Raw genomic sequence first — 44,883 nt, forward strand, 5'->3', positions numbered from 1 at the left:
ACCCCAGCCGAAGCGTTCGCAAAATTTGTTGGTGTTGGGGCCTAGGCCCCAACACCAACAAATTACAGAAAAACCTTATATAGCGGTTTCACAGGGGGTGTTGCATTTACTATTGCAATTTAAGAAATTATAAACTACAATGATTTCCAAAAGCTCATTCTCTCACCTGTAACAGCGCTTATTTTTTCATTCCACGCCGTTTCATTTCTTCTTCCATTTGCTGTAAAAATTCCTCGTTGCTCTTTGATGATTTTAATTTCCTTAGGAAACGATCGAGGAAGTCATTAGAATCCTGCATCGTTTTGCGGATAGCCCACATTTTATCCAAATGGCTCTTGTCGACGAGCAATTCTTCTTTTCTTGTACCGGAACGTAAAATATCAATGGCAGGGAAAATCCGGCGTTCTGCGAGACTGCGATCCAAATGCAGCTCCATATTGCCTGTTCCTTTAAACTCTTCGTAAATAACGTCATCCATACGTGAGCCTGTATCAATGAGTGCTGTTGCCAGAATTGTAAAGCTACCGCCCTCTTCGATATTCCTTGCAGCACCAAAGAACCGCTTCGGACGATGGAATGCTGCAGGGTCAATCCCGCCTGATAATGTCCGGCCGCTTGGCGGAATAACCAAGTTATAGGCTCTTGCTAAGCGAGTAATACTGTCCATCAGCACGATGACATCCCGTTTATGCTCGACAAGACGCATGGCCCGCTCCAATACAAGTTCGGAAACTTTAATATGGCTTTCTGGAACTTCATCAAAAGTAGAGCTTACAACATCCACATCCGGGTGAACCGATCGTTCAATATCGGTTACTTCCTCCGGCCGCTCGTCCACTAATAAAATAATCAGCTTTGCTTCCGGATGATTTTCGGAAATGCTGTTTGCAATTTCTTTTAAAAGTGTTGTTTTCCCAGCTTTTGGCGGGGCAACTATTAATCCACGCTGACCAAAACCTACCGGTGTCATTAAATCGATTATACGTGTGGAAGTTTTTCTTGTGTTCATTTCCATTTTCATCGCACGTTCCGGATATAGCGGCGTCAATGCAGGAAAATGAACACGTTCTTTCCCCGTTTCCGGGTCATCATCATTAACAGCATCCACATGAAGCAGTCCGTAATAGCGCTCATTTTCTTTTGGCGGTCTTACTTTCCCGGAAACTTTGTCCCCATTACGTAAATCAAACCGACGGATTTGTGAAGCAGAAATATATATATCCTCTGCACTTGGAGAATAATTGATTGGGCGGAGGAAACCAAAACCTTCAGAAGGAATAATTTCCAGGATCCCATCCATGAACAGGTATCCGTCTTTTTCAGCCTGTGCTTTTAAAATGGCAAAAATTAATTCTTTCTTTGTCAATTTAGCATAATAGGAAACTTTATATTCTCTCGCCAATGTATATATGTCTTTCAATGTTAAGGTTTCTAAATGAGAGATTGTTAAAGCTGCCATAGAATCACCAACCTAACTATACGATTATGTTTTATTAATTATTATCTGTGTTTTGGCAAACTTGACTTATCAGCAATCCTGACGATGCGTAAGCTTGGGCTCAGAAGGTATGTGTATTTTTTATCTGTCCAGCAATTCTTGTGCACTTTTGCATGTAAAAAACTTACACTTCCTTATCTGTAAAAATAGAAGCGACCCAACTGTAATCCATCTTATTCTAAGCTGAGATTCCTTACTGTTTTGGAAGTCATTCGTGTATCAGGTAAGAAGAAAGATTTAGAAGCTGGATGTGAAGTCCGTTGCCGGTAAACCGGGTTGTCACTGCCGGTTCAAGTTGTGCGTGCAGGGAATGGGTTTATTTTTTTCAGTCCGGCAGGAAATAGTGTGAACACTTATAATCATACTCTTTTAGTTAGTAATATTCAACATCTTTTTGTAAGGGTTCACTTCTAATCCTCCAATTTAGCAGGGAGGAACGACATAGACCCTGTTCATACAACCTGATATTGCCAATTGTTACTGTGGTGAATAATTTTCACATCGTTTAACGATAATATGGTTCATCCTGTTCTGAATATCAAACTTGCCAACGTCTATTGTGAGTATTGGTGCTTGTACGAAAGGAATTTATCTATCCGATGGAACGTATTATCCAATCGGCTTTGTATGTTTGGTGGCAGCCATTCTTTTCGGCGCTTTCAATTGCCAAGTCGTGGTTTGCGGTTACTTCTGTTTTTTCTATAGAAATGCTTTGTATCTAGCAAACTTTTTATAGTCCTAGCATTATTCCTATTCTCCACCTTGTTATTGCTTAAATAAATGTTTCTGTGTGCTTTATGCCATCCTTAAAAGGTTGCCTGTGCCATATTCTGTTAAGACTGAGGCAAGTCAATAAAGGTTTTTTCAAGCACCTCCAATTCTATGAAATGGTGTGGGCAATTGACCTCTATTTAGTTAAAATTAATAGAAAAGGAAGCCGAATTGACGCAGGCTGTCCTTTTCCTTGCTTACAACTAAAAACCACGTAGCTTCAGGGGATATTTCAGTGTTGCCATTTCATATTTGTTTTATACTTCTTACCATAAGTATCTATCATTCTCATCATACCTGGACTAAGTTTCCATTTAGAGGGCCAGACCGACGCAATGGTACATGGCGTTTTCCCCAACGTTATCCTTTCATTACAAGATCAGGTTTTTTCTGCAGGCTGTGTTCGCCGTCAATAAACCGGACAGTACCGCTTTTTGCACGCATGACTACCGTTTGTGTTGTTGCTTTAATACCTTTAAACTGGACGCCTTTTAATAATTCACCATCGGTTACGCCGGTAGCGGCAAAAATGGCATCATCCCCGCTGCAGAAATCATCCATGTAAAACACACGATTCATATCGGTAATGCCCATGCTTATGCAGCGTTCTTCCTCTTCTTTATTTGACGGTACAAGTTTGCCCTGTATTTCTCCACCTAAACACTTCAGGGCAACAGCGGAAATAACGCCTTCAGGTGCCCCGCCAATACCCATTAATAAATCTACCCCTGTTTCTTCAAATGCAGTATTAATGGCTCCGGCAACATCGCCATTAGGAATTAATTTAATCCTGGCCCCTGCTTCACGAATTTCTTCGACTAACTTTTCATGACGCGGACGATCCAAAATGGTTACGACCACATCCTCGATATTTTTATTTTTTGCTTCTGCTACTGCCCTCAAGTTATCAATAGCAGGTGCATTGATATCAATTTTGCCAACTGCCTCGGGGCCAACTGCAATTTTATCCATATACATGTCAGGCGCATGTAATAATGTTTTTTCGTCCGCAATCGCGATCACGGAGAGTGCATTCCATGTACCCTGGGCAACAATGGATGTGCCTTCCAATGGATCGACTGCTACGTCTACGCCAGGGCCATCCCCAGTACCAAGTTTTTCCCCGATATAAAGCATTGGCGCCTCGTCCATTTCCCCTTCCCCAATCACAACGGTGCCTTTCATGGGGATTGTGTCAAATACGGTACGCATGGCAGAGGTGGCAGCATCATCTGCTTCCTCTTTTTTCCCTCTCCCCATCCAGCGGGCGGACTTTAAAGCTGCAGCTTCTGTCACACGTACTAATTCCATCGTTAAACTTCTCTCCATATTTTCCTCTCCTCGTTAGCAAGCTTTTCTTATGTTAGAATACATTACGAATTTTGAAACTGAATAATTTCTTCCTCTGTCATCTTTTCTCGCCACACTTTTGCGCCAAGCTGATTTAGCTTCTCAGTAATGTTTTCATAGCCTCTTTCAATGTGCTCCAAACCGGTTATTTCCGTAATCCCTTTTGCCATGAGTCCGGCAATGATTAATGATGCACCTGCGCGCAGGTCGGTTGCCTTTACTCTTGCTCCTTCCAGCTGTGCAGGACCGGAGACAATGACAGATCCCCCTTCGACTTTAATCGATGCATTCATTCGTCTTAGTTCATCTATATGTTTTAAGCGGGCGGAATAAATGGTATCTGTAATCACTCCTGTGTTAATTGCTTTTGTTAGAAGTGAGGTAAATGGCTGCTGAAGGTCTGTAGGAAAACCGGGATAAACGAGCGTCTTAATGTCTACACTTTTCAGGACTTTTCCAGGCCTAACGAGCAACTGCTCATCATTTTCTTCCACAGAAACATCCATTTCGCGCAGCTTTGCCAGCAGGGATTCCAAATGCTGCGGAATGACATTATCGATAATCACTTCTTTCCCCTGGGCTGCCGCGGCAATCGTATATGTACCAGCTTCAATTCGGTCAGGTATAATGGTATGTTTACAGCCGCTTAAAGATGGGACGCCTTCGATTCGGATGACGTCGGTACCTACCCCTTTAATCTTGGCTCCCATGTTGGTAAGAATAGTAGCAACATCAATAATCTCGGGTTCTTTGGCAGCATTTTCGATGATTGTTTTTCCTTTTGCTTTTACTGCCGCAAGCATAATATTTATCGTTGCGCCCACACTAACGACGTCAAGGTAAATTCTTGCCCCTTTTAATTCATTGGCACGCAAATAAATGGCACCCTGTTCATTCGTAACCTCGGCACCAAGTGCTTCAAATCCTTTAATATGCTGATCAATCGGACGCGGTCCCAAAAAACAGCCTCCCGGAAGGCCGATCACTGCTTTTTTAAACTTTCCGAGCATGGCACCCATGAAGTAATAGGATGCACGAAGCTTTTTGACTTTTCCATTGGGCAAAGGCATGGAAATCATGTTTGCCGGATTAATGTGAACCGTTTGACCATCCCAGGATACAGTTCCGCCAATTTCCTCCAGTAATTCGCCAAGTGTATACACATCGGAGATTTCCGGAAGTCCTTCAATGGTAACATCTGAATCAGCCAAAATGGCGGCAGGTAAAAGCGCTACTGCACTGTTTTTTGCTCCACTGATCCGTACCTGACCATGAAGCTCATGACCCCCTTCGACTATCATTTTTTGCATGTATTATACCCCGCTTTCATGGGGGCTGACCCCTCAATTACGTATTTTCCTTTAGTTTGTACAGTTTTGCCTTATTTTATCCCGCGTAAAGGGAGGTAAGGATCAACTGCATACTGTTCAAATAACATTCAGTGGGCGAGGAAAAAACCCACTGAATGAAGTTTTACTTTATACTTGTTTATGATTTATTCCAATCGGCAAGGAACTTATCAATACCCTGATCTGTCAGCGGGTGCTTGACTAGCTGTTCCAGTACTTTAAATGGAATCGTTGCGATATGTGAGCCGTTCAAGGCTGCATCTATCACATGTAATGGGTGGCGGATGGATGCGGCAATGATTTGTGTATGGATGTCATGCTTATTAAACATATCCGAAATCGTTGCAATCAGATCCATGCCATCATGACCAATATCATCCAAGCGGCCAAGGAACGGAGATACATAGGTTGCTCCTGCACGGGCGGCAAGCAATGCCTGATTGGCGTTGAAAATCAAGGTAACGTTTGTTTTTATGTTCAAATCGCTGAAGGCTTTTACTGCTTTTAAACCTTCCAATGTCATTGGCACCTTCACCGTAATATTCGGGGCGATGGCGGCCAGTTCTTTTCCTTCCTTGATCATTCCTTCCGCATCTTCTGCAATGACTTCTGCGCTGACGGAACCAGATACTTCATCTGTAATATCCTTAAGGCGATCATGGAAGGAAACACCTTCTTTTGAGACAAGACTTGGATTTGTAGTTACTCCATCAAGAATACCAAGTTCATTTGCCTTTCGGACCTCTTCTATATTGGCTGTATCTATAAAAAATTTCATAGAGAAAGCCTCCTTCGTTTATTTAATTGTGTGACAAAAACGATTAGCCTGTGTTCGATGGACAATCCGTCTAGGGCTGTTGCGAAATGCTCGCCCCATCGTAAATAAATATCCCTTTGTCCCATATTATTAGAATACCAACAACAGGCTGCATAAGCAACAACTATCACAGGCTTCAGCCGGTAAAATTTTTGACGAACCTTAACAGCTGATGTATATCAAACGGTTTTGCCAGGATTTCTTTTACGAGTGGGTTACCTGCGAGTTCCTTCTCTATTTCATCAGTCAGCCCGCTTATTACAATGACTGGGATCTCCTTTTTATCCTGATTCAGCATCTGCAGGATTTCCACCCCGCTGATCACCGGCAGCTTATAATCCACGATCATTAAATGGTATGTATGTGTATATAATTTGTTCACTGCTTCTTTCCCATCGGCTGCTGTTGTTACCTTATAACCTTCGTTTTTTAATACATCTGTTAAAAGCATTCTTATTCCGGGTTGGTCGTCAACGACTAGTATCTCTTTCTCTTGATTCAATTGCTTCTCCCCCCTAAAGAACTTTCCCGTCTACTGACCACGCAGTATGTAACATATGACAATTTCTGTTTTTTCTCTTTTACTATCTATTCTATAATTACAGCAAAAAATCCTGCTCCATTCATATATAATTTTATTCAATAAAAATATAAAGACTGTTTAACCAGGCTTTGTGCCGGATTAAACAGTCTTGTTTAAAATCGTACTATAATGTTTGGTTTTCGGCTTCTTTATGAGTTACTGCTGCGCCGATAAACCCTTTAAATAACCCTTGAGGTCTCGTTGGACGGGAAGTGAATTCCGGATGAAACTGAGAGGCAACAAACCATGGATGACCTTCAATCTCTATTGTTTCCACCAGCCTGCCATTTGGGCTGAGTCCGGAAAAGATAAAACCATTTTGTTCCATTTGATCCCGGTATAAATTATTAAATTCATAACGGTGACGGTGACGTTCATGGATCACGTCCTCTTCATCATAAGCAGCCTTTGCCTTTGTTCCCTCTTTTAGTTCGCATGGGTAAATGCCAAGCCGCAATGTACCTCCCAAATCCTCCACATCTTTTTGCTCGGGCAAAAGATCGATAATCGGATGTGCAGTGCCTGGGTTTATTTCCGTTGAATGTGCTCCTTCAAGACCTAGCACATTTCTGGCAAACTCTACGGTAGCCAGCTGCATGCCGAGGCAAATACCTAAAAATGGAATGTCATTCTCTCTTGCATATTGGATAGCTGCTATTTTTCCATCAATTCCTCTATTTCCAAAACCTCCCGGGACGATAATCCCATCGACTTGAGCGAGAGCTTGATGGATCTCTTCTTCTGTTAATTTTTCCGAATTTATCCAATGTACTTTGATATCTGTGTCAAAATCAAATCCTGCATGCTTCATTGCTTCAACAACGGAAAGATAAGCATCGGGCAATTCCACATATTTTCCAACAAGCGCAATATTAATGCATTTTGACAGATTATCCACTTTTCCCACAAGTTCAATCCAGTCATCCATTTGCGCTTCATGGCAATCTAAATTAAAGTGGTCGCATGTAATTTGATCCAGGTGCTGTGCCTGCAGTGCTAGCGGGACCTGATATAAATTTTCTGCATCTTTCATCTCGATGACTGCTTTTTTATTAATATCACAGAAAAGGGCAATTTTTTCTTTCATTTCTTCGCTTATATCCTGTTCTGTACGCAATACGATCACGTCAGGCTGGATGCCTAGAGAACGCAGCTCCTTTACACTATGCTGGGTTGGCTTTGTTTTCATTTCACCTGCTGCTTTAATCAACGGAACAAGTGTACAGTGAAGGTACATCACCTGTCCTCTTCCGGCGTCATTTTTAATCTGCCTGATCGCTTCCAGAAACGGCAGGGATTCAATATCCCCGACCGTACCGCCGATTTCTGTAATAACGACATCGGCATTTGTCGCCTCTCCGGCACGAAATACCTGTTCCTTGATTTCATTTGTAATATGCGGGATCACCTGCACGGTACCGCCAAGATAATCACCGCGGCGTTCTTTTCTAATCACACTGGAGTACACTTTTCCGGTTGTGATATTACTGTATTTATTCAGACTAATATCTATAAAACGTTCATAATGACCTAAATCCAAGTCGGTTTCCGCGCCATCTTCGGTAACAAACACTTCCCCATGCTGATAGGGACTCATCGTACCTGGATCAACGTTAAGGTATGGATCAAACTTTTGAATGGTTACTTTTAATCCCCGGTTTTTTAATAAGCGGCCGAGTGATGCAGCTGTGATTCCTTTTCCTAGTGAAGATACAACGCCACCTGTTACAAAAATATACTTCGTCATGCCTCATCCTTCTTTCCTGCAGTATTCTATTTTTTCATCAAGTTTTTTTTAGCCTGTCACTATCTTTTTCTTCCTACTCTTTTACATGATTTTTTTAAATAAATCTTTCATAGAGAACAGAGCATTAGAAAAATTGGCTATTGTTAAAGTGATGCTTAAAACGTATTTTTGCTTTTCTGGCTGCCCTTATACTTTTGATTTCAAACTTTGGCACGGGTAAAACCTAAAGGCCACCTGCTGTCATTCAGGCAAGATAATTTTATGCTTTCCTACGTGCCAAAAAAAATAAAAGCGCCTCCCCCTCTAATCCGGGGGAAACGCTTTGAGAATACTTATAGAGCCCAATAAAGATTGTACTCATCCTGCCTTTAAAAGTCAAGTCCACGTTTTTAAATTTTATCTGTATCCTCATCGTCTTCATCTTTAAATGCGGTGTCCAGTTCATCGACAACCTCGTCTTCTTCCTCATCCACGTCAAAGTCTTCAATAATTTCATCTATATCTTTATCCGGGATATCCAGTTCTTCATCTTGCAGTTCAATTTCTTCCTCTTGTTGAGCCGGTGCTTTTTTCTTCTTCTTTTTCTTTTTAGGCGCAGCGGTTACCTCTTCATCCATTTGATCTACCGGATACCAGCGTTTCAGGCCCCACATATTCGAACCTATTGTGAGAAAACGGCCATCTATGTTAATGTCCGTATAAAATTGAGAAATTCCGGATTGCTGTTCCTTCTCGCTCAAACCTTTCACTTCAGCGACTTTCTTATAAATGTCTTTAAAATTCATTGCTTTTTTCTTATCCATCAATATCGCATTTGCCAGCTCAATCATGGATATTTTTTCTAATTCATCGTGGCTGTAGTTTTTCAAGCTCACGCCCATGCACTCCCTTTACTTGTATATTGAAGGCTATTGCCAAGTTGGTCATCAAGTTATTTTTCTCGTAGTATACTATTTTTCCCGATTGAATTAAACCATACCATACATTATAAACAAATCCTTGCCAATTATGCCAGAGAAAAAATTAAAATCTTAACTTTTCCTTATATTTTTTGGAAGCTGTTTTCATATAATCTGTTGCTAATCAACCCGTAACCCGAAAATACTACGCTTTCAAGGGCGGGATCTCATCAAACTCCCATTGGTCGTTTTCAGGTGTCCTCTTTTCCGCAAAGGGGCTGGGGAAAGCTCTCCGTGCTCGTCGTGTTGTAAGTACAGAGGCAAGGGAAAAACTGAGAAAAAAGAACTTTTTTCCCAGCTTTTTTTACCTTTACTTTATTGCTGTGTAGGTATCCTACATATTTCTTCTGTATTGTCCGCCAACCTCATATAGAGCAGTCGTAATTTGGCCGAGACTTGCTACTTTTACGGTTTCGAGCAATTCTGCAAAAATATTTCCGCCGGAAGCTGCGACATCTTTTAATCTGTTTAACGCTTCTTCCGTCTCATCCTTGTTTGTATCCTGAAATTTACGCAGTTCGCTGATTTGATGTTCTTTTTCCTCTTTTGTTGCACGAGCCAGTTCCATCGAATCAATGTCATCCTCGGATGGCGGGTTTGGATTGATATACGTGTTTACCCCAACAATCGGCAATTCTCCGGCGTGTTTTTTGCCTTCATAGTAAAGGGATTCTTCCTGGATTTTTCCGCGCTGATATTGGCGTTCCATGGCTCCCAGCACCCCGCCGCGGTCATTCATTTTTTCAAATTCCTGAAGCACGGCTTCTTCCACAAGATCTGTCAATTCATCAATAATAAACGAACCTTGCAGCGCGTTTTCGTTTTTCGCCAGGCCAAGCTCTTTATTAATAATCATCTGGATAGCCATCGCTCTTCTCACTGATTCCTCTGTCGGTGTTGTGATCGCTTCATCATATGCATTCGTGTGCAATGAATTCGTATTATCCTGAATGGCCAATAGTGCCTGCAACGTGGTACGGATATCATTAAAATCAATTTCCTGTGCGTGCAGGGAGCGCCCGGAAGTCTGAATATGATACTTCAATTTCTGGCTGCGTTCATTGGCTCCGTATTTATCACGCATCGTAATCGCCCAGATTCGGCGGGCAACACGGCCGATCACGGAATATTCCGGGTCAAGCCCATTGGAGAAGAAGAAGGACAGATTTTGGGCAAACTTATTTACATCCATCCCTCTGCTTAAATAATACTCCACATACGTGAACCCATTGGCTAGTGTGAACGCAAGCTGGGTAATCGGATTTGCGCCAGCTTCAGCAATGTGGTAGCCGGAAATCGATACCGAATAGTAGTTGCGTACATTTTTATCTATGAAATATTGCTGAATGTCCCCCATCATACGCAGCGCAAATTCGGTAGAGAAGATACAAGTGTTTTGTCCCTGGTCCTCTTTTAAAATATCTGCCTGCACCGTCCCGCGGACAACGGATATCGTATCCTCTTTGATTTTTGCATATTCATCTGCTGAGAGTTGCCGCTCATTTTCTTCTTTAAATTTAGCAACCTGCTGATCTATTGCTGTATTAAAATACATGGCGAGAATAATTGGTGCCGGGCCATTAATGGTCATGGAAACCGATGTTGTTGGAGATGTGAGATCAAAGCCGTCATATAGCTTTTTCATATCCTCCAGGGTACAGATATTCACGCCACTTTCCCCGACTTTCCCGTAAATATCCGGGCGGTGATCAGGGTCTTCCCCGTATAATGTCACCGAATCAAAAGCTGTGGACAGTCGTTTTGCATCGCCATCTTTGGATAAATAATGGAAACGGCGGTTCGTACGTTCCGGTGTACCTTCTCCGGCAAATTGACGGGTCGGATCTTCTCCTTTTCGTTTAAACGGAAATACACCTGATGTAAACGGAAAGGCACCAGGCACATTTTCTTGCAGCAGCCAGGTTAAACGCTCTCCCCAATCCTGATATTTCGGAAAAGCTACTTTTGGGATTTTCAGGCCTGATATGGATTCTGTTACAATATCCATTTCGATTTCCTTATCGCGTACTTTAAAGGTCATTGTCTCCTGATCATAACGTTCTTTTGTTTCATCCCATTTATCGAGCAGGTTTTTCGAACGGGCATCGAGCTTCTCTTCGTATTGATCAATCGTTTGATCAATTACTTCAGTGCTTCCTTCCGAGTCGATTGTCTCTTTTGCCCCTTTCAGCTGGTAAAGCTTTCTGGCCGCATCACTCTGTTCCTTCGCATGTTTATGATAGCCGCGTACATGTGTGGCAATTTCCCGCAAATAATGCCTGCGTTCATTCGTAATGATCATATTATCCTTTTCGGCAATCACATGTCTTTCAAAATCAACTTCCTCATTCCAGTCATATTTTTCATTCAAAGTATCAATGATAGAAGCAAATAATGCGTTTGTTCCTTCATCATTGAACTGGCTGGCAATCGTTCCGAACACAGGGAATTTTGTTTTATCCTGATGAAACAGCATATGACTGCGTTCGAACTGTTTTCGCACCTGGTTCAGTGCATCCTCAGATCCTTTTTGTTCAAATTTATTAATAACAATGAAATCCGCAAAATCAATCATATCGATTTTCTCGAGCTGTGTTGGCGCTCCGAATTCTGCTGTCATAACATACATGGAAAGATCGGTGATATCTGTAATCGCAGCATCCCCTTGACCAATCCCGCTCGTTTCCACAATGATAAAGTCATAGCCGGAAACACGTACGACATCAATCACTTCCTGGATAGCTTTGGACAACTCATCGCGGGAATCCCTTGTGGCGAGAGAACGCATATAAACACGATCAGTAAAAATCGCATTCATCCTGATCCGGTCACCGAGCAGCGCACCGCCTGTTTTCTTTTTCGTCGGGTCAATGGAAATAATCGCTATTCTTCTATCCGGCACTTCATTAATGAACCGGCGGATCAATTCATCGGTAAGAGAGCTTTTCCCCGCACCGCCTGTACCTGTGATCCCGAGAACAGGGATGTTTTTATCCCCTTTTTCCCTAAGCTCGTTTAATACCTTCTGTTTATCTTCCTCACTGACAGATTCACTTTCCACATAAGTGATATACTTGGCAATGGTTTTTCTGTCCCCTTTGGTGAGCTCCTCTTGATCTTTTTCCACATCAATGGGCGGTATAAAGTCACATTCTTCAAGCATGTTATTAATCATGCCCTGCAAGCCAAGTTCACGGCCATTATCGGGGGAAAAAATACGGGAAACGCCGTACTCCTCCAGCTCCTTAATTTCCCTTGGGATGATCACACCGCCACCCCCGCCGTACACTTTGATATGGTCTGCACCAAATTCTTTCAATAAATCCACCATGTATTTAAAATACTCGACATGGCCGCCTTGGTAGGAAGAAATCGCAATTCCTTGCACGTCTTCCTGAATGGCAGCATGGACGACATCCTCCACAGCACGGTTATGTCCCAGGTGAATCACTTCCGCTCCGCTTGACTGCAGAATTCTCCGCATGATATTAATCGATGCATCATGTCCGTCAAACAGACTGGATGCTGTTACAAATCGCACCGGGTTTTTCGGTTTATAGATGGTTGGCTGTTCCATTGTTTTTAGGCCCCTCCTTCTTTGATTTTCTCTATCTCTTTCATACCTGCTACTTGCAAAATGAAACTGATTTGTCTGTCAATATATTCTTCCAGCGTAAATTCCTTCTGCAAAATCCAGCGCCGAAATCCCCACATCTGTCCTTGAACAAAAATATTATTTGCCAGAAGAACGGCATCCTGATCCATTATTTTGCCAGGAAGACAAGTAGTGATCGCCCGCTCCAGCATTTTAACCATGTCACGTTCCTTCTCCATCACATAGTCCTTCGTTTCTTTTTTCAGTGATTTTACTTCCTGATACATGATCAAAATTTCTTCCTGCATTTCATCCATCAAGTGAAAATAAGATTTGATCAATGAGATCAAATTGCGGGTGGAAGGCTGTTCCAGATTGATCGCTAAGCCGAGGCGTTTTCTGACCTCTTCATAGATGGAGTCACAAACGAGAAACAGCACATCTTCTTTCGTGCGGATATATTCATATAACGTGCCGATGCTAAAACCCGATTCTTTTGCAATTTCTCTCGTTGTTGTCCGGTGGAAGCCTTTCTCTTTGAAAAGGGTGATCGCCCCTTTGATCATCTGATTGCGCCTTTTTTCCACAAGTTCTCTGTCTTTTATGGAGGAAAGGATTTGGTCTTCACTCATGTCACGTCCCCCTTCCATTTTTCAAATAGATGCTTTGCCAATTGATACGGATCGCTGTTTGCTTCAATTGGCGGCAAGCTACTACCGTTTTCTATATATTCTTTTACATCACGCCAGATTTCTTCCCTGATCAGTTCGTATACTTCCAGCTCCTGTTGCTCGGTGCGCTGCTTTTTCCCTTCATCTGTACTGTATAAATAAGCATGGTGTTCCTGTATTTTTTTCCAGAGTTTATCGATTCCTTTATTTTCTGTTGTGATTGTTTTGACGATGGCTGTTTCGTGTTCCTCTTTGCTGGACATCATAACGAGCTCTTTCAGCAGTGCTTTTAATTTGCCAAATCCATGAAGGTCTGCCTTGTTAATCACAAATAAGTCCGCAATTTCCATGATTCCTGCTTTGAAAATTTGCAGCACGTCTCCGCTGTTTGGTGTGAGAACAACCGCTGTTGTGTCAACAATTTTCATAATATCAAGTTCAGATTGGCCGACCCCTACAGTCTCGACGATAATAACGTCAAAACCGTATGCATCACAAATTCGGACAGCATCTTTTGTCGTACGCGCCAGCCCGCCAAGACTCCCTCTTGTTGCCATACTCCGGATGTAGACGCCATCATCGGTAAAATGCTCATTCATGCGAACACGGTCCCCAAGCAAAGCACCGCCGCTGAACGGGCTGGTCGGGTCAACCGCAATTACCGCAACGGTTTTTCCTTCGTCACGGATGTGGGTGATCAGGCGATTGACAAGGGAGCTTTTCCCGGCACCGGGCGAGCCGGTAAGTCCGAGATAAAGCGCGTGTTTTTGTAGGGAGAATACATCACTCAGGAGGTCTAGCTTTTCCGGGTGATCATTTTCCACCATCGTAATCGCCCTGGCCAGCGCGCGTATATCTTTATTTTGCATTCTTTCGACGATCTCTTGCATGGCGTCCATCCTTTCTTTAAACCAGTCCCTCTGTCCTACGAGCAACTTTTTGTGGTTCGTGAGCAACTTTCCGGGCTTCGTGAGCAACTTTCTGCGATTCATGAGCAACTTCCCGTGTTTCTGAGCAACTTTTTGGATTTCACGAGCAACTTCCCTTGCTTCATGAGCAGCTTTTCATGTTTCTTGAGCAACTTTTGGCAGAACTATTAGCTCTATTTTGTCAGCATACGTCCTATTACGAGACGTTGCACTTCATTTGTTCCTTCATAAATTTGCGTGATCTTCGCATCACGCATGTAGCGCTCGACTGGATAATCTTTCGTATAGCCGTAGCCGCCAAATACTTGGACTGCTTCAACCGTGATTCGCATTGCTGCGTCTCCAGCAAACAGTTTGGACATGGCAGATGCTTTTCCGTATGGCTTTCCTTCTGACTCGAGCCATGCTGCTTGGTATGTCAGCAAACGTGATGCTTCCACCTCTGTTGCCATATCGGCCAGTTTAAAGGAAATCCCCTGATTTGCTGCGATTGGCTTGCCGAATTGCTCTCGTTCTTTGGAATAATCAACAGCAGCGTCGAGTGCACCCTGTGCGATGCCGAGCGCTTGTGCCGCAATTCCGTTACGTCCGCCATCAAGTGTCGTCATGGCAATCTTAAATCCTTCGCCTTCCTTTCCTAGCATATTTTCTTTAGGGATACGGCAGTTTTCAAAAATAAGTTCCGTTGTTGGGGATGAACGGATTCCCAATTTCTTTTCTTTTTTACCAAAAGTGAATCCTTCTGTTCCTTTTTCTACAATAAATGCACTGATTCCTTTATGCTTGGCATCTGCATCTGTTTTTGCAAATACAATATAAATATCTGCAACGCCACCATTCGTGATCCAGACTTTACTGCCATTTAATATATAATCGTCCCCGTCTTCTTTCGCCGTTGTTTTCATGGCTACAACGTCACTTCCAGCACCAGGCTCGGATAATGCATATGCCCCCAGTGCTTCCCCTGTTGCCAAACGGGAAAGGAAGTTTTTCTTTTGTGCTTCATTACCGTATGTGTAAATCGGCCAGCTTGCAAGAGAAAGATGCGCTGATAAGGTAACTCCTGTTGAAGCACATACGCGGGACAGCTCTTCCACAGCGATGCAATAGCTGACATAGTCTGCACCGATTCCGCCGTATTCTTCAGGCCATGGGATACCAGTCAGGCCAAGTTCACCCATTTTATCAAAAATCCCCCGATCAAAACGTTCTTCTTCATCCCGTTCTGCCGCGGTTGGCTCTACTTCCTTCGCGGAAAAATCACGTACCATTTTACGGAGCATTTCCTGTTCTTCTGTTAGTTGAAAATTCATCTTGATTTCCTCCCTATTGATCAAGTAAATATTTTGCTATGACGACATGCTGAATCTCATTGGAACCTTCATAGATTTCGGTTATTTTTGCATCACGGAAAAATCTTTCTGCCGGATAATCCTCTGTGTAGCCATAACCGCCATAAACCTGTACAGCTTCGATTGCTGTATTTACTGCCGTTTTTGAGGCGTACATTTTAGCCATGGAAGCCTCTTTCCCGCAAGGAAGATCATCATCGACCAGTGATGCAGCCTGATATACGAGTAATTTCGAAGCTTCTACAGCTGTTGCCATATCTGCCAATTTAAAAGATATTCCCTGATTTGCTGCAATCGATTTTCCGAATTGTTCCCGTTCCTTTGCATATGCTGTTGCATGCTCGAGAGCTGCTTCGGCAATTCCTAATGCTTGGGCGGCAATTCCAATTCTGCCAACGTTCAAATTTGCCATGGCGATCTTAAAGCCTTCCCCTTCTTCACCAAGCAGCTGTTTTGCAGGAACCTTGCATTGGTCAAAATTCAATTGTACCGTATTGGAACCATGGAGCCCCATTTTCTTTTCCTTTTTGCCAATAACCAGTCCGGGCGTGTCTTTTTCGACGATAAATGCACTAATTCCTTTCGTGCCTTCACCAGTTCGTGCGAATGTAATATACGTATCGGCTTCTCCCCCATTGGTGATGAAGACTTTGGAGCCGTTTAAAATATAGCTGTCTCCCTCTTTGACCGCTTTTGTTTTGGTATTGGCCGCATCTGAACCAGCGCCGGGTTCCGTCAGTGCAAAAGCGCCAAGAAATTCACCGGATGCAAGCTTTGGTAAATAATGTTTTTTCTGTTCTTCATTGCCAAAATAATGAATCGGATTCGTGCCGACAGAGGTGTGTACAGATAGAATAACGCCAATGGTAGCACTAACCTTGGATAGTTCATGGATTGCCGTAATATAGGAGGTGAAATCCATGCCGCTTCCGCCGTGCTCTTCCGGCAGTGGAATCCCCATGAGGCCGAGCTCCCCCATTTTCTCAATGACTTCTTTCGGAAAACAGTCTTCGCTTTCCATACGTTCCACTTCAGGAGCTATTTCTGTTTGGGCAAAATCCCTTACCATTTTGCGCATCATATTCTGTTCTTCGGTAAAATTCATGTTCATCATGTTGCACCCCTTACATTTGTTAGCTTTTGTATTGATAAAAGCCTCTACCGGATTTTTTACCCAGCCAGCCGGCTTTTACATATTGCCGAAGCAATGGACACGGGCGGTATTTGCTGTCCCCAAAGCCTTCATGAAGCACTTCCATAATGTAGAGGCATGTGTCCAGGCCAATGAAGTCTGCCAGTGTCAGTGGTCCCATCGGGTGATTCGTCCCAAGTTTCATCACGGTGTCGATATCTTCTGGAGATGCCACGCCTTCATATACCGTATAAATGGCTTCATTGATCATTGGCATGAGTACCCGGTTGGAAACAAAGCCTGGAAAGTCATTTACCTCAACTGGTGTTTTGTTTAAAGATTTCGCCATACCTTCAATCGCTTTATAAGTTTCATCACTTGACTGCAGGCCGCGAATTATTTCAACCAGTTTCATGACAGGTACCGGGTTCATAAAATGCATGCCGATAACCTGTTCAGGACGATTTGTAGCCGCTGCAATTTCCGTAATCGACAGTGACGATGTATTGGTTGCCAAAATCGCGTGTTCAGGCGCATGAGCATCCAGTTTGGAAAAAACTTTTGTTTTCACGTCCATGTTTTCTACAATGGCTTCAATCACGATATCGCATTCGTTTACATCTTTTATATCAGCGGAGACCGTTAATCTGTTTAGGCTGTCCGTTTTCTCTGATTCTGTCATTCTTTCTTTATCCACGTTCCGGCTTAAAAGTTTTTCGATATTTTTCATGCCTTTTTCCAAGGCATCTTCATTCATGTCATGAAGCATAACATCATACCCTGATTGGGCACATACCTGGGCAATACCTGCCCCCATTTGACCGGCTCCAATAACCATTACTTTATTTATCTCCATAGAGATCTTTCCTCCTTCGTTTATGTAACAGGGGGACGGTTCTTTTGTTTCATTAACCGCCTTTTGAATGTGTCAAGCTCCTTACTCGTAAATGCTTACTGTTTCGGCACTTCAATCATAACAGCATCACCTTGACCGCTGCCACTGCAAATAGCTGCAATACCAAGACCGCCGCCGCGGCGTTTTAATTCATGAACAAGTGTCAGGATAATGCGTGCACCACTGGCTCCGATTGGGTGTCCAAGTGCGACTGCACCACCATTTACGTTTACTTTTTCATTATCAATGCCAGCAATTTTTCCGCTTGCCAAAGAAACTGCTGCAAATGCTTCGTTAATTTCAAATAAGTCAATATCCTCTTTTTTATAACCGGTTTTTTCCAGCAACTTATTGATGACGAGTCCCGGCGTTTGCGGGAAATCCTTTGCTTCCACAGCTACTTCTGCATGCGCGTGGATCGTTGCCATTGGTGTTTTCCCTAGTTCTTCGACTTTCTCATCAGACATAACAACAAATGCAGCGGCACCATCATTGACTCCCGGTGCATTCCCTGCAGTAATCGTTCCATCCTTTACAAAAGCAGGACGTAAATTTGCCAGTTTTTCTACGCTCGTGTCTTTACGTGGTGCTTCATCTGTATCAACGACAATTGATTCGCCTTTTCTTTGAGGCACTTCCAATGACACGATTTCTTCTGCAAATTTGCCATCTTCTATCGCTTTTCCAGCACGCTGATGGCTGCGGTATGACCATTCATCCTGCGCTTCTCTTGTTAGTTCAAATTCTTCTGCTGTAGCGTTGCCATAGTTCCCCATATGCACCCCTTCAAAGGAACAGGTAAGGCCATCATGTACCATCATGTCTACCACTTTTTTATCGCCCATACGATTTCCCCAGCGGGCGTCCGGCAGAATATATGGTGCGTTGCTCATGCTTTCCATCCCGCCTGCAACGATGACGTCTTCATCTCCAAGACGGATGAGCTGATCAGCTAATGTTACACTGCGAAGTCCGGAAGCACACACTTTATTAATCGTTTCCGTTTTCACATCCCAGGAAATTCCTGCCGCGCGGGCTGCCTGACGGGATGGAATCTGCCCTTGCCCTCCCTGCAGCACATTTCCCATGATAACTTCATCAATTTCGGATCCTTCCATTCCTGCCCGTTCAAGTGCTGCTTTGATCGCCTTGCCGCCAAGCTGGGAAGCAGTGAAAGATTTTAACCCCCCACCAAATTTACCAAATGGCGTTCTTGCTCCTGAAACTATAACTGTTTTTCTCATTGTTTTACTCCCTTTCCTTTTGAATGATATATTAAGCGTTTCCCCTGTTTAAAAGCAGTTCCGAAAGCTGCCATGTGCGTTATCTATCATTTATATGTAACGCTTCATACGGTCAAAAACACACCGCCACACATTAGTGCCGTGTGCAAAAGCCCTCCCTCAATTGTTAACGCTTACCTTCCTGATAAGAATGAAAAGAAAAAATTGCCCCGCTGATTGAACGCTCGCTCAATTGGTTTTCGATAAATTAGAGGGGCATGTGTTTACCCCTCTATAAATTCGTCTGGCTGCAGCGTCCGGCAACGGCATTTCTTTTTGATGGGACGAGCTATTCAGCATAACCCCAAATCCTCACAGCGGGGGCGAGGAATATCTCGCGTCCCGGCTGCTGTCTGTACGTTGCTAAACGGACACTTGCACCTTTTTGTCTAGTATACTGGTTTTTTCTATATATGAAAATAGTTACGCCGTTTTCTGCTCATCTTCTACAAAAACAGACAATGCAAGAATTTCTGCTACATCCAAGGTACTGATATCTTCTTCCACTTCTTTAGCTTTTGTACCGTCACTTAACATCGTCAGACAGAATGGACAAGCACTGGAAATCATATCAGGCTTTACTTCCATTGCCTGCTCTGTACGAGATACGTTAATGCGGTTACCGGTTGTTTCCTCCGTCCACATTAAACCGCCACCAGCACCACAGCACATGCCATTTTCCTTGGTGCGTTTCATTTCCACGAGCTCCAGTCCCGGAATAGATTTTAAAATTTCCCTTGGCGGATCATAAACGCCATTATATCTGCCCAGGTAACAGGAATCATGATAAGTTAAGCGCTGATTAATTGATCGTTTCGGATTCAGTTTGCCATTCATCACCAGGTCATAAAGCATTTGTGTATGGTGATAAACTTCTGCTTCAAAACCGAAATCAGGATATTCGTTTTTGAAAATGTTATATGCATGCGGGTCGATCGTTACGATTTTTTTCACGTCATGCTTTTCAAATTCTTTAATGTTTTTCTCTGCAATTTCCTGGAACAGAAATTCATTTCCGATACGACGAGCTGTGTCGCCGGAGTTCATTTCTTTATTTCCAAGGATAGCAAAGCTAACACCAGCCTGGTTCATCAATTTCGCAAATGCAAGTGCTATTTTTTGACTGCGGGCATCAAATGAACCCATAGAGCTTACCCAGAAAAGGTATTCGAAATCTTTATCTTCTTTTTTCAGTTCCTTGACAGTTGGAATATAAGCAGCTTCATCTTCTTCACGCCATTTGATGCGATCTTTTTTGGAAAGTCCCCAAGGATTTCCCTGACGTTCGATATTCATTACTGCACGCTGAATTTCCGGATCCATTTTACCTTCTGTCATTACTAAGTAGCGGCGCATATCGAGGATTTGGCTTACGTGCTCGTTGCTTACCGGACAAGCATCTTCACAATTACGGCAAGTAGTACAGCCTGCAAGCTCTTCCTGTGTGATTACATCGCCAATCATGCTCAAATTTTGCACGGTAGCTGCTGCTTCTCCGCTACCGCTGGCCTGATTCCCAGCAGCCCCGGAAAATGCATACGTTGGTACCCATGCTGACTTCCCTGTGATTGCTGCGCCTTTTTCAGTCAAATGGTCACGCAGTTTGATCATTATATCCATCGGAGACAGCATTTTACCAGTTCCACTCGCAGGACATACATCTGTACAGCGCCCGCATTCCACACATGCATAAAAATCAAGCATTTGAAATTGGTCAAAATCTTCCACTTTTCCTACACCAAAGGATATATCTTCTTCCTCATCCACGGCCTCTTCATCGATATCAAAGTCAATTGGCTTCAGTTTCCCGGGTACACGCTTGCTCAAGAACACATTAATTGGTGCTGCGATTAAGTGTGCATGCTTGGATTGCGGGATATATACAAGAAAAGCCAAAATGGTTATGGTATGAACCCACCAGAACACATAATATAATACCATTGCCGCAGTCGGCGTTAACCAGCTGAATGCGGCAGCGATCCCGCTGGCAACCGGCTCAGTCCAGGCCAATGATTCCCCGCTCCAAATAATGTGCATACCATTACCGAATAGTACAGAAATCATTAATGTACCGATAAACAGCAGTACGACCCCAGCTTTAAAACCGCGCTTTAAACGTACGAGTTTTTCCATGTACCGGCGGTAAAATGCCCATGCCACTGCAACAAGGATCATTAATGTGACAAGCTCCTGGAAAAATGTAAACCCAGGATAGAAAATGCCAAGCGGCAAGTGGTTTCCTGGCGAGAGCCCCATAATAAACATATTAATGGCGCCAAACTGTACAAGGATAAATCCATAGAACATCATTACGTGAATAATGCCTGATTTTTTATCTTTTAACAATTTGGATTGACCAAAAACAATGACCCCAATTCGTTTGAACCGCTTCTTGAAATCCCGGTCAAACTCCGACTTTTTACCAAGCCGGATATAAGAAATCCTTGTAGTAACAACTCTAGCGAATAAATATAACCCATAGATTACGATTGCAAGAAAAGCAATCCAGTTAATCAGTAAAAACGTTTCCATTATCCGCTCCCCCTTCTCCCTTTGAATCTTGCAAACTATTATACGGAATATTTTGCTTTAATGCAAAATGACATCGATTTCAGTTTCAAGAATAGTAATAAGCTTCTTTCTAACTTTATACCTATACTTTAAATCATGAATGATCATTCAGTCAACTGGTATTCGACAAAAATTCTAAGTTATAATTTCTTCAAATATGGTTCCTTTCAGTAATTTGCAAGCAATTTAATTTTCTTTTTTAAAAGCCGTAAAAAGTGCATAATACTATTCAGACACATAAAGTGGGCTTATAAATGACCGAACGAAGAGGAACACCGTTCATTCGGCCACTCGCCATCTATAAATGACCAAACGTCGAAGAATTTCCTTCATTCGTTTCCGTACTACATTTTCTCCGGTGCTGTTACTGCGATCAACTGCAGTGCATTTGCCAGGGTTGTTTTCACTGCTTTCATAAGGGAAATCCGTGCATTTGTTCTTTCCTTGTTGTCCGGATCAAGGACTTTTTCCGCATTGTAAAAGCTGTGCAAGAGGCTTGCCAGATCAAATACGTATTGCGTTACTTTATGTGGTGTATAATTTTGTGCTGCATCAGCCACCATTTGCGGGAATTCGCCAAGTTTTTTAATCAAATCTGTTTCTTTTTCCGAAGTTAAAAGCGTTGCATCAAATTCCGCAACCAGTTGAAATCCCTTTGTTTCTGCCTGTTCCAGCATGGTGCATATCCTTGCGTGAGCGTACTGCACATAATAGACTGGATTATCATTTGATTCAGAACGTGCCAAGTCGATATCAAAGTCAAGCTGGGTGTCATTGGAACGTGTTATGAAATAATAACGAGCCGCATCCACTCCGACTTCGTCCATTAGCTCTCTTAATGCGATTGCATTCCCGGTACGCTTGCTCATCTTCAGCTTTTCTCCATTTTCAAAAAGACTTACCATCTGAATGACTTTCACATCCAGTTTGCCTTCTCCATATCCCATTGCCTCGATCGCAGCCTGCATTCTCGTAATATACCCGTGATGGTCAGCACCCCATATATTAATCAACTTGTTAAAGCCGCGATCCAGTTTATTTTTATGGTAGGCAATGTCGGGTGTAAGATAAGTATAGCTTCCATCCTGCTTCACTAGCACACGGTCTTTGTCATCTCCAAAATCCGTGGTTCGGAACCAGGTTGCCCCGTCTTTTTCATAAATAAAATCATTCAACTCTTCAAGTGCACTTTCAATTTGACCGCCCTCATACAACGATTGCTCAGAGAACCAATGATCAAATTCCACCCGAAAAGCGGATAAATCTTTTCGGATCTTGCCGAGCTCATACTTTAACCCGTATTCCCGGAAAAATGCCAAGCGTTCCTCTCTATCTTTTTCTTTCCATTTTGTGCCGTATTCTGTTGCCAGCGTTTTTCCGATTTCGATGACGTCCTTCCCGTGATAGCCATCTTCAGGCATTTCCGCATCCTCACCAAGTGCCTGTAAATAACGGGATTCCACCGATAAAGCCAGATTATCTATCTGATTCCCGGCATCATTGATATAATACTCTCTTTCCACGTCATAGCCGGCAGCTGCAAGTAAATTGCATAAAACATCGCCGTACGCTGCTCCTCGCCCGTGTCCAAAGTGTAGGTCACCAGTAGGATTCACAGATACGAATTCAACTTGAATTTTTTCACCTTTTCCTGTATCTGTTTGTCCATAGGATTTACCCGCTTTTAAAATGGTCGGGATAATTTCACCAAGGAAGTCTTCTTTCATAAAAAAATTAATGAAGCCAGGTCCTGCGATTTCCACTTTTTCAATAGAAGCTTTCGACTTATCAAGTGCCGAAACAATGTCTTCTGCGATGTTTCGCGGTGCCTTTTTGGCTATCCGGGCCAATTGCATAGCAATATTTGCAGCAAAATCACCATGTGCTTTTTCTTTTGGTTTTTCCAAAACAATATCCGGTAATTCTTCCTCTCGCGTCAGCCCTGCCTTGATGACTGCTGCAGCAATTTCCTGTTTTAGTGTTGCTTCTGTTTGTGCCAAAACATTCATTGAGCATTTTCCTCCTTAAAAATTAACATCAATTCGTGATTGCGGTTTGCTTGTCCATTTAATGTTACTTGATAGTCCATCTTTAATTGCCCTTTATTCATCTCATCCAGCGGCTGATAATACACCGTATTGGTAAAAGTTTCCATATGCATCGTTCCGTGGGGATGGTGATAGACATTCTCTGTTATTTTATCTTCCTCAAACTTTTGATTCATCGATACTGCGCCAGACCGCTTAATCGTCACCTTTTCCTTTTGCAGTGTAATCAAATTACGGACGGATACACCTTCTTCCAGCTTCTCATCGAACTTCAGTACATCAAACGTATTATTCCGGTAAAAATAACCTGTATGTATAAGCTCATTTTCTTCTGTATCTTTCTGATCAGTAATCGTGGTACGGAGAATAATTCGCACTTTTTTATGTAAAGCTTCCATGCTAACGCCTCTAATTCATATATTTTTTTATTATAGCTAAGTTGACGGTTATAGTGCAATAAATATTGCTAAATATATCGGATAAGCTTCATTATAACGAATTTCGGCTTCTGCGGCTACACATCTTGTCGAAAATATGGTTTATTTCACTGCAAATTTCCCCATAATGTTAGTAATCAAAAATAATGGAGCAATCAAACATGAAAAACGTATTTTCATTTTTAAAACATCCCCTATTTATCAAAGTAATACTGGGATTTTTTTTGGCTGTGACCGGCAGCATTTTCGGTATATACGTCATTAGTTTTGTACTGGGGCCACCGAGCCTGGCCAATGACCAAAACACGACCTATTATAGTCAAAACGGAAACATGATCGGTGAGGAGCACGGAATAGAATACAGAAGATGGATCGACCTGGAGGATATTTCCGCAGATGCTATTCAAGCGACTATTATAGTCGAGGATCAGCATTTTTATGACCATTCCGGTTTTGACCTTAAGCGAATTTTTTCAGCACTTTTAACCGATATAAGCACCTGGTCACTAAAGGAAGGAGCAAGCACTATATCCCAGCAATACGCGCGTAACTTGTATTTGACACAAGAGAAAACCTGGGTGCGTAAATTAAAAGAAGCGTTTTTTGCGATCCGTTTGGAGATGTTTTATTCCAAAGAAGAAATTCTTGAAGGTTATTTAAACACGATTTATTACGGACACGGCGCCTATGGCATTGAATCCGCTAGTAATTATTTTTTTGATAAATCAGCTGCTGAATTGACTTTAGCAGAAGCGGCAATGCTTGCAGGAGTCCCGAGAGGACCGAGCTACTATTCTCCGCTCGCAGATCAGCAAAGAGCTAAAAATAGGCAAAAACGAATTTTAAGGTTGATGAATGAAGACGGGGCCATTAACGATCAAAACCTATTTCTTGCCTCTCGGGAAAATCTTATTTTTAACGAAAGTGAAGAAAACGGCGAAAGTAAGGCTGGCGGTTACTTTCAAGATGAAGCTTTAAAAGAAGCAGCAGCTATTTTGGAGCTTGAGGTAGATGAAATTCGATCTGGCGGCTATGAAATTCACACTACGTTAGATGAAACTTTTCAGAAACAATTGCAAGACGAGGTAGAGGGAACTATCCAAACAGAAAGTGATATTGAAGTTGGCTCCCTTTCGATCGACCCAAGTTCAGGAGGGATTTTAGCAATGGTTGGAGGGCGTGACTATACGGAAAGTCCATTCAATCGCACCTTTGCAGCAAAACGGATGCCCGGCTCTTCCTTTAAGCCATTTCTTTATTACACTGCTTTGAAAAACGGCTACACTGCAAATACGATGCTGATGAGCCAACCAACTGTTTTCGAGCTCGAGGAGGAGGAGGTTTATCAACCAAGCAATTTTAACGGCTATTATGCGAATGATTCCATTACTCTGGCACAGGCCATCGCGCTATCAGACAATGTGTACGCGGTCAAAACAAATATGTATGTAGGTGCCGATAAGCTTGTCGAAACGGCCCGTGACTTCGGGTTTACAAGTGATTTACCCGCTGTGCCGTCCCTTGCCTTAGGCACTGCCGCTGTTTCAGTACAAGAAATGGTAACAGGGTACGGAATGCTTGCAAACGGGGGCAGAGAGATCGATTCCTATATGATTGAAAAAATTGTCGATCGAAATGGGAAAACCGTTTTTGAAAGAGAAAAAAATAAGGGCGAATTGGTGCTTGATCCACAAAAAGTATTTATTTTGACCCATCTGCTGTCAGGGATGTTCGACAGCGAACTGGATGGATATATGGCTGTAACAGGTTCGACCATAGCAGATCACCTTACAAGGCTTTATGCGGGAAAATCAGGAACGACTGCATCCGACAGCTGGATGATCGGCTACAGCCCTGACCTGGTAACAGGCGTATGGATTGGCTATGACGATAACCGGCCGATGGAACAAACACAGGAACACGAGTACGCCAAAACGATATGGGCCAACTTTATGGAAAATGCACACGCGAACAACGCACAGGAAAAATTCCCGACACCTCCGGGACTCGTCGCTGTTCCAGTTGACCCGCAAACCGGTCAGCGGGCAACACCCTACTGCAGCCAAAGCCGTGTGATGTATTTTGAAAAAGGCACAGAACCTCTTTCCTATTGCTCAGATCATTTCCATGAAAAAAATCAAACAAACGATAAGAGCATGGTAGAACGCCTATTTGACATGTTTGACAGCTGACTGAAGCAGGGGGGTATTATGAGGAGATATGAGCGAATTCCTTGAGTTATCAGCGATTTCTCTAAGTTGTGAGCGAATTCGTGATCCCCGGGCAATTTTTGTGGTTCCAGAGCAACTTTCCGTTTATAATTCCCTGATCTACGGCCGCAAATAAAAAGAAGCCGACCTTTACGAAAACAGGTCGGCTTCTTTTTTGTCCTAGTAATATATACATGTGTAACCCATGTATACATATTTTACAAATTTCTCATTGAAAGTACAAGGCATTCCGATATACTTCTACCAACGTCACAAAAAGTTCATAATTCAGCTTTATTCCGGCAAGGCTTCTTTCAGTTCATCTGTAGCGTTTTTCCACATTTCCTCATCAAATTCTACAAGGTAATTTCTTAGTAATTTTTTTGAGTGATCATCCATATGTTCCACAATAATTTTGCCTTTCAGCGATTTTTCCATATGTGTGACATGCTCTGGCATGGATTTATAGGCACGTTTAATAGAACGGTCGACCCGGAGTTCACTTCCCGCAACCCCAGCATAATAAGGCCCGTTCTCCCCACGCTCGACATTCACCCATACAATCCAATATAGCTTCCCGTTTGGTACTTCATCTTTATTCGGTAAATACTTCACCCTGCGCTCGATCTCACTGCGGGCATGCATCGCTCCCATATCAACATATGCTTTATTTTCACCAGGGTCCACAATGACAGGCGACATATTTTCCAGGCTCACCGTACCAGCACCGTAACCCCCATGGCCGTCTGTAGAGTCATCCTTTAATATTGTAAATGTATTTTTCTTTTTTTTATCTGAAGATTGATCTGCACTCATTCGTGATCCTCCTTCTGCTTTTATTGTTTCCCATTGTAGCATAGTTACATAGATATTTTCATTCCCTGAACTCGCTATACTGATCTGAAAGCTGATCTTTTAGTAAGATGAACCTTTCATGAGCCGTTCAATAAATTCCCATCCTTGATTGACCTCTTCGGCTGAATAGTTCTGCTTTGATTTTACTTGATGGATTTTTTCCACCACCTCGGATTTTGGCAATGAATCAAAATACATTATTGTCGCTACAAGCTCTAAAAAACGCGAACTCTTCTGCTTCAGAAGCTTCACTTTCTGTTCCAATCCAGGCAAATGAGAAGCAAACTGCTGCAAAAATGCCTCCCCATCCCCAGTAATACTATAATGATATTGAAAATAATTGCTTTTTTCTTCCCTTACTTCTTCCAAAAACCCTAAATTACAAAGTTCTTCTACCCTTAGTGTCAGTTCTTCGGAATACGGACCATAAAAATGGTATTCAAATTTTTCTTCAAAAGGAAGCTTGCATTTCTGCAGGATATAAATCATTTTTTGCAGTTTCTTTCTTCCGGAAACTTCAGTTGTCACCGAAAAAAACGCCATTAATTTGGCATGGTTTGTTAACATTTTACACATCTCCCGTAACAGAAATCAAAGGTCATTAGCCCGCAGTAAGCATCAGGGAAATCGGCGAAATAGCCAAATATCCAGTCTAAGCTTCTACACCTGATTAACCTGAATAATTTTATACTTCCCTGCATTTTAAAAAAGTACTTGGCAGGCACACAGTTATTCAGCCAGTCCCAATATTTCTCTGATTCGCTTTCTAATATTTTCATCAGGCAGCTTCTCCATGAGATCACTCGGAAAATAGAGCTTATGATCTGTCCGTTTTTTTCCTGAAATGGATTCTACAATATCCGAATTTCTTGATAGCTCTTTTAAACTGCCATCCGGCATAAGCAAATGAATCGGCAGACGCTCTTCTTCCTCGCCGGGACGGTAAAAATCATAAGGCAAATCAGAAGAGGAATCGACAACAAGATAATAATCGGGATCCATTCCCGCTTCCTTAAATAACCCATACAGTTCCATCCACGTATTCATTTGGAGATTCGGGTTAAATTCAATATATTTAAACAAGCGGCGATTCACAAACCGCTCACATAAATCTCTTAAAATAGCATCGTCTTCTTCCTGCCATAACTGAAAGTAATAGGAGACAATTCCTTCATCCAGCTTCAAGTATTCCTCCAATTGGACATCTCCGGTAAAAAAGGACATGAAATGAGTGGGTTTTAGTTTAAATGTAAAACCCTCCGACTCAAACAAGTATTTTGCCCGATGCAGAATTTTTGACAAAATCACTTCCGCACTTCGGGTGACAGGATGGAAATAAACTTGCCAATACATCTGATAGCGGCTCATAATATAGTCCTCCACTGCATGCATTCCCGTTGATTTAATAACGACCTGATCCTCCATTGGCCGCATGACGCGAAGTATTCGTTCCATATCAAAATGACCATAACTTACACCGGTAAAAAATGCATCCCGCTGCAGGTAGTCCATACGATCTGCATCAATCTGGCTGGATATCAGACTGACGACTAGTTTGTCATCATACGTTTTTGCAATGACATCGGCCACTTTTTGCGCAAACCTCGGTTCAACTCTCTCTAAAATAGCATTGATCGTTGTGTCGCCGAGTATAATTTCCCTTGTAAAATGCTCATGATCCAATTTAAACACTTTCTCAAAGGAGTGAGAAAATGGACCATGTCCCAGGTCATGCAACAGTGCTGCACATAAACAAAGCAGACGTTCATCATCGTTCCAATTCGGCCGGTTTTTAAAATTATATATTATCCTTCTAACTATTTCATAAACACCAAGCGAGTGATTAAATCGGCTGTGTTCCGCACCATGAAAGGTTAAATAAGTTGTTCCGAGCTGTTTAATCCGCCGCAAGCGCTGAAATTCCGGAGCGGCAATCAAATCCCAAATGACCTGGTCTTTCACATGTACATAACGGTGCACCGGGTCTTTAAACACCTTTTCTTCATGCAATTGTTCATCTTTATAAGCCATTTGCTTCATCCGTTTCTTTTCGACAATTTGTTTTTATTATATAATAGATGCTGGAAAGACTAAAGGGAAAATCATTGTCGTTTTTTTAGGCTGTTTTCTAAAAGATTGGCACTGTGCTGGCAACGTTGGCATACTCCTCGTCGGTGCAAGGAGGCTCACCAGCCGCCTCCGGCAAAGAAGAAACGCTGAAAACGACCAAAGGGAGTTTGAAGAGATATCGTACTTGTGCTCGTGGTGAAAGCGAATTGTATTCGGGGTGCGGGTGGAATAGCAACAAACGGTGTGAAAAGAGCTTTTTTCAGGTAAAGGAGATCGTTATGAAAAATTGGAAGGAAATCATTCAGCATCAGACATTTCGATATATGGATCATACAAGCATCGAATCATTTCAGGGGCGACCATTTACAGCTATGACCTCATTTGCGATCGATGACGCATTGGCAACATCTGTGAGCGATGACCTTTCCCCACCCATTATGCGATTATGGGTGCACCCTAAAACAATCGTATTAGGCATCCCGGATGCCAGGCTCCCATTTATTGAAGCGGGTGTGGAACAGCTTAGGAATCTTGGTTATCAAATCATCGTTCGGAACTCAGGCGGTCTTGCCGTGCCATTGGATGAGGGAGTGCTAAATGTTTCATTGATTTTACCTGACGTGGAACATGTTTCGATCCATGACGGTTACGAAGCTATGGTTCGCTTTATTCAGCATATGTTCCGGGATCTTACCAATGAAATCAAGGCCTTTGAAATCGTTGGATCCTATTGTCCAGGAGATTATGATTTAAGCATCGACGGGAAGAAATTTGCCGGTATTTCCCAGCGCCGTGTAAAAAATGGAGCCAGTGTCCAGATTTATTTGGATGTCGAGGGAAACAGCTTCAATAGAGCGAGTCATATTCGGAAATTTTATGATGTCAGCAAAAAAAATGAATCGACAAAATTTAATTATCCAACCGTCCAGCCTGAATTGATGGGTTCTCTGTCTGATTTGTTGGGTGTCCCTTTAACCGTGGACGGAGTGAAACAACGGATGTTTCATGCTTTAGAGGACTTCACTAGTCGTATTATAGAAAGGGATTTTTCTGCTGATGAGCTTACTTTCTTTGAAAAACGGCTGGAGCAAATGAAAAAGCGTAATGAAAAAATAGCAGCATGGAATAAATAAAGGAGCGTGGCACTACATTTGGCGCTCTTCATCCGATGCTGAGCGACGCGGCGAAGAACCCTTGTTCGCCAATGTGGATGCTGCTATAATACAATTAGTAAACTACACCACGGTAACTCCTCAAAATTTCATAAGGATGTGTATTTATGCCAATCAAACACCCCACCAAAGAATTGCCCGCAATTTTTTTCCACAGTACCATTTACGAAGAACCCGGTAAATATGAAAATAATGAAAACAAGAATCCTAAACTCCCACCGCTTTTACGTAATATATCATTAGAAGAATTAATGGATCTCAAAGTGGATTTTGCCTTTAAACAGCTGTTTGGGAACGAAAAGAATAAGGATATCACCATTGTTTTTCTCAATGCATTTTTAAAAAGAACGGGGAGAGACAAAATAGTAGACATCTTATCCGGTGATAAGGAAGCAGGTGGGGAATACCGGAAAGATAAACAATCGATACTGGACTTACTCGTCATCACGGATACTTCGGAAAAAATCAATATAGAAATACAGTTTACGAACAAGTATGATATGGTTAAACGATCAATATACTACTGGTCGGGAATGTATCGCTCCACGCTAAAAGAGAGTATGGACTATGAGGAATTAAAACCTGTTATTGCAATAAACATTATGAATTTTGACATGTTCGCCCAAACTGACCGTTTTTATACCACCTATCATTTGTATGAAGATGAAGAAAAGTACCAACTAACTGATGTAATGGAATTCCATTTTGTAGAGGTGCCCAAATTAATAAAGACCTGGTACGAGAAAAATTTAGACCCGCAAAATGATGTATTAGTCAGATGGTTATTGCTGCTTGCCATAGTTGATCACCGAAAAAAGAAGGTGTACAAGGAAATTTATCAAGAATTGGAGGGAATTTCCATGGAAGATAACGCTTTGCGTAAAGCCTTTGAAAACTGGGAAGAATTAAGCATGACAGAGGAAGAGTTCCTCGCATATGAGGCACGGATGAAAGTAATCAGAGATGAGGAATCAGCCAAGCGTGCAGCAGAGCGACGAATCGAGGAAGGTATTAGGGAAGGCATGAAAAAAGGGCTGGAAGAAGGCAGAGAACAAGGTATTAAACAAGGAAAAAAAGAAGGAAAAGTGGAAGGCAAAGTGGAAGGCAAACGCGAAGCAGAAAAAAACACTAAAAAAGAAATTGCCATTCGTTTACTGCACATGGGTATTTCAGTCGAAGTTATTGCTAACTCCACTGGACTATCCCCGGAAAATATTCTGGAATTAAAAAAAGAAATCCAAAATTAATAAAAAACCTTGCAGCAGAGCTTCCTTCTCTATTGCAAGGTTTTTTGCTACTACGATTATGTGATACAGCATGTTGAGAAGCCTCTACCTCTATCACACTTCAGATTGTACCGCTGTAATTAACGCCAATTTATACACATCATCCGTACTGCAGCCCCGGGACAGATCATTTACTGGTTTATTTAAGCCTTGCAGAATGGGCCCTACTGCTTCAAATTCACCTAAGCGCTCTGCCATTTTATAGCCGATATTTCCGGCTTCCAGGCTTGGAAATATGAATATGTTGGCATCCCCCTGCAATACAGAGTCAGGCGCTTTTTTCTTAGCTACACCAGGTACGAAAGCTGCATCAAATTGGAATTCACCATCAATCACAAGAGATGGGTTTTTCTCTTTTGCCAAGTTTAAAGCTTCTACTACTTTTTCTGTTTCATCGGATGTTGCCGATCCTTTTGTAGAGAAGCTGAGCATGGCAATTCGTGGATCCACATTAAACATTGCCCCAGTTACAGCACTTTCCACTGCGATTTCTGCCAGGTCCTGACTGTCCGGGGTCATATTAATGGCACAATCGGCAAATACATATTTTTCTTCTCCGCGTACCATGATGAATGCACCGGATGTTTTCTTTATTCCTTCTTTTGTTTTAATAATCTGCAATGCCGGACGAACTGTATCAGCAGTGGAATGAGCTGCTCCGCTTACCAGACCATCTGCCTGATTCATATAAACGAGCATAGTGCCAAAGTAATTTTCATCCTGCAATATTTTTTCCGCATCTTCCCTGGTTGCTTTTCCATTTCGCCGTTCCACAAATGTCTCTGCCATCAGCTTAAATTCCGGAAAATCGGATGGATCCATCAACTCACATGTGGAAATATCCACTTTTATGTCTTCCGCTTTTTTCTTAATCGAATTTGTATTTCCTATCAGTATAGGCGTTAGTACCCCTGCAGCACTCAATTGACTGGCTGCAGTTAAAATTCGCTCGTCCGTTCCTTCTGGAAAGACAATCCTTTTACTTTTATTAACGATTCTTTTTCTCAATCCTTCAAACAGTTCACTCATTATAACAACCCTCCTCATTGGTTATACCTTTATGATAGATGATTTATGATATTTATGCAGGGATGAAAGCAAAGGGCAATTATATCAAATTTATGACAAAACGTTTTATGTTTACGATTCATAGCCTTTTATGGATGCGTGCGCCATGAATATCATACCCTATTTATGCTATAGTAAAAACGAATGCAATAAATTATTTTTGACTTCCTGATTTAATGGTCAAATTATTATCTTGACATCAAGTATAAAGAAGGAGAGATAACGATGGTAGAACCTGTAGAGACAATGGACGGCTGGTATAGCCTGCATGATCTGCGTTCAATCGATTGGAACGCTTGGAAAATGGCTTCGGATCAACAGCGAAAAGAAGCATTGGACAGCTTTGAAAACCTGCTAACAAAATGGGAAGCAGTAGAAGCAAAGAAAAAAGGGAGCCATGTTTTATATAAAGTGGTTGGTCAGAAAGCAGACTTGATCTTTATGTTTTTAAGGCCTACGATGGACGAACTGTCAGATATGGAAACAGCATTAAATAAATCAAAGATGGGTGAATTCTTGATCCCCGCCCATTCCTATCTATCCGTTGTAGAGCTGTCCAAATACCGGCCACAAAAAGAAGGGGAACCAGATCCTGAAACCTTGCCGGAAACCCAGGAACGCCTCAAACCGATCCTGCCAAAATGGGAACATATTTGTTTTTATCCAATGGACAGGCGTCGTGAAGGGGAAGAAAACTGGTATACCCTTGAAAAAAATGTACGCGGCAAACTGCTTTATGAACATAGTATGACCGGCCGAAAATATGCCGGAAAAGTGAAGCAAATCATCACCGGCTCAATTGGACTCGATGACTGGGAATGGGGCGTAACTTTGTTTGCCCATGAACCATTGGAATTTAAAAAGATTGTCTATGAAATGCGCTGGGATGAAGTAAGCTCCCGCTACGGAGAGTTTGGAGCGTTTTTCGTCGGCAATCATTTTCCAAAAGAGCAGCTTGCAGATTATTTTTCTGTTTGAATAAAATGAGCTTGCAGCATGAAGTGGTGCGAACATAAAAATAGCACGTGAAATCTTAGGATTCACGTGCTATTTTTTTATCCAATCCTATACAAATAATTTCATTGTCATCTTTTTCTGGAGAATCACATACATATAATTAGAATGTTTTTGCATCCAGATTTCACTGAAGTGAGGAATGTTTTATGGCTGTTGTTTCACATACAGAAAATGATGTTGCATTACTGGCAAGGCTGATGCGGGCTGAAGCTGAAGGTGATGGGGAATTGGGCATGCTGATGGTTGGTAATACGGGAGTTAATCGGGTGATTGCCGCCTGTACTGATTTTACGGATATCCGAAATATCAATGATATGGTATTCCAAAGTCCCGGTGGGTTTGAAGCAACACAGAAGGGATATTTTTATCAGCGGGCAAGGGAAGCGGATAAACGATTAGCAAGGAGAGTCATCCAAGGGGAACGCCAGCATCCTGCTAGTAATTCATTGTGGTTTTTCTTCCCGGAAGGAGCCTGCCCTGATCAATGGTTTAATCAATGGAACAGCGGAAGATATAAATCACATTGTTTTTACAACCCAAGCCAGTCTGAATGTCCGCAAGTATTTAGGTAAAACAGCATCACCATTTAAAAGGGAATGGACGCTGCACGTGCGCTCCCGCTAATATTCGTAAATTCTTATAAGGAGGTTTTTTTATGAGCGAGAAAGATGACAATCAACACCAGCAGCAGGCAGGAAACCCTTATCAGGCAGCTTATCCATATTACTATTACCCAACAGCATCTCCAGCATATTATCCCATGTATAACTACCGGCAGAATGCCCAGCCTCAGCAGCAATTTGCGCAGCAGCAAACACCACAGGCCCAGGGGCAGGATCACGGCATGCTGCCAATCCAAGAATCCTACATCGAAAATATTCTGCGACTGAATCAAGGAAAAATCGCCACAGTGTATATGACATTTGAATACAATAATCAGTGGAATGCCAAAATTTTCAGGGGCAGGATAGAAGCTGCAGGAAGAGATCATATTATCTTGAGCGACCCTGACACCGACAGAAGATACTTATTGTTAATGGTTTATCTGGACTATGTCACTTTTGATGAAGAAATTAACTATACGTATCCTTTTGCTGAAGACAGCCAATTAGCATCATATCCACCTCGCTAAAGAGAGACAATTACTTAACACCCAGCAGAGAAAAGGATGACACGATAAAACTGGTGTCATCTTTTTCTTATCTCATGGAAAGGGGCTGTAAAATGAGACATCCTTATGAGAAGTATATCCGCCTGGAATTAATCACTATCATTCTTATATGCTTATTAGGTTTGTTTGCCATTATCCAAAGTTATATACTTTTTATCTTTCTTGGTCTCTATCTTCTAACAGTCAACCTCATTTTAACTGCCCTGATTGAATTTCACACGTATCGTGCACATGAAGCGATAAAGCATGTATTAAGAGCCATTTTTCTATTTGTTTTTACAACATATCTCATCTTTCTTATATAATTTTACAGATGTCTCATAATAACTGTTCCTAGCAGCACCCAGCCAATTAAAAAGGCAACACCGCCGAGGGGCGTAATCATGGCAAATGTTCTCATGCCAGTTGTTGAATACATGTACAGGCTTCCGGAAAACAGGATAATACCGATCAAAAACATCCACCCTGCCCACATGATTCCACCTGAAGTAATCTTTGCCATCAAGAGACCCGTAAAAAGCAGTGCCATCGTATGAAACATTTGATAGTTTACCGCTTTGTCCCACGTCCCCAGTGCTTTCTGAGAAATTCTGCCTTCCAGACCGTGTGCCCCGAATGCACCTAAAGCAACCGCTAAAAATCCATTTATCGTTCCAAACAGTAAAAACAATTTCATTTCAATTCACCTCTAGTTAAAAATCAAAAATAGAGCTTCCATTCGCCCCATCATGATCAATTTTTGATTTCTCTTCCTGCTGTTTGCTTTTCTCTATTCCATATCCCTTTTCACCAAGCATTGCTTTCAACTCAGCTTCTTTCATATTATTGGGTCTTTTCGGTGACTTTACCGTTGTTTCCTCCTCATCTAAAAACAAATCACATAAAAGGCGAATGTGCTGAATATGCTTCAGCATGGCAGCATCGTTATCCTGTAACTCCCTTGCCTGCTGTAATTCTATCATCATTTTCTGGAGGACTTTTTCATTATCTACAGCCATCATGATCGCTCCTTTTGCATTCATGCAGTTTCCACAGTAGAGTATACCAGTTTTGGGAGGGAATTTCCTTTCTGAATCAATCGCCATGAATTCTCGTTTTAACCACAATAAAACACATGGAAATTTGTCGGATCTCCATGCGCCATTATTTTATTTGCAACAAAGAACCGTCCCCGTGTTGCATTTTTTATACATTATTGGCTCGTAGCCCCCGCGATTTTCTTCTCTTCTTCATCTTTATAGTTTTCATACACCCACTGCAAAAACGCTATCTCATTATCCTGTAATTGTCTACCCAGCTTTTCTTTTGTGTTTTCACAAAGTTGTACAAAATTTTTCATTTTGATATTGTACCCTCCCAAAACACGCTTTTATATTAATATATATCATCCATTGTATAGTGATTATAAGCAGAAATCAACTAAATTTTATGGAATAAGCTGAATTTACAGATAAGTGCTTTTTTTGACAACTCTTTCATTTGAAATCCGACAGTTTACAGGTGTTTTAGCACTATTTACTGCATTCTTCTTTGTTGATTGTCAAAATGGGGGAGAAACCGGATTAATGGGGGATTATGTTGAGTTCTTTTCTGTCCGGTTTTCTCCAGTCCATTTAATTTATCGCTTACATACTACATGTCATTTTTATCATGCATTGCTTCCAGCTGGGTAATGCGTGCACGCAATTCATTTATATCTTCTTTTGTCGCCAGACCGATTTCTTTCGCAAATTTTTGAGCTTGTTCATATTGCTTAGAATTCCATTCATCTTTTTTCATTTCGCCTTTATCCACAAATCCCTGCATGACTGATTTTGCTTCTTCCTGGGTCAATTCATTCTGATCCACCATTTCCTTCAGTTTTTGATCAAACTTTTCTTTACTTGTCACTGCCGCTCCCAAACCGAGTAAAAATCCTTTTTTTATTAAATCATTCATCAAAAACACCCTTTCTTTATTTTCATCGCATTAAATAATATGTGATATTGTCAGTATAACAAATTTATGGATGGCAGGTGGCATGAATAATGGTTTCACCGGAAAAAATCCATAAAACTTCGTACATAGTTCTTTCTATCTGTTCCCCCTTTTTCAGTCTGTTTAACATGATCCATTATATTTTCTTTAAAAAATAGATGGATATATACCATTTCTTCACTTATAATTAGATGAAAATACATTATTTATAATACGAGGGGGTTTATTAATGAAGAATAATTATCACTTTAGTGATCATTTGCGGTTTATTATACCGTCTTTAATCGGAATATTTTTATTTATTACTCCTGTAAACACAGAGGAAGGTTTCACAATTCCAATCGCGATCATGGCAAATTTTGTACAGGATCTTCTGGCGGAGCAGCTGTCCGCGATTATTCTGGTTATTATTCTGGTAACAGCTATCTTCACACTTATTGCAAAACTTATGGGACCTGATACATTTAAAAAGACACCGTTTTTTCATAATTTATTTCATACAAGTGTCTTCTGGACAGCCACGAGAGTAATTGCCGGTGTTTTTGCTGTGATGGTATTTTTCCAAATCGGTCCGGAGGCGTTGCATGGACCTGATACCGGCCAATTGCTTTTGGGTGATTTATTGCATGTTCTGTTTGCTGTTTTCTTATTTGCTGGATTATTTTTACCTTTACTGATGAATTTTGGACTACTCGAATTTTTTGGGAGTCTGATGACCAAAGTGATGCGGCCCCTGTTCCGATTGCCCGGACGTGCTTCGATTGACTCCTTGGCTTCATGGGTCGGTGATGGAACAATCGGGGTACTTTTATCAAGTAAACAGTATGAGGATGGTTTTTATACAAAAAGGGAAGCTGCCGTTATTGGTACGACCTTCTCAGTAGTTTCGATTACGTTCTCGCTGGTAATAATTTCTTATGTTGACCTTGAGCATATGTTTGTGCCATTTTATTTAACAGTACTCGCAGCCGGATTTATCGCTGCACTTATTATGCCGAGAATTCCGCCGCTTTCTCGAAAGGCGGACACATATATTGATGAAAATGCGGAAGGGATTAAAGAGGAAATTCCCACGGATTATAATGCCGTTACCTATGGATATGAAAAAGCCCTGGAGAGAAGCGGTAAAGAAAAAAGTGCATACCGTTTCTTTAAAGAAGGCGGGCAAAATATTTTGGATATGTGGATGGGTGTTGCTCCGGTAGTGATGGCTATTGGTCTTGTTGCCCTGATCTTTGCCGAATATACACCGGTGTTTCAGTGGCTCGGCATGCCATTCATTCCACTCTTGGAATTAATGCAGGTGCCATTTGCCCAGGAGGCATCTGAAACGGTATTAATCGGTTTTGCAGACATGTTTCTTCCTGCTGTCTTTGGTGCATCCATTGAAGCGGAAATTACACGTTTTATCATTGCAGCATTATCGGTATCGCAGCTTATTTTCATGTCTGAAACAGGGGGCTTTCTCCTGGGATCCAAAGTTCCGGTTTCATTTTTCGACCTGGCCGTTATCTTCCTGCTTCGGACACTTATCACATTGCCGATCATCGTATTAATTGCACACATGATTTTTTAAGGTACCTGGGACTGCGCTAAAATGCTCGTCCCACCGTAAAGATTTGGGACTGCGCTAAAATGCTCGTCCCACCGTAAAGACTTGTCACTTCTTTGTCGATTAGGTGCTGATAGTCGATTCCGTATTGGAAACTTGCTAAAAAACAAGCAGACGACCTTGTATTGGCCGTCTGCTTGTTTTATTAAAAAAGGGGGTCATATTATAGTACGTTTTAGACTTTGTTTCGTTTCATAAATATGATACTTTTTTTCTTTGTTATTATTTCATCGGCTTCTTTAAAACTTTTATTCTTATGACTCCGTTTCCGGCTGGTTTTTCCATTTATTCCTGAATCTTTGTTTCAATATAGAAAATTTCCCTTCAATCAAAGGCTGCCATATTCCGACAATTGGCCTGCTTGATAACAGAAGTACGAGCGCAGCCGATAGTGCAGCAAGCCCTAAAAAATCAAACAGGTTATTTACTTCAAATAATTCTCCCTGTCGAAAGAATTGGATAAAAAATCCGTGTAATAAATATACATACAGTGTTCGTGCGCCGAGTTTCGTCCATTTGTACTGCTTTTCGGGAATCCAGGCAAATATACTAATTACCATTAATGCAGAAACGGTGTATACAAGCAGTCTTATCAAACCACCATATTCTGCCATTCCCAGATCAGCATATGAACTGGACGCGAGCAACCAGCCTGTTTGAAAGTTAGGCAAGAAATAGATTGCCGCAGCCAATACAGCCATAATGCCAATAGATATAAACTTCATCTGTTTATTTTTCACCGTCTTGAGCAGCTGCTTTTCCGTCACCCAATAACCGATCAGAAAGAACGGAAAAAACACAAAGGTACGAGATAAACTGAAGGTATGCCCAATTTCACCAAAATAACCTACAATTAAGCCAATTTGCACCGCGATTGTAATACCTAGCGCAGGCGGGATCTTTTTGAACCAGTACAGTAGCATATGCCAGCAAAATAAACTGAATAAAAACCATAATGACCAGTGCGGGCTGAATAAATCGGTCTGCCATCCCGGCTTTTCAATAAGATAATAATACCCTGAATAGATGATTTGAAAAATAATATAGGGTACAATTAATTTTTTCATCAAATTGATGACATATTTAAAATGACCGAATCCCTTTGCAAAAAATCCGGCCAGCAAAATAAATGCCGGCATATGGAAAGTATATATCCACATGTAAAGTGTGTGTACTTGAACAGATCCACTCACAAAGGGCTGAATCATATGTCCAAACACAACCAGAAAAATCAAAATGACTTTCGCGTTATCAATAAATGCGTTTCTTTCCAAAGTTCCTCACCCTTTATTCGATATAATCCCTTATATACATATAATCCCTTATATAACCTATTCTACCGAAGTCACTGTTAAAATAAGCAGATTTCACTCAGTTGTTAGTGATTTGTAAATTTAATGTAAAAAGTGTGGCAAATCGAATGCAACATAGGGACAATTCTTCTGTTTCCCTGCAGGCGTTTAAGTAAGCAAAAAAAATGACTACAATTGCAGTCATTTTTTCAGCGTTACGTACTTGTTTTCTTCTTTCGTGTTGCCTGCTTCTTTTTCTGCGGCTGTTTCGGTTTTGGTTTTTCTTTTTTCGCCTTGTCAAGTGAAGCCTGCAGCGCATCCATTAAATTATCGGCTCCTGTTGGTGTTTTTGGTTCAACCTCTTTTGCCGTGGTGACTTCCTCATTATTTTTCTTCTGCTCTATCAGCTCCAGCAATGCTGTTCTATAGTCATCCGTATATTTTTCAGGTTGAAACTCCGTTGTCAGCTGATCAATCAGCATTTTTGCCGCATCCAATTCCTTCTTGGCCGTTTCTACTTTTTCTGGAACATTCGGTACACCTTCCGCCTCACGCACTTCATCAGGATAATGGATGGTTTCCACAACCAGCGTATTTTCATAAACTCGAATCACCGCTAGCTGCTCTTTAGAGCGGATCATCATTTTGGCAATGCCGATCTTTCCAGTATCATTCAGGGCAGTCCTCAGCAATCCATATGCCTTCGATCCCCCATCATTTGGAGATAAATAATAGCTTTTTTCAAAAAAAATCGGATCAATCTCTTCCAGTTTGACAAAATCCATAATTTCTACCGCTTTATCTCCCTGTTCTTTTTGCAATGCCTTTAACTCTTCTTCATCCAAAATCACAAATTTATTTTTCGCATATTCATATGCTTTTACTATTTCATCGTTTTCAATTTCACGATCACAAACCGGACATACTTTTTCGTATTTGATAGGCGACTCACATTCCTTATGGAGCTGCCTCAGCTTTACATCTTTATTCTCGGTTGCCGCGTGCATTTTCACAGGAATATTTACCAGTCCAAAGCTGATCGTCCCTTTCCACATCGTGTGCATGATACTACCTCCTTTTTTATAGTTTGTCGGCAGCGGGCCATTTTATCCTGTTAAATTTTCTCGAATAAGCCATATTAATGACAGAGGTGTTTTAGATGGAAATCATGAAACCAATCAGAGCAGAGGAAATTCCCAGTGGAGATGCATGGGTTTACGAGGTAAAGTATGACGGGTTTCGGTGTATTTTGCATTGGGAAAAGACCCGGGTTCAACTTATCAGTAAAAATGAGAAAGACTTAACTGCCCAGTTTCCGGAAATCGTTGATGCGTGCCTGGACATGCAAAATAGCATGGAATTTCTGCTGCCAGTCAAACTTGACGGGGAATTGGCTGTTCTGAATCATGCGTTCCAGGCTAATTTTTCATGGATGCAAAAAAGGGGAAGATTGAAAAATAAGGCGTCCATTGATAAAGCAGCAATAAACAGACCGGCAAGTTTCTTGGCGTTTGATTTGTTGGAGATAAAAGGAACATCCTGCCATAAGAGAGACTTGGAGAATCGAAAAAAACAATTGCAACAGCTTTTTCAAAATGGGGGAATAAACCAGCGAATACAGCTAGTAAAATCCTATGTAAATAAAGATGAATTGAAGGATATTATTTTTGAACATAAAGGAGAAGGCATGGTCGCTAAACGGAAGGACAGCCATTATCTTTCGGGAAAAAATCATCATGATTGGGTTAAAATAAAAAATTGGCGAAACGGGCAAGGGTTTTTGACAGCATTTAATACGGAGAATAATTATTTTACGGTGGAAGTGTTTGATGGGGATTCCCTATTGGAAGTAGGAAAGTGTAAACACGGAATGGATCAGGAGTCATTTCAAACAGTAAAAAAGTTATTTACCGGACAAGGTGAAAAACATGGAAACACCTACACTTTGCCTCCTGCCATCTGTGCTTCCATTCGCACGCTTGATCTCTATGATGGAGAATTTCGCGAACCGGAATTCTCGAAATTACTGCCGGAAGTTTCGCCGGAGGCCTGCCAATTGAAAAAGCTGGAGATGGATTTGGCAATGCTTCCCGCTAATGTGGAATATACAAATATGGAAAAGATTTTTTGGCCTGAAGACGGTTATACGAAAGGAGATTTACTCGGATACATTCGTGAAATTTTCCCGTATATGCTTCCTTTTTTGACAGATCGTGCCTTGACGATCATACGCGCCCCTGATGGGGTGGAAGCTGAGCACTTTTTCCAAAAACATCTGCCTGACTATGCACCGTCCTTTATGAAATATACAGAAACTGCGGAAGGAAAAGTCATTTTTGCTGATGATTTAAGTGCAGTTGTCTGGTTGGCAAATCACGGTACGATAGAATTTCATGTGCCCTTTCAGAGGGTGGAAAGCACTGACCCCTTAGAAATTGTTTTTGACCTCGACCCGCCTGACAGAAGTAAATTTCAACTGGCTGTGAAGGCTTCCCTCGTTATAAAAGAACTATTGGATAATTTGGGTCTTGTTTCTTTTGTTAAATTATCGGGCAATAAAGGATTGCAGGTTCACATCCCCATTCCGGAAGGTAGTTTGAGTTATGAAGATACTGGGCTGTTCACACAAGCGATTGCCTATACCGTGGAAGGAGCCTATCCGGATATGTTTACGACAGAACGAATGAAAAAAAAGCGACAAGGGAAACTTTATATTGATTATATGCAGCATGGAAAAGATAAAACATTAATCGTTCCCTATTCGCCGAGAAAAACGACGGAGGCCACGGTAGCTGCACCTATATTTTGGGAAGAAGTAGCGGATGGTTTGCATCCAGAACAATTTACGATTAAAAATGTCGTGGAACGGGTGCAGGCGATTGGATGTCCGTTTGCAAATTATCTGGACGCGGGGGAAAATCAAAATATATCTGATTTAAAAAAGCTAATTTATGAATGAATATGTTGTTATTACTAGATGAAGAAAGCTTATAGAGAGTAGCTCGGGACTTTCCCTCGGACACAACATCACGAGGTTTTGCCACTTTAGGGGCTTCGAAACGATCCGTCGATTCCCTCATCAGCAGATTTTGACGCTGGAATGGCTTCGAGACACTCTCTCGATTCCCTCATCAGCAGGGTTTGACGCTGGAACGGATTCGAGACGACCCGCCGACTCTCTCATCAGGAGGTTTTACCGCTTTAATGGCTTCGAGTTCCTACCTCAACTTCCAACCTCATTCCAAAAAAATCACTGCCCCAAATTGGAGCAGTGATTTTTCTTAAAGTGATGTTGATTCTTCAATTGCGTTCTTATCTTTAAATGTTTTCATGTTGAAATTTTTCATGACACGCGATGTCAATGTACCCGAAACCATGGATCCATTAACATTGACAGCGGTACGTCCCATATCAATAAATGCTTCGATGGAAATCAACAAACCAGCTAGCGCTACCGGCAGGTTCATGGATGACAGCACAATGAGTGCAGCAAAGGTTGCGCCACCGCCGACACCAGCTATACCAAAGGAACTGATCCCGATAATTAGGACAAGTGGAATGATAAAGCCTGGTGTAAGTGGATCAATGCCAACAGTTGGTGCTATCATGACCGCAAGCATGGCCGGGTAAATTCCTGCACAGCCATTCTGTCCCATGGTGGCCCCAAAAGAAGCTGACATATTGGCAATTCCCTGCTCTACACCCAGAGATCTTTTTTGCGCCTGGATATTCAGCGGAATCGTTCCAGCACTGGAGCGTGATGTGAAAGCAAAGCCCAGTACAGGAATCGCCTTCCGTAAATATGTCATCGGATTTAAACCTGACACACTTACTAAAATGAGCTGGATAATAAACATAACCAATAACGCGACATAAGAGGCAAGAACAAATTTACCAAGTTCCATGATTCCTGCAAAATCCGTACTTGCCACCGTATTTGCCATCAATGCTAAAATACCGAATGGTGCCAACCTTAAAATCAGTGTTACGATCCGCATTACCACCGCATAAACCGCATTTACTATATCCGTAAACCGATCAGCCTGTTCCGGACTTTTTCTCCGCAGTCCCAATACGGCAATACCTACAATGATAGAAAATATAACGACCGCGATAACGGAAGTGGAACGCTCACCCGTCATATCAAGAAAGATATTATTTGGGATAAAATTAAGAATCCGCTGCGGGGTGGATTGCTCTTCTACATCACCTAACGTAGTTTCCATCATCGTACCACGCTCTGCTTCTGCCTGACCTGCTTCAATTTGATCTGCATTTAAATCAAATACAACAGCAGTACCAATACCGATTAATGCTGCCACCATCGTAGTGGAGATCAAAATACCGATAATCCACCCGGACATTTTTCCGAGTTGCGCTGTTTTTTCCAGATTTATGATGGACTGAATAATTGATACCATCACAAGTGGAATAACGATCATCATGAGCAATCGAATATAACCGCTCCCAACGATACTGTACCAATCCGTGGTTTGGGTTAATACTTCAGAACCTGTTCCATAAATCATTTGCAATGCAGCACCGAGCACAATTCCGACGCCAAGTCCGGCAAAGACGCGCTTCGTGAATGAGAAATGCTTTTTCTGCATCCAAATAAGTAAACCTATAATTGCTAATAAAACCACTATATTTAGCGTAGTAAAAAATATATCCATATGATGTCCTCCTTTTAATTTCCGGCAGGTACCGGATTATTTAATTCTATGCATAATGAGAGCCATTTGTACCATCATACTATATAATTCCCATAAAAATGATATGAATTAACTCTATATACAATACAACGCTTTTAAGAAGGTGTCAAGCAGGTATTTATTTGAATTTAATACACCAAAGCTTTAGCACTAATTTTTGATCATCGTAAAAAATCAAGAACAAAAGCGCAAGCGCCCGTTTAGCGACGTACGGACTGCGCCTTGGGGCTACGGTACAGTGGTTCCTCGCCCCACCGTAAAGATCGGCTATGCCAGGTAGATCATTGTTGCCGCGGAAAGCGGAGGTTTAACTGATCATTCCTTCCGCAGTCAACCATGTATCACAAAAAAGCTATACACCACGGAGAATGAAAATAGTTATTGGTTGGCGATACTGATGCTACGGCTGGATGAGGAAGGTCGAAACTCCTTGGTGCGTGAGAGCCCTTTC

37 protein-coding genes are annotated in these 44,883 nt (G+C 41.8%); 9 read left to right on the forward strand and 28 right to left on the reverse strand.

Features of this window, described 5'->3' with window-relative positions:
• Nucleotides 1-178 precede the first annotated feature (178 nt).
• The 17 genes from rho to ACDX78_RS20135 all read right to left on the reverse strand — a co-directional run bounded on the left by rho (nt 179) and on the right by ACDX78_RS20135 (nt 23,948).
• Entirely contained in the window at nt 179-1,459 is a 1,281-nt protein-coding gene (gene rho / locus ACDX78_RS20055; RefSeq protein ID WP_486030177.1) for a transcription termination factor Rho, read from the reverse strand.
• A 1,170-nt stretch (nt 1,460-2,629) separates the two neighbouring features.
• Nucleotides 2,630-3,598: a class II fructose-bisphosphatase gene (glpX, locus tag ACDX78_RS20060; RefSeq protein ID WP_486030178.1), complete on the reverse strand. Its 969-nt coding sequence runs from the start codon at nt 3,596-3,598 to the stop codon at nt 2,630-2,632.
• Nucleotides 3,599-3,642: 44 nt separating this feature from the next.
• The gene (locus ACDX78_RS20065) at nt 3,643-4,929 is read right to left on the reverse strand and encodes a UDP-N-acetylglucosamine 1-carboxyvinyltransferase (RefSeq protein ID WP_486030179.1); all 1,287 of its coding nucleotides are present in this window, start codon (nt 4,927-4,929) and stop codon (nt 3,643-3,645) included.
• A 178-nt stretch (nt 4,930-5,107) separates the two neighbouring features.
• Nucleotides 5,108-5,746, reverse strand: a complete 639-nt coding sequence (gene fsa / locus ACDX78_RS20070) for a fructose-6-phosphate aldolase (RefSeq protein WP_486030180.1) — start codon at nt 5,744-5,746, stop codon at nt 5,108-5,110.
• Between the two features lie 175 nt (nt 5,747-5,921).
• On the reverse strand, nt 5,922-6,287 hold the full coding sequence (locus ACDX78_RS20075; protein ID WP_486030181.1) for a response regulator: 366 nt from the start codon (nt 6,285-6,287) through the stop codon (nt 5,922-5,924).
• 205 nt (nt 6,288-6,492) lie between these two features.
• Nucleotides 6,493-8,115, reverse strand: a complete 1,623-nt coding sequence (gene pyrG / locus ACDX78_RS20080) for a CTP synthase (RefSeq protein WP_486030183.1) — start codon at nt 8,113-8,115, stop codon at nt 6,493-6,495.
• A gap of 389 nt (nt 8,116-8,504) precedes the next feature.
• Nucleotides 8,505-8,990, reverse strand: a complete 486-nt coding sequence (gene rpoE / locus ACDX78_RS20085) for a DNA-directed RNA polymerase subunit delta (RefSeq protein ID WP_486030185.1) — start codon at nt 8,988-8,990, stop codon at nt 8,505-8,507.
• Nucleotides 8,991-9,408: 418 nt separating this feature from the next.
• Nucleotides 9,409-12,651: a fused isobutyryl-CoA mutase/GTPase IcmF gene (gene icmF / locus ACDX78_RS20090; protein WP_486030187.1), complete on the reverse strand. Its 3,243-nt coding sequence runs from the start codon at nt 12,649-12,651 to the stop codon at nt 9,409-9,411.
• Nucleotides 12,652-12,656: 5 nt separating this feature from the next.
• The gene (locus ACDX78_RS20095) at nt 12,657-13,301 is read right to left on the reverse strand and encodes a TetR/AcrR family transcriptional regulator (RefSeq protein ID WP_486030189.1); all 645 of its coding nucleotides are present in this window, start codon (nt 13,299-13,301) and stop codon (nt 12,657-12,659) included.
• Entirely contained in the window at nt 13,298-14,230 is a 933-nt protein-coding gene (gene meaB / locus ACDX78_RS20100; RefSeq protein ID WP_486030234.1) for a methylmalonyl Co-A mutase-associated GTPase MeaB, read from the reverse strand. Before meaB ends, ACDX78_RS20095 begins: the two co-directional genes overlap by 4 nt.
• A 212-nt stretch (nt 14,231-14,442) precedes the next feature.
• Entirely contained in the window at nt 14,443-15,582 is a 1,140-nt protein-coding gene (locus tag ACDX78_RS20105) for an acyl-CoA dehydrogenase (RefSeq protein WP_486030190.1), read from the reverse strand.
• Between the two features lie 13 nt (nt 15,583-15,595).
• Entirely contained in the window at nt 15,596-16,732 is a 1,137-nt protein-coding gene (locus ACDX78_RS20110; protein WP_486030236.1) for an acyl-CoA dehydrogenase, read from the reverse strand.
• A gap of 22 nt (nt 16,733-16,754) precedes the next feature.
• Nucleotides 16,755-17,678, reverse strand: coding sequence for a 3-hydroxybutyryl-CoA dehydrogenase (locus tag ACDX78_RS20115; RefSeq protein WP_486030238.1), 924 nt, complete (start codon nt 17,676-17,678; stop codon nt 16,755-16,757).
• 26 nt (nt 17,679-17,704) lie between these two features.
• Nucleotides 17,705-18,892 carry an acetyl-CoA C-acetyltransferase gene (locus ACDX78_RS20120; protein ID WP_486030192.1) on the reverse strand — a complete coding sequence of 396 codons (1,188 nt, stop codon included), beginning with the start codon at nt 18,890-18,892 and terminating at the stop codon, nt 17,705-17,707.
• 462 nt (nt 18,893-19,354) lie between these two features.
• Nucleotides 19,355-21,463, reverse strand: a complete 2,109-nt coding sequence (locus ACDX78_RS20125) for a (Fe-S)-binding protein (RefSeq protein ID WP_486030193.1) — start codon at nt 21,461-21,463, stop codon at nt 19,355-19,357.
• A 383-nt stretch (nt 21,464-21,846) separates the two neighbouring features.
• Complete coding sequence (gene argS / locus ACDX78_RS20130; RefSeq protein WP_486030195.1) at nt 21,847-23,511, reverse strand: arginine--tRNA ligase; 1,665 nt, start codon at nt 23,509-23,511, stop codon at nt 21,847-21,849.
• Complete coding sequence (locus tag ACDX78_RS20135) at nt 23,508-23,948, reverse strand: YwiB family protein (protein WP_486030197.1); 441 nt, start codon at nt 23,946-23,948, stop codon at nt 23,508-23,510. Before ACDX78_RS20135 ends, argS begins: the two co-directional genes overlap by 4 nt.
• A 200-nt stretch (nt 23,949-24,148) precedes the next feature.
• On the opposite strand from ACDX78_RS20135, the gene ACDX78_RS20140 reads away from it, so the two are divergent.
• Complete coding sequence (locus ACDX78_RS20140) at nt 24,149-26,179, forward strand: transglycosylase domain-containing protein (protein ID WP_486030198.1); 2,031 nt, start codon at nt 24,149-24,151, stop codon at nt 26,177-26,179.
• Nucleotides 26,180-26,491: 312 nt separating this feature from the next.
• Here the strand turns inward: ACDX78_RS20140 and ACDX78_RS20145 are convergent, their stop codons facing one another.
• From ACDX78_RS20145 to ACDX78_RS20155, 3 genes are all read right to left on the reverse strand, one after another.
• On the reverse strand, nt 26,492-27,013 hold the full coding sequence (locus tag ACDX78_RS20145; RefSeq protein ID WP_486030200.1) for a YwhD family protein: 522 nt from the start codon (nt 27,011-27,013) through the stop codon (nt 26,492-26,494).
• Between the two features lie 99 nt (nt 27,014-27,112).
• A complete protein-coding gene (locus ACDX78_RS20150; protein ID WP_486030202.1) occupies nt 27,113-27,619 on the reverse strand; it encodes a YwgA family protein in 507 nt (168 codons plus the stop codon).
• Nucleotides 27,620-27,781: 162 nt separating this feature from the next.
• Nucleotides 27,782-29,083, reverse strand: a complete 1,302-nt coding sequence (locus ACDX78_RS20155; RefSeq protein ID WP_486030204.1) for an HD domain-containing protein — start codon at nt 29,081-29,083, stop codon at nt 27,782-27,784.
• A gap of 317 nt (nt 29,084-29,400) precedes the next feature.
• Between ACDX78_RS20155 and ACDX78_RS20160 the strand changes: the two genes are divergently transcribed.
• Entirely contained in the window at nt 29,401-30,255 is an 855-nt protein-coding gene (locus ACDX78_RS20160) for a lipoate--protein ligase family protein (protein ID WP_486030206.1), read from the forward strand.
• 146 nt (nt 30,256-30,401) lie between these two features.
• A complete protein-coding gene (locus tag ACDX78_RS20165) occupies nt 30,402-31,541 on the forward strand; it encodes an Rpn family recombination-promoting nuclease/putative transposase (RefSeq protein ID WP_486030208.1) in 1,140 nt (379 codons plus the stop codon).
• A gap of 93 nt (nt 31,542-31,634) precedes the next feature.
• On the opposite strand, the gene pta is transcribed toward ACDX78_RS20165, so the two are convergent.
• Complete coding sequence (gene pta, locus ACDX78_RS20170; RefSeq protein WP_486030209.1) at nt 31,635-32,609, reverse strand: phosphate acetyltransferase; 975 nt, start codon at nt 32,607-32,609, stop codon at nt 31,635-31,637.
• Between the two features lie 264 nt (nt 32,610-32,873).
• On the opposite strand from pta, the gene hemQ reads away from it, so the two are divergent.
• From hemQ to ACDX78_RS20190, 4 genes are all read left to right on the forward strand, one after another.
• Nucleotides 32,874-33,626: a hydrogen peroxide-dependent heme synthase gene (gene hemQ / locus ACDX78_RS20175; RefSeq protein ID WP_486030211.1), complete on the forward strand. Its 753-nt coding sequence runs from the start codon at nt 32,874-32,876 to the stop codon at nt 33,624-33,626.
• Between the two features lie 185 nt (nt 33,627-33,811).
• Nucleotides 33,812-34,237 carry a cell wall hydrolase gene (locus ACDX78_RS20180; RefSeq protein ID WP_486030212.1) on the forward strand — a complete coding sequence of 142 codons (426 nt, stop codon included), beginning with the start codon at nt 33,812-33,814 and terminating at the stop codon, nt 34,235-34,237.
• 83 nt (nt 34,238-34,320) lie between these two features.
• A complete protein-coding gene (gene gerQ, locus ACDX78_RS20185) occupies nt 34,321-34,797 on the forward strand; it encodes a spore coat protein GerQ (protein WP_486030214.1) in 477 nt (158 codons plus the stop codon).
• 92 nt (nt 34,798-34,889) lie between these two features.
• On the forward strand, nt 34,890-35,141 hold the full coding sequence (locus ACDX78_RS20190; RefSeq protein ID WP_486030216.1) for a hypothetical protein: 252 nt from the start codon (nt 34,890-34,892) through the stop codon (nt 35,139-35,141).
• Nucleotides 35,142-35,143: 2 nt separating this feature from the next.
• On the opposite strand, the gene ACDX78_RS20195 is transcribed toward ACDX78_RS20190, so the two are convergent.
• The 4 genes from ACDX78_RS20195 to ACDX78_RS20210 form a co-directional block, all read right to left on the reverse strand.
• Nucleotides 35,144-35,512 carry a DUF423 domain-containing protein gene (locus tag ACDX78_RS20195; protein ID WP_486030218.1) on the reverse strand — a complete coding sequence of 123 codons (369 nt, stop codon included), beginning with the start codon at nt 35,510-35,512 and terminating at the stop codon, nt 35,144-35,146.
• A gap of 16 nt (nt 35,513-35,528) precedes the next feature.
• A complete protein-coding gene (locus tag ACDX78_RS20200) occupies nt 35,529-35,834 on the reverse strand; it encodes a YwdI family protein (RefSeq protein ID WP_486030220.1) in 306 nt (101 codons plus the stop codon).
• Nucleotides 35,835-36,028: 194 nt separating this feature from the next.
• The gene (locus ACDX78_RS20205; RefSeq protein WP_486030221.1) at nt 36,029-36,175 is read right to left on the reverse strand and encodes a hypothetical protein; all 147 of its coding nucleotides are present in this window, start codon (nt 36,173-36,175) and stop codon (nt 36,029-36,031) included.
• A 293-nt stretch (nt 36,176-36,468) separates the two neighbouring features.
• On the reverse strand, nt 36,469-36,774 hold the full coding sequence (locus ACDX78_RS20210) for a phasin family protein (RefSeq protein WP_486030223.1): 306 nt from the start codon (nt 36,772-36,774) through the stop codon (nt 36,469-36,471).
• 268 nt (nt 36,775-37,042) lie between these two features.
• Between ACDX78_RS20210 and ACDX78_RS20215 the strand changes: the two genes are divergently transcribed.
• The gene (locus ACDX78_RS20215) at nt 37,043-38,389 is read left to right on the forward strand and encodes a YjiH family protein (protein WP_486030225.1); all 1,347 of its coding nucleotides are present in this window, start codon (nt 37,043-37,045) and stop codon (nt 38,387-38,389) included.
• 290 nt (nt 38,390-38,679) lie between these two features.
• On the opposite strand, the gene ACDX78_RS20220 is transcribed toward ACDX78_RS20215, so the two are convergent.
• A complete protein-coding gene (locus ACDX78_RS20220) occupies nt 38,680-39,699 on the reverse strand; it encodes an acyltransferase family protein (protein WP_486030227.1) in 1,020 nt (339 codons plus the stop codon).
• Nucleotides 39,700-39,932: 233 nt separating this feature from the next.
• Entirely contained in the window at nt 39,933-40,781 is an 849-nt protein-coding gene (gene ku, locus ACDX78_RS20225) for a non-homologous end joining protein Ku (RefSeq protein WP_486030229.1), read from the reverse strand.
• A gap of 95 nt (nt 40,782-40,876) precedes the next feature.
• Between ku and ACDX78_RS20230 the strand changes: the two genes are divergently transcribed.
• Nucleotides 40,877-42,676 carry a DNA ligase D gene (locus tag ACDX78_RS20230; RefSeq protein WP_486030231.1) on the forward strand — a complete coding sequence of 600 codons (1,800 nt, stop codon included), beginning with the start codon at nt 40,877-40,879 and terminating at the stop codon, nt 42,674-42,676.
• A gap of 322 nt (nt 42,677-42,998) precedes the next feature.
• Here the strand turns inward: ACDX78_RS20230 and ACDX78_RS20235 are convergent, their stop codons facing one another.
• Entirely contained in the window at nt 42,999-44,393 is a 1,395-nt protein-coding gene (locus ACDX78_RS20235; RefSeq protein ID WP_486030233.1) for an L-cystine transporter, read from the reverse strand.
• Nucleotides 44,394-44,883: the final 490 nt, after the last annotated feature.

Origin of the sequence: Virgibacillus oceani (assembly GCF_041521345.1) — a bacterium.
Taxonomy (GTDB): Bacteria; Bacillota; Bacilli; order Bacillales; family Amphibacillaceae; genus Virgibacillus_N; species Virgibacillus_N oceani_A.

What these genes read in the sequence shown, in the direction of transcription:
- ACDX78_RS20125 (WP_486030193.1), bottom strand. Translation starts at nt 21,463, where the DNA reads ATGGAAACGTTTTTACTGATTAACTGGATTGCTTTTCTTGCAATCGTA.
- ACDX78_RS20120 (WP_486030192.1), bottom strand. Translation starts at nt 18,892, where the DNA reads ATGAGAAAAACAGTTATAGTTTCAGGAGCAAGAACGCCATTTGGTAAA.
- ACDX78_RS20200 (WP_486030220.1), bottom strand. Translation starts at nt 35,834, where the DNA reads ATGGCTGTAGATAATGAAAAAGTCCTCCAGAAAATGATGATAGAATTA.
- ACDX78_RS20145 (WP_486030200.1), bottom strand. Translation starts at nt 27,013, where the DNA reads ATGAGTGCAGATCAATCTTCAGATAAAAAAAAGAAAAATACATTTACA.
- meaB (WP_486030234.1), bottom strand. Translation starts at nt 14,230, where the DNA reads ATGCAAGAGATCGTCGAAAGAATGCAAAATAAAGATATACGCGCGCTG.
- glpX (WP_486030178.1), bottom strand. Translation starts at nt 3,598, where the DNA reads ATGGAGAGAAGTTTAACGATGGAATTAGTACGTGTGACAGAAGCTGCA.
- ACDX78_RS20165 (WP_486030208.1), top strand. Translation starts at nt 30,402, where the DNA reads ATGCCAATCAAACACCCCACCAAAGAATTGCCCGCAATTTTTTTCCAC.
- ACDX78_RS20150 (WP_486030202.1), bottom strand. Translation starts at nt 27,619, where the DNA reads ATGTTAACAAACCATGCCAAATTAATGGCGTTTTTTTCGGTGACAACT.
- ACDX78_RS20180 (WP_486030212.1), top strand. Translation starts at nt 33,812, where the DNA reads ATGGCTGTTGTTTCACATACAGAAAATGATGTTGCATTACTGGCAAGG.
- rho (WP_486030177.1), bottom strand. Translation starts at nt 1,459, where the DNA reads ATGGCAGCTTTAACAATCTCTCATTTAGAAACCTTAACATTGAAAGAC.
- ACDX78_RS20230 (WP_486030231.1), top strand. Translation starts at nt 40,877, where the DNA reads ATGGAAATCATGAAACCAATCAGAGCAGAGGAAATTCCCAGTGGAGAT.
- ACDX78_RS20065 (WP_486030179.1), bottom strand. Translation starts at nt 4,929, where the DNA reads ATGCAAAAAATGATAGTCGAAGGGGGTCATGAGCTTCATGGTCAGGTA.
- ACDX78_RS20190 (WP_486030216.1), top strand. Translation starts at nt 34,890, where the DNA reads ATGAGACATCCTTATGAGAAGTATATCCGCCTGGAATTAATCACTATC.
- ACDX78_RS20155 (WP_486030204.1), bottom strand. Translation starts at nt 29,083, where the DNA reads ATGGCTTATAAAGATGAACAATTGCATGAAGAAAAGGTGTTTAAAGAC.
- pyrG (WP_486030183.1), bottom strand. Translation starts at nt 8,115, where the DNA reads ATGACGAAGTATATTTTTGTAACAGGTGGCGTTGTATCTTCACTAGGA.
- ACDX78_RS20110 (WP_486030236.1), bottom strand. Translation starts at nt 16,732, where the DNA reads ATGAACATGAATTTTACCGAAGAACAGAATATGATGCGCAAAATGGTA.
- ACDX78_RS20235 (WP_486030233.1), bottom strand. Translation starts at nt 44,393, where the DNA reads ATGGATATATTTTTTACTACGCTAAATATAGTGGTTTTATTAGCAATT.
- ACDX78_RS20135 (WP_486030197.1), bottom strand. Translation starts at nt 23,948, where the DNA reads ATGGAAGCTTTACATAAAAAAGTGCGAATTATTCTCCGTACCACGATT.
- ACDX78_RS20210 (WP_486030223.1), bottom strand. Translation starts at nt 36,774, where the DNA reads ATGAATGATTTAATAAAAAAAGGATTTTTACTCGGTTTGGGAGCGGCA.
- ACDX78_RS20105 (WP_486030190.1), bottom strand. Translation starts at nt 15,582, where the DNA reads ATGAATTTTCAACTAACAGAAGAACAGGAAATGCTCCGTAAAATGGTA.
- argS (WP_486030195.1), bottom strand. Translation starts at nt 23,511, where the DNA reads ATGAATGTTTTGGCACAAACAGAAGCAACACTAAAACAGGAAATTGCT.
- ACDX78_RS20195 (WP_486030218.1), bottom strand. Translation starts at nt 35,512, where the DNA reads ATGAAATTGTTTTTACTGTTTGGAACGATAAATGGATTTTTAGCGGTT.
- ACDX78_RS20160 (WP_486030206.1), top strand. Translation starts at nt 29,401, where the DNA reads ATGAAAAATTGGAAGGAAATCATTCAGCATCAGACATTTCGATATATG.
- ACDX78_RS20205 (WP_486030221.1), bottom strand. Translation starts at nt 36,175, where the DNA reads ATGAAAAATTTTGTACAACTTTGTGAAAACACAAAAGAAAAGCTGGGT.
- ACDX78_RS20215 (WP_486030225.1), top strand. Translation starts at nt 37,043, where the DNA reads ATGAAGAATAATTATCACTTTAGTGATCATTTGCGGTTTATTATACCG.
- hemQ (WP_486030211.1), top strand. Translation starts at nt 32,874, where the DNA reads ATGGTAGAACCTGTAGAGACAATGGACGGCTGGTATAGCCTGCATGAT.
- icmF (WP_486030187.1), bottom strand. Translation starts at nt 12,651, where the DNA reads ATGGAACAGCCAACCATCTATAAACCGAAAAACCCGGTGCGATTTGTA.
- pta (WP_486030209.1), bottom strand. Translation starts at nt 32,609, where the DNA reads ATGAGTGAACTGTTTGAAGGATTGAGAAAAAGAATCGTTAATAAAAGT.
- ku (WP_486030229.1), bottom strand. Translation starts at nt 40,781, where the DNA reads ATGCACACGATGTGGAAAGGGACGATCAGCTTTGGACTGGTAAATATT.
- fsa (WP_486030180.1), bottom strand. Translation starts at nt 5,746, where the DNA reads ATGAAATTTTTTATAGATACAGCCAATATAGAAGAGGTCCGAAAGGCA.
- ACDX78_RS20140 (WP_486030198.1), top strand. Translation starts at nt 24,149, where the DNA reads ATGAAAAACGTATTTTCATTTTTAAAACATCCCCTATTTATCAAAGTA.
- gerQ (WP_486030214.1), top strand. Translation starts at nt 34,321, where the DNA reads ATGAGCGAGAAAGATGACAATCAACACCAGCAGCAGGCAGGAAACCCT.
- ACDX78_RS20095 (WP_486030189.1), bottom strand. Translation starts at nt 13,301, where the DNA reads ATGAGTGAAGACCAAATCCTTTCCTCCATAAAAGACAGAGAACTTGTG.